This window comes from Streptosporangium sp. 'caverna' (assembly GCF_003203775.1).
Classification (GTDB): Bacteria; Actinomycetota; Actinomycetes; order Streptosporangiales; family Streptosporangiaceae; genus Streptosporangium; species Streptosporangium subroseum.
On record NZ_CP029711.1, the window covers coordinates 1,260,124 to 1,316,568 of the forward strand.

52 protein-coding genes (2 of these 52 cut by a window edge) are annotated in these 56,445 nt (G+C 69.7%); 20 read left to right on the forward strand and 32 right to left on the reverse strand.

Going from position 1 to position 56,445, the window contains the following annotated elements; all coding sequences use genetic code 11:
- Both DKM19_RS05765 and DKM19_RS05770 read left to right on the forward strand, forming a co-directional pair.
- Window positions 1-459, forward strand: the 3' end of a protein-coding gene (locus tag DKM19_RS05765) for a nitronate monooxygenase family protein (protein WP_110694806.1). 654 nt of this gene lie to the left of the window's left edge; 459 of the gene's 1,113 nt are visible here — the last part of the coding sequence; its start codon lies beyond the left edge, outside the window; the stop codon is at window positions 457-459.
- A gap of 306 nt (window positions 460-765) precedes the next feature.
- Window positions 766-969 carry a cold-shock protein gene (locus tag DKM19_RS05770; RefSeq protein WP_089212737.1) on the forward strand — a complete coding sequence of 68 codons (204 nt, stop codon included), beginning with the start codon at window positions 766-768 and terminating at the stop codon, window positions 967-969.
- A gap of 153 nt (window positions 970-1,122) precedes the next feature.
- Here DKM19_RS05770 and DKM19_RS05775 read toward each other — a convergent pair whose 3' ends face one another.
- Genes DKM19_RS05775 through DKM19_RS05785 form a run of 3 tightly spaced genes read right to left on the reverse strand, consistent with a single transcriptional unit; the run spans window position 1,123 to window position 3,700 of the window.
- Window positions 1,123-1,608, reverse strand: coding sequence for a hypothetical protein (locus DKM19_RS05775; protein WP_204358668.1), 486 nt, complete (start codon window positions 1,606-1,608; stop codon window positions 1,123-1,125).
- Window positions 1,605-2,180 carry an RNA polymerase sigma factor gene (locus tag DKM19_RS05780; protein ID WP_110694807.1) on the reverse strand — a complete coding sequence of 192 codons (576 nt, stop codon included), beginning with the start codon at window positions 2,178-2,180 and terminating at the stop codon, window positions 1,605-1,607. Before DKM19_RS05780 ends, DKM19_RS05775 begins: the two co-directional genes overlap by 4 nt.
- 59 nt (window positions 2,181-2,239) lie before the next feature.
- Window positions 2,240-3,700, reverse strand: a complete 1,461-nt coding sequence (locus tag DKM19_RS05785) for a S8/S53 family peptidase (protein ID WP_110694808.1) — start codon at window positions 3,698-3,700, stop codon at window positions 2,240-2,242.
- 88 nt (window positions 3,701-3,788) lie between these two features.
- Here DKM19_RS05785 and DKM19_RS05790 point away from each other — a divergent pair, with 88 nt between their 5' ends.
- A complete protein-coding gene (locus tag DKM19_RS05790) occupies window positions 3,789-6,392 on the forward strand; it encodes a CHAT domain-containing tetratricopeptide repeat protein (protein ID WP_110694809.1) in 2,604 nt (867 codons plus the stop codon).
- 230 nt (window positions 6,393-6,622) lie between these two features.
- Here the strand turns inward: DKM19_RS05790 and DKM19_RS50500 are convergent, their stop codons facing one another.
- Window positions 6,623-8,623 carry a LuxR C-terminal-related transcriptional regulator gene (locus DKM19_RS50500; protein WP_204358669.1) on the reverse strand — a complete coding sequence of 667 codons (2,001 nt, stop codon included), beginning with the start codon at window positions 8,621-8,623 and terminating at the stop codon, window positions 6,623-6,625.
- Between the two features lie 95 nt (window positions 8,624-8,718).
- On the opposite strand from DKM19_RS50500, the gene DKM19_RS05800 reads away from it, so the two are divergent.
- Window positions 8,719-9,804 (forward strand): M12 family metallopeptidase, encoded by a 1,086-nt coding sequence (locus DKM19_RS05800; RefSeq protein WP_110694810.1) that lies wholly within the window; start codon window positions 8,719-8,721, stop codon window positions 9,802-9,804.
- 45 nt (window positions 9,805-9,849) lie between these two features.
- Here DKM19_RS05800 and DKM19_RS05805 read toward each other — a convergent pair whose 3' ends face one another.
- The 3 genes from DKM19_RS05805 to DKM19_RS05815 all read right to left on the reverse strand — a co-directional run bounded on the left by DKM19_RS05805 (window position 9,850) and on the right by DKM19_RS05815 (window position 11,462).
- Complete coding sequence (locus tag DKM19_RS05805; RefSeq protein ID WP_110694811.1) at window positions 9,850-10,317, reverse strand: hypothetical protein; 468 nt, start codon at window positions 10,315-10,317, stop codon at window positions 9,850-9,852.
- The gene (locus tag DKM19_RS05810; protein WP_110694812.1) at window positions 10,314-10,538 is read right to left on the reverse strand and encodes a hypothetical protein; all 225 of its coding nucleotides are present in this window, start codon (window positions 10,536-10,538) and stop codon (window positions 10,314-10,316) included. Before DKM19_RS05810 ends, DKM19_RS05805 begins: the two co-directional genes overlap by 4 nt.
- Window positions 10,539-10,646: 108 nt before the next feature.
- The gene (locus DKM19_RS05815) at window positions 10,647-11,462 is read right to left on the reverse strand and encodes a crotonase/enoyl-CoA hydratase family protein (RefSeq protein WP_110694813.1); all 816 of its coding nucleotides are present in this window, start codon (window positions 11,460-11,462) and stop codon (window positions 10,647-10,649) included.
- 511 nt (window positions 11,463-11,973) lie between these two features.
- Between DKM19_RS05815 and DKM19_RS05820 the strand changes: the two genes are divergently transcribed.
- The 5 genes from DKM19_RS05820 (at window position 11,974) to DKM19_RS05840 (ending at window position 18,358) form a co-directional block, all read left to right on the forward strand.
- Window positions 11,974-13,524: an acyl-CoA synthetase gene (locus DKM19_RS05820; protein ID WP_110694814.1), complete on the forward strand. Its 1,551-nt coding sequence runs from the start codon at window positions 11,974-11,976 to the stop codon at window positions 13,522-13,524.
- Window positions 13,525-13,671: 147 nt separating this feature from the next.
- Window positions 13,672-14,574: a Zn-ribbon domain-containing OB-fold protein gene (locus DKM19_RS05825; protein ID WP_110694815.1), complete on the forward strand. Its 903-nt coding sequence runs from the start codon at window positions 13,672-13,674 to the stop codon at window positions 14,572-14,574.
- Window positions 14,575-15,606, forward strand: a complete 1,032-nt coding sequence (locus DKM19_RS05830; protein WP_110694816.1) for a thiolase domain-containing protein — start codon at window positions 14,575-14,577, stop codon at window positions 15,604-15,606.
- Window positions 15,596-16,750: a thiolase domain-containing protein gene (locus DKM19_RS05835; RefSeq protein WP_110694817.1), complete on the forward strand. Its 1,155-nt coding sequence runs from the start codon at window positions 15,596-15,598 to the stop codon at window positions 16,748-16,750. The genes DKM19_RS05830 and DKM19_RS05835 overlap by 11 nt, the downstream gene beginning before the upstream one ends.
- Window positions 16,751-16,771: 21 nt before the next feature.
- Window positions 16,772-18,358, forward strand: a complete 1,587-nt coding sequence (locus tag DKM19_RS05840; protein ID WP_110694818.1) for an acyl-CoA synthetase — start codon at window positions 16,772-16,774, stop codon at window positions 18,356-18,358.
- A gap of 43 nt (window positions 18,359-18,401) precedes the next feature.
- Here the strand turns inward: DKM19_RS05840 and DKM19_RS05845 are convergent, their stop codons facing one another.
- The 5 genes from DKM19_RS05845 to DKM19_RS05865 all read right to left on the reverse strand — a co-directional run bounded on the left by DKM19_RS05845 (window position 18,402) and on the right by DKM19_RS05865 (window position 22,558).
- A complete protein-coding gene (locus DKM19_RS05845) occupies window positions 18,402-19,184 on the reverse strand; it encodes a hypothetical protein (RefSeq protein ID WP_110694819.1) in 783 nt (260 codons plus the stop codon).
- Window positions 19,181-19,972 (reverse strand): ABC transporter permease, encoded by a 792-nt coding sequence (locus tag DKM19_RS05850; RefSeq protein WP_162641316.1) that lies wholly within the window; start codon window positions 19,970-19,972, stop codon window positions 19,181-19,183. Before DKM19_RS05850 ends, DKM19_RS05845 begins: the two co-directional genes overlap by 4 nt.
- 5 nt (window positions 19,973-19,977) lie before the next feature.
- Entirely contained in the window at window positions 19,978-20,691 is a 714-nt protein-coding gene (locus DKM19_RS05855) for an ABC transporter ATP-binding protein (RefSeq protein ID WP_110694821.1), read from the reverse strand.
- A gap of 77 nt (window positions 20,692-20,768) precedes the next feature.
- Window positions 20,769-21,443 (reverse strand): response regulator transcription factor, encoded by a 675-nt coding sequence (locus DKM19_RS05860; protein WP_110694822.1) that lies wholly within the window; start codon window positions 21,441-21,443, stop codon window positions 20,769-20,771.
- Window positions 21,440-22,558 (reverse strand): sensor histidine kinase, encoded by a 1,119-nt coding sequence (locus DKM19_RS05865; protein WP_162641318.1) that lies wholly within the window; start codon window positions 22,556-22,558, stop codon window positions 21,440-21,442. The genes DKM19_RS05860 and DKM19_RS05865 overlap by 4 nt, the downstream gene beginning before the upstream one ends.
- Window positions 22,559-23,071: 513 nt before the next feature.
- Between DKM19_RS05865 and DKM19_RS05870 the strand changes: the two genes are divergently transcribed.
- From DKM19_RS05870 to DKM19_RS05880, 3 genes are all read left to right on the forward strand, one after another.
- Complete coding sequence (locus DKM19_RS05870) at window positions 23,072-24,538, forward strand: aldehyde dehydrogenase (NADP(+)) (protein WP_110694824.1); 1,467 nt, start codon at window positions 23,072-23,074, stop codon at window positions 24,536-24,538.
- Between the two features lie 74 nt (window positions 24,539-24,612).
- Window positions 24,613-24,876, forward strand: coding sequence for a CopG family transcriptional regulator (locus DKM19_RS05875; RefSeq protein WP_110694825.1), 264 nt, complete (start codon window positions 24,613-24,615; stop codon window positions 24,874-24,876).
- A 14-nt stretch (window positions 24,877-24,890) separates the two neighbouring features.
- Window positions 24,891-25,268, forward strand: coding sequence for a type II toxin-antitoxin system VapC family toxin (locus DKM19_RS05880; protein ID WP_369988135.1), 378 nt, complete (start codon window positions 24,891-24,893; stop codon window positions 25,266-25,268).
- Window positions 25,269-25,423: 155 nt separating this feature from the next.
- On the opposite strand, the gene DKM19_RS05885 is transcribed toward DKM19_RS05880, so the two are convergent.
- The 3 genes from DKM19_RS05885 to DKM19_RS05895 form a co-directional block, all read right to left on the reverse strand.
- Window positions 25,424-29,416: an Ig-like domain-containing protein gene (locus DKM19_RS05885; protein ID WP_110694826.1), complete on the reverse strand. Its 3,993-nt coding sequence runs from the start codon at window positions 29,414-29,416 to the stop codon at window positions 25,424-25,426.
- A 286-nt stretch (window positions 29,417-29,702) separates the two neighbouring features.
- Window positions 29,703-29,990, reverse strand: coding sequence for a hypothetical protein (locus DKM19_RS05890; RefSeq protein WP_110694827.1), 288 nt, complete (start codon window positions 29,988-29,990; stop codon window positions 29,703-29,705).
- Window positions 29,991-30,188: 198 nt separating this feature from the next.
- Window positions 30,189-30,545: an antibiotic biosynthesis monooxygenase gene (locus DKM19_RS05895; RefSeq protein ID WP_110694828.1), complete on the reverse strand. Its 357-nt coding sequence runs from the start codon at window positions 30,543-30,545 to the stop codon at window positions 30,189-30,191.
- A gap of 148 nt (window positions 30,546-30,693) precedes the next feature.
- On the opposite strand from DKM19_RS05895, the gene DKM19_RS05900 reads away from it, so the two are divergent.
- Window positions 30,694-30,936: a hypothetical protein gene (locus DKM19_RS05900; protein ID WP_162641319.1), complete on the forward strand. Its 243-nt coding sequence runs from the start codon at window positions 30,694-30,696 to the stop codon at window positions 30,934-30,936.
- 35 nt (window positions 30,937-30,971) lie between these two features.
- Here the strand turns inward: DKM19_RS05900 and DKM19_RS05905 are convergent, their stop codons facing one another.
- On the reverse strand, window positions 30,972-32,186 hold the full coding sequence (locus DKM19_RS05905; RefSeq protein ID WP_110694830.1) for an FAD-dependent monooxygenase: 1,215 nt from the start codon (window positions 32,184-32,186) through the stop codon (window positions 30,972-30,974).
- A 149-nt stretch (window positions 32,187-32,335) separates the two neighbouring features.
- Here DKM19_RS05905 and DKM19_RS05910 point away from each other — a divergent pair, with 149 nt between their 5' ends.
- Complete coding sequence (locus DKM19_RS05910; protein WP_110694831.1) at window positions 32,336-32,965, forward strand: TetR/AcrR family transcriptional regulator; 630 nt, start codon at window positions 32,336-32,338, stop codon at window positions 32,963-32,965.
- A 274-nt stretch (window positions 32,966-33,239) separates the two neighbouring features.
- On the opposite strand, the gene DKM19_RS05915 is transcribed toward DKM19_RS05910, so the two are convergent.
- From DKM19_RS05915 to DKM19_RS05955, 8 genes are all read right to left on the reverse strand, one after another.
- Window positions 33,240-34,544, reverse strand: coding sequence for a polysaccharide lyase family 1 protein (locus tag DKM19_RS05915; RefSeq protein WP_110694832.1), 1,305 nt, complete (start codon window positions 34,542-34,544; stop codon window positions 33,240-33,242).
- A 123-nt stretch (window positions 34,545-34,667) separates the two neighbouring features.
- Complete coding sequence (locus DKM19_RS05920) at window positions 34,668-35,984, reverse strand: sugar ABC transporter substrate-binding protein (RefSeq protein WP_110694833.1); 1,317 nt, start codon at window positions 35,982-35,984, stop codon at window positions 34,668-34,670.
- A 139-nt stretch (window positions 35,985-36,123) separates the two neighbouring features.
- On the reverse strand, window positions 36,124-38,241 hold the full coding sequence (locus tag DKM19_RS52905; protein ID WP_369988140.1) for a DUF6807 family protein: 2,118 nt from the start codon (window positions 38,239-38,241) through the stop codon (window positions 36,124-36,126).
- Entirely contained in the window at window positions 38,238-39,332 is a 1,095-nt protein-coding gene (locus DKM19_RS05935; protein WP_239514106.1) for a mandelate racemase/muconate lactonizing enzyme family protein, read from the reverse strand. Before DKM19_RS05935 ends, DKM19_RS52905 begins: the two co-directional genes overlap by 4 nt.
- A gap of 34 nt (window positions 39,333-39,366) precedes the next feature.
- Window positions 39,367-40,239, reverse strand: a complete 873-nt coding sequence (locus DKM19_RS05940) for a 5-dehydro-4-deoxyglucarate dehydratase (protein WP_110694834.1) — start codon at window positions 40,237-40,239, stop codon at window positions 39,367-39,369.
- Window positions 40,240-41,124: an NAD(P)-dependent oxidoreductase gene (locus tag DKM19_RS05945; protein ID WP_110694835.1), complete on the reverse strand. Its 885-nt coding sequence runs from the start codon at window positions 41,122-41,124 to the stop codon at window positions 40,240-40,242.
- Between the two features lie 63 nt (window positions 41,125-41,187).
- A complete protein-coding gene (locus DKM19_RS05950; RefSeq protein ID WP_110694836.1) occupies window positions 41,188-42,069 on the reverse strand; it encodes a carbohydrate ABC transporter permease in 882 nt (293 codons plus the stop codon).
- Complete coding sequence (locus DKM19_RS05955) at window positions 42,066-42,980, reverse strand: carbohydrate ABC transporter permease (protein WP_110694837.1); 915 nt, start codon at window positions 42,978-42,980, stop codon at window positions 42,066-42,068. Before DKM19_RS05955 ends, DKM19_RS05950 begins: the two co-directional genes overlap by 4 nt.
- Window positions 42,981-43,224: 244 nt before the next feature.
- Between DKM19_RS05955 and DKM19_RS05960 the strand changes: the two genes are divergently transcribed.
- The 5 genes from DKM19_RS05960 to DKM19_RS50510 all read left to right on the forward strand — a co-directional run bounded on the left by DKM19_RS05960 (window position 43,225) and on the right by DKM19_RS50510 (window position 46,836).
- Complete coding sequence (locus DKM19_RS05960) at window positions 43,225-44,196, forward strand: LacI family DNA-binding transcriptional regulator (RefSeq protein WP_110694838.1); 972 nt, start codon at window positions 43,225-43,227, stop codon at window positions 44,194-44,196.
- Window positions 44,197-44,313: 117 nt separating this feature from the next.
- The gene (locus tag DKM19_RS05965; protein ID WP_110694839.1) at window positions 44,314-45,267 is read left to right on the forward strand and encodes an aldose epimerase family protein; all 954 of its coding nucleotides are present in this window, start codon (window positions 44,314-44,316) and stop codon (window positions 45,265-45,267) included.
- A gap of 320 nt (window positions 45,268-45,587) precedes the next feature.
- A complete protein-coding gene (locus DKM19_RS05970; RefSeq protein WP_162641320.1) occupies window positions 45,588-45,950 on the forward strand; it encodes a hypothetical protein in 363 nt (120 codons plus the stop codon).
- A gap of 26 nt (window positions 45,951-45,976) precedes the next feature.
- Window positions 45,977-46,393 carry a helix-turn-helix domain-containing protein gene (locus tag DKM19_RS50505; protein WP_204358670.1) on the forward strand — a complete coding sequence of 139 codons (417 nt, stop codon included), beginning with the start codon at window positions 45,977-45,979 and terminating at the stop codon, window positions 46,391-46,393.
- Window positions 46,393-46,836, forward strand: coding sequence for a hypothetical protein (locus tag DKM19_RS50510; protein WP_204358671.1), 444 nt, complete (start codon window positions 46,393-46,395; stop codon window positions 46,834-46,836). Before DKM19_RS50505 ends, DKM19_RS50510 begins: the two co-directional genes overlap by 1 nt.
- A gap of 42 nt (window positions 46,837-46,878) precedes the next feature.
- Here the strand turns inward: DKM19_RS50510 and DKM19_RS05980 are convergent, their stop codons facing one another.
- The 4 genes from DKM19_RS05980 to DKM19_RS05995 form a co-directional block, all read right to left on the reverse strand.
- A complete protein-coding gene (locus DKM19_RS05980) occupies window positions 46,879-47,523 on the reverse strand; it encodes a LysE family translocator (protein WP_110694841.1) in 645 nt (214 codons plus the stop codon).
- A gap of 178 nt (window positions 47,524-47,701) precedes the next feature.
- Window positions 47,702-49,192 carry a DUF6297 family protein gene (locus DKM19_RS05985; RefSeq protein WP_110694842.1) on the reverse strand — a complete coding sequence of 497 codons (1,491 nt, stop codon included), beginning with the start codon at window positions 49,190-49,192 and terminating at the stop codon, window positions 47,702-47,704.
- Window positions 49,189-49,956, reverse strand: a complete 768-nt coding sequence (locus DKM19_RS05990; RefSeq protein WP_110705504.1) for an ABC transporter ATP-binding protein — start codon at window positions 49,954-49,956, stop codon at window positions 49,189-49,191. The genes DKM19_RS05985 and DKM19_RS05990 overlap by 4 nt, the downstream gene beginning before the upstream one ends.
- 238 nt (window positions 49,957-50,194) lie before the next feature.
- Window positions 50,195-51,085 carry a LysR family transcriptional regulator gene (locus DKM19_RS05995; RefSeq protein ID WP_110694843.1) on the reverse strand — a complete coding sequence of 297 codons (891 nt, stop codon included), beginning with the start codon at window positions 51,083-51,085 and terminating at the stop codon, window positions 50,195-50,197.
- Window positions 51,086-51,168: 83 nt separating this feature from the next.
- Here DKM19_RS05995 and DKM19_RS06000 point away from each other — a divergent pair, with 83 nt between their 5' ends.
- On the forward strand, window positions 51,169-51,684 hold the full coding sequence (locus DKM19_RS06000) for a cysteine dioxygenase family protein (RefSeq protein ID WP_110705505.1): 516 nt from the start codon (window positions 51,169-51,171) through the stop codon (window positions 51,682-51,684).
- A 246-nt stretch (window positions 51,685-51,930) separates the two neighbouring features.
- Here DKM19_RS06000 and DKM19_RS06005 read toward each other — a convergent pair whose 3' ends face one another.
- The 4 genes from DKM19_RS06005 to DKM19_RS06020 form a co-directional block, all read right to left on the reverse strand.
- Window positions 51,931-52,677: a PspA/IM30 family protein gene (locus DKM19_RS06005; protein ID WP_110694844.1), complete on the reverse strand. Its 747-nt coding sequence runs from the start codon at window positions 52,675-52,677 to the stop codon at window positions 51,931-51,933.
- Between the two features lie 10 nt (window positions 52,678-52,687).
- A complete protein-coding gene (locus DKM19_RS06010) occupies window positions 52,688-53,422 on the reverse strand; it encodes a hypothetical protein (RefSeq protein ID WP_110694845.1) in 735 nt (244 codons plus the stop codon).
- Complete coding sequence (locus DKM19_RS06015; protein ID WP_162642474.1) at window positions 53,422-55,242, reverse strand: substrate-binding and VWA domain-containing protein; 1,821 nt, start codon at window positions 55,240-55,242, stop codon at window positions 53,422-53,424. Before DKM19_RS06015 ends, DKM19_RS06010 begins: the two co-directional genes overlap by 1 nt.
- A gap of 72 nt (window positions 55,243-55,314) precedes the next feature.
- Window positions 55,315-56,445: the 3' portion of a substrate-binding and VWA domain-containing protein gene (locus tag DKM19_RS06020; protein ID WP_110694847.1), read on the reverse strand. Its footprint extends 666 nt past the window's final position; 1,131 of the gene's 1,797 nt are visible here — the last part of the coding sequence; the start codon falls outside the window, past its right edge — the gene reads right to left on this strand; it ends in the stop codon at window positions 55,315-55,317.

Here is a 56,445-nt window from a genome sequence, read left to right on the forward strand (position 1 = left end):
CCGGTGCTGGCCGCAGGTGGCATCGGCAACGGCCGCCAGATGGCGGCGGGCATGGCCCTCGGCGCCGAGGGCGTGTGGACCGGATCCATCTGGCTGACCGTCGAGGAGGCCGACACCTCCGAGGTGGTCAAGCAGCGCATCCTGAAGGCCACCTCGCGCGACACCGTGCGCTCGCGGTCGTGGACGGGCAAGCCCGCGCGGCTGCTGAAGAGCGAGTGGACCGAGGCCTGGGAGGCCGCCGACTCGCCCGGCACCCTGCCGATGCCCCTGCAGTACATGCTGATCTCGCCGGCGCTGCGCCGGATCGGCCGCTCCGACGCCGCCGAGCTGGCGACCTTCCCGGCCGGGCAGATCATCGGCGCCATGAACTCGGTGAGGTCGACCAGGGACGTCGTGTTCGGGATGGTCGAGGAGTACATCGAGGCCACCGAACGCCTCGGCCGTCTGACCCGGGACTAGCCGGGGCCGGTCCCGCGAACGGAACGGCTCCCGTGTCGCCTCCACGAGAGCCGTTCCCCCCTGATTACCGCCGATGTTGACAGTCAGGGGGGCGAAGCGGAGCGGTAGCGCGACCGTATCGGCGAGGAAGTGCTACCTTGAATACAGTTGCAGTTGTGGTACCCATGAAACTTTGTGTGCACCTGACGGGATGTAACCTTCAGGTGCATTTTTGTTTGCCGGTCATCTCCGGATGGGCTCAACGCGGCGACGCGGGATCCGTACAGTGCGGATTCCGGTTCTGCCCCCCTATCAAAGGAGATCGACATGGCTACTGGAACCGTGAAGTGGTTCAACGCGGAAAAGGGTTTCGGCTTCATCGAGCAGGATGGCGGCGGCGCTGACGTCTTCGCCCACCACTCGAACATCGCCACCCAGGGCTTCCGCGAGCTGCAGGAAGGCCAGAAGGTGACCTTCGACGTCACGCAGGGCCAGAAGGGCCCGCAGGCCGAGAACATCGTTCCCGCCTAATCGCAGCGCACTGACACGAGGCCGGGGCCCGCACCTGTACAGGTGCGGGCCCCGGCTCGTTCTGTGTGCCCGGCAGGAGACGGGGTCGAGGTGGTTCCGAGCGCCGGCCACGGCCGGGTGCTGGAATCCCCGGTTTTCAAACCGGGGAGGACGTCATACGGTGAGCCACTCGGTGGTGATCACTACGCCGTCGGCCCTGCAGTTGAGGCTGAACGGGCCGGTGGCCACGTGGTCGCAGGTGAAGCGGCCGAGCGCGTCGGTCGTGATCGTGAGCTGCCGTGATCCCAGAATCTCGATCTCCGCGGTCTGGGGTGGGATCAGCTGGCCCACGAGACGGCCGGCCGTGATCTCCAGATCGAGGGTGAGCCCATGTCCCAGGAACGTGAGCATCCGCGGCTGGCCGGTCCCTCGAACGGCCGCCGGCCGGTCCAGGGAGTCGAAGGTCAGCTCGGCGAGTTCGGCGTCGAGCGTGTTCAGCGCGTAGGCCTCGACGGCCGTCTGGAGCAGATGCGCGGGGACGGGGTCGATGATTCCGGCGGCGTGGCGGAGCATGTCCTCCAGCGCGTCCTCGTCGCTCACCGGGTCCCCTGCCCGGTCCTCGTCGCTCACCGGATCCCTTGCCCGGTCCTCGTCGTTCACCGGATTCCCTGCTCGGCCAGATGGGTACGGAGCCGCCGTAGACAGCGCTGCCTGATCGGGCCGATGCTCCCGACGGCGATGCCCAGCGCCGCCGACACCTCCTGGTAGCTGGGTGGCGGGGACGCCATCAGCACGCGCAGCAGCCGCCTGCAGTTCTCGCCGAGCTCCTGGAACGCCCTCCAGACCTGCCGGACCCGCTCCGCCTCCGCGGCCGCCTCCTCCGAGTCGATCACCGACTGCTCGGGCGTCCGGTCGTCGCCGGCCCGGTCGAGCACCTCCGGATCGTCGGTGGGCGCGAGACGGCGCGCCGCCTTGATCACCTTCAGGCACTCGTGCCGTGCCGTACTGGCCAGCCAGGATCCGGCCTTTTCCGGCTCGCGGATGCGGCGCAGGTGCTGCGCGAACCGGAACCAGGTGGTCTGGTAGACCTCCTGCCCATCGGCCTCCGTCAGCCCGTGTGCCCGGACGACGGACCACACCAGCGGGCTCAGGCCTTCCACGAGCGCCTTCCAGGCCGCCGCGTCTCCGCCGACGGCGGCCTGGAAGAGTTTGCCGATCGAGTCGCGATCCACGGCCTCACCCCTTGTATCCGGGATGTCATCGTATGTCGCGGGACCGGCCCGTAGATGTGTCATGAGCGAGAAGGAAGCTTCACCACCGAGGTGGGGCTCCAGGTGGTCGGCCGGAGCGCGGGAACGCAGCAGCCACGGACCTCGGCGAGCCCGGTGTTGGCCGCGAAGAGTTCCCTCGCGGCCTTCCGGGGATCGGTCTCCTTGTTCGCCGTCATGTAGTCGGCGATCATGCCGACCACCAGGGGGGTGGCGAAAGACGTGCCGCTCCACTGCGCCAGGCCGTCGAACCGGGTCGTCTCCACGTCGTCCGGCGTCGGGTGGCGTTTCTCGCTGAGCGCGCCGACGTGCCTGGGCCGCTGGCAGGTGCAGGCATAGGAGAAGCCGTACCGGCACGCGTCGTAGGTCGAGTGCTGGTACTCGTAGCGCACGGGCTCCTGGATGCCGGTGAAGGTGCTGACCAGCCCCTCTCCGGGCGCGTACACCTTGACCCATGACCCGTGGTTGCTGAAGCAGGCCCCGAACTCGCCGTCGCCCCGCAGCGCCCCCACCGACACCACCGCGTCCTCGTACCCCGGCAGCGCCGCGTAGGCGGCCGGCCAGAACGGCGTGGCGCTCGAGTTGTTCCCGGCGGCGGCCACCAGCAGGGTCCGGTCCTGCGCGCGCAGGGCCTCCATGAACGGCTCCAGCCCCTTGAGGGTGCTGTGGCATCCGTTCGGCGTCCCGGCGGAGAGACTGATGATGTCGGGCCATCCCCCGGAGACCGCCTCGAACAGCTTCCCGCCGAGTTCGTACTCGCTGATGGCGCCGGCGTTCTGGAGCGTGTTCCGTACGGTGATCCTCGTGTCGGGGGCCACCGCGGCGACCAGTCCGGCGATGAACGTGCCATGGCCGACGTACTGCTTGAGGATGCCCCTGTCGTCGATCGGATCCACCCTGCCGTCGCCCCCGATGGACCCTCCTCCCCGGTTGAGGTCGCCCTCGATGGACGACCCTTCCTCCCAGTAGGCCTTGTAGTCCCTCACGAGTCCGGTGTCGATCACCAGGACGGACACCGGATTGCCCGAGGGCAGGGCGTTCTGGACCACCTCCGGATTGCGCGGCAGAGCACGCGGCACCGGCTCGTCACCCGGGCAGCAGTTCACAGCGATCGTCACCATGTGGTTGCGGCTCACCAGCCGGCGCCCCGCCCGATACTCCTGGTCGCGCATGACGCGCAGGGCATCCGACACGTTCCGGTCGCTCCACCCCCCGCCCTCGCCCGGGTCTCCGACCTGGATCCGGGAGACTCCGCCCAGGTTGGTCTCCGGTCCGGCCCGGCGCACCAGTCTCTCCCTGCCGGGAGTCTCCCGGAATCTGTCGGCGACGGCGTCGACGACGAGGTGGGCCTCCTCGTCGCGGGCCAGGACGTAGCCCTTCTCGTAGAGGAACTCGGGGGCGTCGTCCGGTCCCGCGGAGAGGGGGATGTCCGCCATCGCCCGCTGGATCTGGTCGAACTGCTCCTGGAATCTGTCGGGCGCCATGTCACGGTCCTTCGCGAAGTGGATTCGTCGTCAGCAAGAGCCCGCCGATCCCTGGCTGATACACCTTCCTCACGTCTAACATCAATCCGTGACCGGGGGAAGCCCACCGATTCTCGACCTGCTCCCCCTCGTCTTCGCCCGGCCGAAGGACGCGCTTTCGGGGGCGCGGACCGTGCTGGAGGCCGGGCCGACGGCCCACGACGCCTCCGTCGCCCATCAGGTCATCGGGATCTGGGAGCGCGACTTCGGCGACCTGGGCGCCGCGCTCACCCACCTGCGACGTGCCCGTGCCCTGGCCGCCCGCTCCGGCTCTCCCGATCGGGAGGCCGACGTGCTCGCGACCCTCGGCGCGGCCCTCATGCACGCGGGCAGGACGCGGCACGCGATGAAGGCGCTGGACCAGGCGGTCGCGCGGGGAGCGGGCGCGACCCTCGCCCGCGTGCTGTTCCGGCGCGGCTACGTCTGGTGGGTCCTCGGGCACCACCGGCAGGCACTGGACGACCTCAGGCGGGCCATCCCCGTCCTGCGGCAGGCCGGCGACGTGATCTGGACGGCTCGCGCGCTCACCCTCCGCGCCACGGTCCACCTGGCGATGGGATCGGTCGAGCGGGCCGAGGCCGACTTCGGCAGCGCGGAGCGCCTGTGGGCCACCACCGACCAGGAGCACGACAAGGCGGACGCCGTCGAGAGCCGCGGTCTGGCGGCCTTCCGCTCGGGGGACATCCCCGCGGCTCTGCGCCTGTTCGACGAGGCCGCCCGGAGTTACGCGACGCTCGGCACTCCGATGTTCATGCTGAACATCCGGCGCTGCGAGGTCCTCATGGCGGCGGGGCTCGCGCGCGAGGCGCTCGACGAGGCCGACGGCGCGACGAACGCGCTGGACGGCATCGGCGGGCAGAGCACGCGCAGGGCCGAGCTCCTGCTCGCCGCCGCACGGGCGGCGAACGCCACGGGCGACGCCGCGACGGCGATAGCGCGGGCCACGGCGGCCATCGGCCTGTTCTCCAGCCAGCGCCGCGAGTGGTGGGAGGTGCACGCCCGGCTGGTGCTCATCGAAGCCCGCGTCGCCGGGGGACGGATCTCGGGGCGGCTGGTGGGCGATGCCGCCACGGTGGCGGCGCGGCTGTCGGAGCTGGGCTCGCCGAGCGCCGTCGAGGCGTCGCTGCTGGCGGGCCGTACGGCGCTCGCCCTCGGATGGGCGGACGACGCCGAGCGGCACCTGGTCGCCGCCGCCCGCGGACGGTCCAGGGGGCCGGCGTTCGCCCGAGTGGGAGGCTGGGCGGCGCAGGCCCTCCGGGCCGAGGCCGCGGGATCCGTCAGGGGAGTGCTGGACGCCTGCCGGCGCGGCCTCGACCTGCTCGACGAGCATCGGCTGACACTGGGCGCCTCCGAGCTGCGGGCTCGGGCGACCGCCCAGGGAGCGGAGCTGGCCGTGCTCGCCCAGCGGGTGAGCCTGCGGTCGGACCGCCCGCGGCGGTTGCTCGTCTGGAGCGAGCGGTGGCGGGCCACCGTGCTGACCGCCCCTCCCACGCGCCCGCCCGCGGACCCCGCGCTCCTGCGGGACATCACCGCCTTCCGGGAGATAACCAGCCGGGCGGAGGCCGCGCGGTCGGCGGGCGCACCGATCCCCGCGCTGGAACGCGAGCAGCGCCGCCTCGAACGGGAGATCCGCTCCAGAACGCTCCACATCCGCGGCGAGGGGAGGAGCGACGGTCGCCGGCTCGACGTGCGGCGGCTTCTCGACCGGATCGAGGACGGCAGGCTGGTCGAGATCGTCGCGGTCGACGGCGAACTGCACGTCCTGCTCTGCGGCGACGGGCGGGTGCGCGGGTTTCCCGCGGGACGGCTCGCCGACGCGATGGCCGAGGTCGACCACCTGTCCGCCGGCCTTCGGCGGCTCGCCCACACCGGAGACGCCGGCCGTCTCGCCATCCTCGAAGCCGGTGGCCGCCGTCTCGAGGAGATTCTGCTGGGCCCCGCCGTACGGCACCTCGGGACGGGCCCGGTCGTCGTGGTCCCGCCGGGCAGGCTGCACGGCGTGCCGTGGGCGCTGCTGCCCGCGCTGCGCGAACGCGCGTTCAGCGTGGCGCCGTCCGCGAGCTGCTGGCTGCGCGCCCGCGAGATCGAGCCTCCTCCCGAGGGACGGTTCGTGCTGGTCCGCGGTCCGGACCTGGCGACGGGCGGCGCGGAGGTGCCGCGGCTGGCGAGCCGGTACGGCGGGGCGACCGTGCTGGAGAACGGCACGGCGTCGGTGCCCGCCGTACTCGAGGCGATCGACGGTTGCCTTCTCGCCCACATCGCCGCGCACGGGACCTTCCGCGCGGACAGCCCGATGTTCTCCTCGCTCCGGATGGACGACGGCCCGCTCACCGTGCACGACTTCGAGCGCCTGCGCCGGAGCCCCCATCAGATCATCCTTTCGAGCTGTGACTCCGGCCGGCTGGCCTCGGTCGGGTCGGACGAGCTGCTCGGCCTCGCCGCGGCGCTGCTGCCGCTCGGCACCGCGGGGATCGTGGCGAGCTGCGTCCCGGTCAACGACGAGGCCGTGGTGCCGCTGATGCTGGCCCTCCACGAGGGGATGCGGGCCGGGCTGACGATGGCCGAGGCCCTTCGCGACGCGAGGCGGGCACCGCCGCACGACGCCGTCCACCAGGCGGCCGGGTGGGCCTTCTCCGCGATCGGGGCGGCCTGACGGCACCGCGCGGAGAAGCGGACGTCCCGGTCCGGGGAGAAACGTCCCGGCCCGGGGGAAACCGGCGGAGGTTCGAAGGAGTCTCGGCCTGGGGAACCGGCGGGGGTCCGGAGGAGCGCAGATCCGGGGGAACGGGCAGGAGGTCGGAGGGGTCTCGGTCCGGGGAGAACCGGCGGAGGTTCGGATGAGTCTCGGTCTGGGGGAACCGGCGGGAGTTCGGAGGCGCTCCGTCAGAACAGGCTTCCCAGCCCGGCCCGGTCACCGCTGCCGAGGCGCTCGTAGGCGCCGTACAGATGGTTGGCCACCGTACGGATGGACAGCGTGAGCTGCTCGGCGATCTGCCGGTTGGTCAGGCCCGTGGCGGCCAGGCCCACGATCTGCCGCTGCCGGGGGGTGAGCTCTCCCAGCGTGGCGTCGACCAGGACCGGGGTGCGTGCCCCCTGGCAGCGCCGGGCCAGCGTCGAGGCCCTGTTCCGCGAGGTGCGCGCGGCCCGGTGATCTCGGTGGATCATGGCCGCCTGCGCGGAGGCCTCGGCCGCGTGGAGCAGCAGGCCACGCTGTTCGAGCCGGTTCGCCACCCGGTCCAGGGACTGCCCGTCGCGCGAGATCAGCGCGGTCGCGTGGGTCGTCAGCAGCGAGGCGAGATCGCCGGGCTCCCGCCCGAGCCGCTCCGCGACCAGGGCGGGAGCCCCCAGCCGCACGGCGTCGTGCAGCGCGAACACGTCGTGCGGGGCGGCCACGTCGTGCGAGGCGAACGCGTCATGCGGGGTGGGCACCTCGTGCGGAGCGAACGCGTCGTGCGGAACGAACACGCCGTGCGAGGCGAACGCGTCATGCGGGGTGGGCACCTCGTGCGGAACGAACGCGTCGTGCGGAACGAACACGCCGCGCGAATCGAACGTGTCGTGCGGGGCGAGCACGGAGTCCTCCGTGAGAGATCGCAGTGCCCCGTCGATGTTCGCCTCGGCCGCCAGCAGCCACGTGCGGGCCGGGGAGGGCGCGGAAAGACCGGTCAGAGCCCGCCGTGCCGTCTCCAGGTCGCCGAGGTAGGCGGCGGCGTGGGCGAGCTCGGCCAGGCAGGCGGGGTGACCCTCATGTCGGCGCAGCCCTTCGCGGCTCCAGGAGAGGGCGTCGCGGATCTCGCCTCGCAGCCTGGCGAGCCGGGCACGGCAGGCGCAGAACTCCGGCATCGCCGGCTCGCCCCAGCCGGCGTCCTCCTCGGCCAGCCGCTCCCCGACGCCGACGGGGATCTCCCGGACATCTCCGCTCATGGAACGTTCCAGAAGCTCGCCGCACTCGAAGGCCAGCGCCGCGGCGAGATCCCGATCGGTACGGCGGAGCCTGTCGGCGCGTAACCTCCCGGCCCGGGCACGCAGCACCGGACCGTGCAGGGGATGGACGAGGCGGGCCGCCGACCGGTCGTCGACGTCGACGAGCCTCCTGGCCTCCAGGCGTTCGAGCACGGCCTCCGGCAGGACCGAGGCCTCCAGCGGCTCGCCGAACGCCAGCAGTTCCATCGCCTCCCGCTCCTCCGCGTCGACGTCGCCGATGGTGGCCTCCGCCAGCTCGCCGACACGCGAGGTGATCGGCACCGGGCCCCGCCAGGTCCACGGGCCGGCTTCCCCGGTCAACCGCCCGGTCGCGCGGACGGCGTCGACCAGCTCGCGCAGCAGCCGCAGGTCGCCCTGGCACGCCCGGTACAGACGACCGGCGGTGAGAGCCTCCACGTGGCCGCCCAGCTCCGCCTCGATGAGCCGGGTCCATGCCTCCCGGGGAAGGGAGTCCAGGGTCAGGCGCGGCAGGAGGTCGCCCGTCCAGAGCCGCGACACCGCTTCCGGCGCGCCGCCGTCCGGCCGGGCCAGGACGAGCAGGCGAGTCCGTCCGTGCACCGCCAGGTGGTGGACCAGCGTCGCCGAGGCGTCGTCGAGCAGGTGGGCGTCGTCCACGACCAGCACGCGCACCGCCCGCAGCGCCTTCGCCGCCTGGTGAAGGGAGATCGTGTCGGGCAGCAGGTGGGCGAACGCGGCGAGGGGGATCGACCGGGCTCCCGGCGTCCCGGCGACCATGACGTGCTCCATGCCTCGTACGGCCTCCGCCCCGAGGCGGGTCTTGCCGATCCCGGACAGGCCGATCACGGCGGTGCCTCGGTGGCCTGCGGAAAGGCTTCGCCGTACGAGCTCGAGTTCTTCGTCCCGGCCGGCGAACGGCCAGGAGGGCCAGAGATTTTCCACGGTAGTGGGAGCCGTGCTACTCACATCTGATACAGGCACGATTGAGTAGGTCTCGACCCATGTGCCCGCCGGATGACCGCCCTCAGCCTGTTCCCATGAACATTAACTACTGCTCTCTTCCTTCACAGCCCCCGCCGTCACTGCCGGCGGGCCTCGAGGCCGACCGGCTCGACGCGCTCATCGCCGGGCAGTTCATGTGGCTGAACGGCACGATCCTCCACTACTACTTCTTCGACGGGGAGACCGACGGATCCGTCATCGCGATCCCGGGAGAGGGCACCACACGCTGGGTGTCCTGGGTCGGCGGCAAGGACCAGCAGGACGTCGTCCGCGAGAGCTTCCAGGCGTGGAAGGACCTGGGCATCGGCCTGGAGTTCGCCGAGGTGACCGATCGGACCGAGGCGGAGATACGCATCGGCTTCCAGCGCGGCAACGGGTCGTACTCCAGGCTGGGGCGCAGCGCGCTCACGGTCGGGACCGACCAGCGCACCATGAACTTCGGCTGGAGCCTCACGCCCCCGGGCGAGCGGTCCACGGCCCTGCACGAGATCGGCCACGCCTTCGGAATGGTGCACGAGCACCAGAGCCCGTTCGCGGGCATCGTCTGGGATGAGGAGGCGGTCTACGCGGATCTGGCCGGTCCGCCGAACTTCTGGCCCCCGGAGAAGACGCTTAACAACATCATCAGCAAGTACAGGCCCAGCGATGTGAACGGCTCCGTCTGGGACCCGGACTCCATCATGGAGTATCCCTTCCACCCGGGCCTCATCCTGCAGCCGGAGAAGTACCGGGCGGGACTCTTCCCGCCGGGAAGGATCTCCGAGATCGACGCCGCGTTCGTCCACCGCTGGTACCCGCCGCTCGGAGCCGCCGAGCCGCCCCTGCTCGTCCCCTTCCGCTCGGTCCCGCTCGGCCTGGAAGCGGGGGCCCAGGCCGACTTCGTGATCGTGCCGGAGGCGACGCGCGACTACACCGTCGCCACGTTCGGCGAGAGCGACGCGGTGCTCGTGCTGTTCGAGGAGGTCGACGGGGAGCCGCGCTACCTGACCGGCGAGGACGACGGCGGGCGGCCGGACAACGCCTCCGTGTCGGCTCACCTGCTCAAGGGACGCCGCTACGTCGTCCGGGTGCGTCTGCACTCCGCGTGGGGATCGGGCCAGACGGCGGTCATGTGCTGGTGACCGTACGGCATCTGGGCCCAGGGCGCGCCCTCTTGCGCGGTCTGGTCAAGCGTCTATGCGGCGCTTGCCGTTGGCTGATGGGATGGCCTTCTTTCCCAGCACTCCGTCCCTCGCCAGGGGGTTCGCCTTCTCACCCAGTAGCTTGCCGACGGCCTGATGGGAAATACCGAGCAGGATGCCTATATCGCGCTGGCTGTAACCACGGGTCCGCATGCGCTGAGCGATCTGCCGGGTCCGCCTGCCTGCTTCCTCTCGTTGGCGCTCGGCTGTTTCCCGGGCCTGCTGGGTAACTGCCAGTTCTTCGGCCAGCTCCGCGTCGGCGAGGGTGATCTCGATGTCGCCCACCTCGGGCCCGTCGATCTCCAGCATGAGAGCGATCAAGTCGCGGGCCATCGCCTCGGCGTGGTCAAGCCGCTTCACTTGGGTGTGGTAGTCGCGCTTCAGTCCTGGTCCACCGACGACCAAACCCCACCAGCCTTCATCTCTGCTCGCGGTGACGCGATAGGTGCTCACTCGTCTTCACCCTCCTGCTCCTTGGCCTCGGCCACCATTTCCTCCCACGTGCGCAAGATGCCCTTGGCAGTGTTCTCCTTGATCTCGCTGTGGCGAGGAATCGGCACCGCATCGCCGCCGACGTACCACTCATCGTGATTGCCGCCATGCTTGATGGTGATCTCCAGGCCGTACTTCTTGGCGAGACGGGACATCCGCCGTTCAAGGTGACGCTTCTTCATCACGAGTCTAGGCTAGTGAAGTTGCCACCATCAAGGCAGCTTGAGTTGCCAAATCAGATGAATGCACTGAAAAGATCAAGATGGGTGGTGTGGTCCACTCTGGGCGGATCATCTGCCCTGGTAGATGGCGGGGCGCTTCTCTCTGAAGGCTCGGGAGCCCTCCTTGGCGTCCTCGGAGCCGATCACCGGCCAGCCGATGCCGTCGGAGACCTTCAGCGCCTCGGCCTCGGGCAGGCCCAGGGTCTCGCGGTAGGCGCGGAGGATGGCCTGTACGGCGAGCGGGCCGCACTCGGTGATCTGGGCGGCGATCTCCAGGGCGACCGTCAGCGCCTGCCCGTCGGGGACGACGCGGTTGACCAGGCCCATGCTCAGTGCCTCCTGCGCGGTGACGGCCCGGCCGGTCAGCAGGATGTCCATGGCGAAGGCATAGGGGATCTGGCGCGGGAGCCGTATCGCGGAACCGCCCATCGGGAACAGCGCGCGGCGGGCCTCGAACAGGCCGAGGGTGGCCGACGCGGCGACCACGCGCAGGTCGGTGCCGACGAGCAGCTCGGTGCCTCCGGCCACGGCGTAGCCCTCGACCGCGCAGACGATCGGTTTCGTGGGCAGCGCCTCGGAGTCGCGGAGCAGCCCTTTCCAGTGGTAGTCGGGGATCTCCGCCACCCGCCGCTGGACCCGGGGGTCGTTCGACGGGGTGCCCATGGCCTTCAGGTCGGCGCCCGCGCAGAAGGTCCCGTTCGCGCCGGTCAGTACGGCGACACGGACCTCGGGCTCGTCCGAGACGTAGGCCCACGCGTCGGCCAGGCCGACCAGCATGTCCGAGGAGAGCGCGTTCTTCGCCTCGGGCCGGTCCATGGTGACGACGACGATGTGATCGTCGCGCTCGATGCGGCAGTGCGGTGTGCTGATCGGCAGAAGTTCCACGGACGACCCCTGTTGCTCTAGCAAGCGATTGCTAGGGGATTGTAGATCCGTCCCGGCTCCCACCGCCAGCGGCCCGGTACGGCTCTTCGCCGGTGGGTTCGCGGGGACCGCGCCCGAATCCGGGGATCTCGAATCGTGCTACGAGGCGTTTTGCAAGATTGCCGACACGACCTACGGGATCGCGACGCGGCCTATGGGATCTCCGGCGCGACGGCCCCGGAGGCGACGCGCGGGGGAGATGGTCACGGCCTTCGCGACTACGGCGCCGATCTCCTGGGAATGAGGGCCGAGGTGAGCGTTCCCCGCGGCTCCGGGTGAAGCGGACCAAGATCGCACTCGGGTTCACAGTTTAGATCAAGCGATTGCTCGCCGCCTCTTCACCGGGTTAGTCTGCCCCTGCATACGAGAACAGATTCTTGTTCTATCCCTCCCGTACCGCCAGGGTCTTTCGCGATATCTAGAACGTGATTCACTTTGGTGGCAGGGAGCCTTTCGGCGGAGAGGATTTCCGATGGGCACGCTCGGTTTCTGGAGGCTGGCGCAGGCGGATCCGGACTGGATCGCCGCCGTGGACCCGGACGGCACCGAACACCGTGCCGGTGACCTGCTCGCCCGCGCCAACCGCCTCGTGCACGGTCTGCGAGAGCTGGGACTCAAGGCGGGCGACGGCCTCTGCGGCCTCGTGCCGAACGGCTCCGACGGGCTGGTGCTCTACCTGGCCGCCCTGCAGGCCGGCTGGTACTACACACCGATCAACTGGCACCTCACCGGACCCGAGATCGGCTACATCGTCGCCGACAGCGAGGCCCAGGCCTTTTTCATCGACGAGCGTTACGCGCAGGAGGGCCTGCGGGGCGTCACCGAGTCGGGCATCTCCCCGGAGCGCGTCTTCGCGTTCGGGCAGGTGGAGGGGGTGGCGCCCGCCTCGCAGCTGACGGACGGCCGGCCCGCCACCGCCCCCGCCGACCGTACGGCGGGCGCCACCATGCACTACACCTCCGGCACCACCGGCAAGCCCAAGGGCGTGCGCCGGGCACTGACCGGCCTGGACCCGGACGACGCCGCCGAGATGATGACGTTCTTGCCCAGCCTGTTCGGCATCACCCCCGGCAAGGAGAACGTCCACCTGGTCACCTCGCCGAACTACCACACGGCGGTCACCCAGTTCGGCGGCACGTCCCTGCAGATGGGCCACACGCTCGTCTACATGGACAAGTGGGATGCCGAGGAGACGCTCCGGCTCTGCGAGAAGTATCGCGTCACCAACTCGCACATGGTCCCCACCCACTTCAAGCGCCTGCTCGCGCTCCCCGAGGAGACGAGGGGCAAGTACGACCTCTCCTCGCTCCGGTGGATGATCCACGCCGCCGCCCCCTGCCCGGTCCCGGTCAAGTGGGCGATGTTCGAGTGGTGGGGCGACTGCATCTACGAGTACTACGCGGCGACCGAGGGCGGCGGCACGCTCGCCACCCCGGAGGGCTGGAAGAAGCACCCGGGCACCGTCGGCAACGCCTGGCCGATCAGCGAACTGCTCATCGTGGACGAGAACCTGGAGCCGGTCCCGACCGGGACCCCCGGCACGATCTACATGAAGATGATGGGCCTCGCGTTCGAGTACAAGGGCGACAGGGCGAAGACCGAGGCCAACCGCCTCCGGGACCATTTCACCGTCGGCGACATCGGCTATCTCGACGAGGACGGGTTCCTCTTCCTCTGCGACCGCAAGGCCGACATGATCATCTCGGGTGGGACCAACATCTACCCGGCCGAGATCGAGAACGAGCTGACGGTCCACCCGAAGATCGCCGACGTGGCCGTGTTCGGCATCCCCGACGACGAGTGGGGAGAGCAGATCAAGGCGGTGGTCGAGCTCATGCCCGGCGTCGTCCCCTCGCCCGAGCTCGTCGCGGAGCTCCTCGACTCGCTCAGGGGCCGCCTGTCGAAGATGAAATGGCCCAAGTCCATCGACTTCATCGAGGAGATGCCGCGCGCGCCCAACGGCAAGCTCCTCAAACGCAAGCTGCGTGATCCGTACTGGGAGGGGCGAGACCGTGCGATCTGAGAGTCACGGGCGCCGGCGTTCGGCCGACCGGGGAGATGCCGGGTTCGCGGTGCCCGGGCACCCGGCGTCGCGCCGGTGCCCCGCGGGGGACGCGATGCGCCGGCACCCGGCAGGAAACCGGCACTCAGTGGGGAAGGAAAGGCGCGGATGACCGTGGAAGCGCGAAATCTGGAAGCGCAGTATGTGCTGGAGTTCCCCGGAGGGTACACGCGCACGACGGGGCCGGTGATCGGGCGTTTCCTCACCGAGTTGAGGGACGGGCGCATCGTCGGGGTCCGTACGGCCGAAGGCCGGACGCTGGTGCCGCCGCTGGAGTACGACCCGGCGACCGGTGACGCCGTCACCGAGGAATTCGTCGAGGTCGGCCCCGGCGGGACGGTCGAGAGCTGGTCGTGGGTGCACGCCCCCAGAAAGGCCCACCCGCTGGATCGGCCGTTCGCCTGGGCCCTGATCAGGCTGGACGGCGCCGACACCGCGCTCGTCCACGCGGTCGACGCGGGTGACGTCAAGAGCATGCGTCCCGGCCTGCGGGTCCGCCCCCGCTGGCGGGCCGAGCGCACCGGGCACATCACCGACATCGAGAGCTTCGTGCCCGACGTCACCAGGATCGTGTCCGTGGTCCGCAGCGAGTACGTCGTGAAGCCGGGACTGGCGCTCGCCCGCTTCCTGGAGGGCGTCGCCGAGGGCGTTTTCGTCGGCGGCCGGTGCGGCTCCTGTCACAAGGTCTACGTGCCCTACCGGACCACCTGCCCCGAGTGCGGCGTCGCGATCACCGAGGAGGTCGTCCTCCCGGACACCGGCACGATCACGACCTTCGCCATCAACAACCTGCCCGACCCACGGGCCCCCGAGGTGCCGTTCGTCTCAGCCTACATCCTGCTCGACGGCTCCGACCTCCCGATGATCGCCCTGGTCGGTGAGATCGCCGCCCACGAGGTACGGCAGGGCATGCGGGTGCGGGCCGTGTGGGTCCCCGAAGAGGAGCGGACGACGTCCATGTCGAACATCAAGTGGTTCGCCCCCACGGGCGAGCCGGACGCGGAGCTGTAGATGCGGGAGATAGCGGTCGTCGCGTTCGCGCAGACCCGGCACAGCGCCACCGACGACGGGCAGAGCGAGGCCGAGCTGATCGTCCCCGTCCTGGACGAGGTTAGGGCCAAGACGGGGCTGCGCAGGTTCGGCTTCACCTGCTCGGGATCGTGTGACTACCTGGCGGGTGCGCCATTCTCCTTCGTCTCGGTGCTCGACGCGATCGGCGCCTGGCCGCCGATCTCGGAGAGCCACGTCGAGATGGACGCGGCCTGGGCGCTGTACGAGGCCTGGGTCGCGCTCCAGCACGGCGACATCGACTCGGCGCTGGTCTACGGCTTCGGAAAGCCGTCACAGACGGATCTCCGGGAGATCATGACGCTCCAGCTCGACCCCTACTACCTGGCTCCCCTCGGGCTCGACCAGGTCTCCTTCGCCGCGCTCCAGGCCTCGGCCGCCGGGGCCGGTCGCGCCGAGCTGGACGAGATCGTACGGCGCAGCCGTGCCGACGGCAGGGCGAACCCCTATGCCCTCGACCTGCCCGACCCCGCAGGGAACGACTTCGAGGTCGAGCCGCTGAGGCCGTACGACATCGCTCCGAGCGCCGACGGCGCCGCCGCGGTGGTGCTGGCGGCCGGGGATCTCGCCAGGGAGCTGTGCGAGAACCCCGCCTGGATAACGGGTATCGCCCATCGCATAGAGCCCCACTATCTGGGCATGAGGGATCTTGCCCGGTCGGCCTCCGCCGCCGACGCCGCACGCGCGGCGGGGGTCGGCAAGGGTCATGTCGACGTGGCTGAACTGCACACGCAGTTCAGCCACGAGGAGCTCATCCTGCGCGAGGCGCTGGAGCTCGGCGAGGACACGGTCGTCAATCCGAGCGGCGGGCCCCTCGCGGCGAACCCGGTCATGGCCACCGGCCTCATCAGGATCGGCGAGGCGGCCCAGCGCATCCTGGACGGCGGCGCGAGCCGTACCGTCGGACACGCCTCCAGCGGCCCCTGCCTCCAGCACAACCTCGTCACCGTCATGGAGGCAGACCATGAGCAGTAATCGTTGCGCGATCATCGGTGTTGGTCAGACCCACTACATGACCAAACGGCGGGACGTCTCCATGGCCGGGATGGTCCGTGAGGCGGCGCTGCGGGCCCTGGAGGACGCGGGGCTGACCTGGAAGGACATCGACGCCGTTGTCATCGGCAAGGCGCCCGACCTGTTCGAGGGCGTGATGATGCCCGAGTCCTACCTGGCCGACGCGCTCGGCGCCTCGGGCAAGCCGATGATGCGCGTGCACACGGCCGGTTCGGTCGGCGGGTCCACCGCGCTGGTCGGCGCCTCGCTGATCCAGGGCGGCGTGCACGACCGGGTGCTCGTGGTGGCCTTCGAGAAGCAGTCGGAGTCCAACGCGACCTGGGCGCTCTCCACACACCTGCCGTTCAGCGCCTCGCTGGTCGTCGGCGCGGGCGGCTACTTCGCCCCGCACATCCGCGAGTACATCCGCCGCTCCGGCGCCCCCGAGCACATCGGCCACCTGGTGGCGGTCAAGGACCGCCAGAACGCCCTGAAGAACCCGTACGCCCACCTGAAGATCCAGGGGATCAACCAGAAGATGGTCGAGTCGACCCCGATGCTCTGGGAGCCGATCCGCTATCTGGACACCTGTCCCTCCTCGGACGGCGCGTGCGCGATGATCCTGTCCGCCGAGGACAAGATCACCGACAGCACCCCCGCCTGGGTCCTCGGTACGGCGATGCGCTCCGAGCCGATCTCCCGCGCGGACCGGGACACGGTGAGCCCGCAGGCCGGCAAGGACTGCGCGTCCGACGTGTACCGGCAGGCCGGGATCACCGACCCGCGCCGGGAGATCGACGTGGCCGAGGTGTACGTGCCCTTCTCCTGGTACGAGCCGATGTGGCTGGAGAACCTCGGGTTCGCCGCCGAGGGGGAGGGCTGGAAGCTCACCGAGTCCGGCGCCACCGCCCTGGACGGCGACATCCCGTGGAACGCCTCCGGCGGAGTGCTGTCGAGCAATCCGATCGGCGCGTCCGGGCTGATCAGGTTCGCCGAGGCGGCGCTCCAGGTCAGGGGGATGGCGGGGGAGCACCAGGTGGACGGGGCCCGACGAGCCCTCGGGCACGCGTACGGCGGCGGCGCCCAGTTCTTCGCGATGTGGATGGTCGGCAGCGACAAACCCTGATCTCCCCCCAGGAGGGGCTCTATGGAGTTCAACCACGCAGATCTGTTCGAGGGCCTGGCGGACGCGATCGGGGACCGCACCGCCGTCATCTGCGGCGACAGCCGCATGACCTACGCCGAGCTGGACGCGCACGCCAACCGGCTCGCGCACTATCTGACGGCCCGGGGCGTCCGGGCCGGACAGCACGTCGGCATCCACCTGTACAACGGCATCGAGTATGTCGCGGGCGTGCTGGCCACGCTCAAGATCCGAGCCGTGCCGGTCAACGTGAACTACCGCTACGTCGAGGCGGAGCTGCTCTACCTCTACCAGGACTCCGACATCGTGGCGTTGCTGTTCGACGTGGAGTTCGACGACCGGGTGGCGGCGGTGGCCCCGCGGGCCCCCGAGCTGAAGCACCTGATCGCGGTGGGCGGCCGGTCCGGGATCGAGGGGGCGGTGCCGTACGAGGAGGCACTGGCGGGGCAGCCCGAGACGCGCGGATTCCCCGAGCGGTCAGGCGATGACCTCTACATCATCTACACGGGCGGCACGACCGGCATGCCCAAGGGCGTGATGTGGCGGATGGAGGATCTGTTCTTCGCCTTCGGCGGCGGCAACGCCTACGGCGAGCCGCGCGCCACACCGGACGAGGTGATCGAGGCCGCCGTGGCCGCCGGGCCGATGACGATGATGGCGGCGGCCCCGCTGATGCACGGCGCGGCCCAGATGGCCACCTTCATCAGCTGGTGGATGGGCGGCACGATGACCTACGTCCGCAAGTTCGACGCGGCCGAGGTGCTGCGGACGATCGAGCGGGAGAAGGTCCTCACGATGAACATCACCGGGGACGCGATGGCCCGCCCGCTGGCCGATGAGATCGCCACCGGAGCGTACGACCTGTCCTCGCTGTTCGTGCTCAGCTCCACCGGCGCGATCCTGACCGGTTCCGTGCGTGCCCGCCTGGAGGAGCTGCTCCCCGACCGGATGATCATGGATAGCTTCGGCTCCACCGAGTCCGGCTACACCGCCTCGGCCGTTCCCGGCTCCTCTCCCGAGTCGGGCCTGCGGTACCAGCCCAACCCCGTCGCCAACCTGGCCGTGCTCAACGAGGCGCTGGAGCCGGTCAAACCCGGCACGGACGAGCTCGGCACGGTCGCCAGGAGCGGCCGGATCGCCTCCGGCTACTACAAGGACGAGAACAAGACCCGCAGCACCTTCGTGACCGACAAGGACGGCGTCCGCTGGCTGCTCACCGGCGACATCGCCAAGGTCGAGGAGGACGGCACGATCGCGATCTTCGGCCGGGGCTCGGCCTGCATCAACACGGGCGGGGAGAAGGTCTTCCCCGAGGAGGTCGAGGCGGTGCTCAAGGGCCACCCGGCGGTCTTCGACGCGGTGGTCACCGGGATTCCCGACGAACGATGGGGCAACCGGGTCGCCGCCGTGATCGAGCTCCGTCCCGGTATGAAGCCGTCGGCCGAGGAGCTCGGCGCCCACTGCCGGGAGAAGATCTCCGGCTACAAGGTTCCCCGGACGTTCGCCTTCGTCGACGAGATGGTCCGCTCCCCGGCCGGCAAGGCCGACTACCGCTGGGCCAGGGAGACCGCCCAGGCCGCGCAGGACTGAACGCCCCCCGCAGGAGCGGTCAGACCCGGGCAACCCAGCCGGGCTAGCTGTCCCTGCGAACGAAGAATCGCCGAGCGGCGGCGGCGAATACGGTCGCCCACGCGGTGAGTACGGCCAGCCCCGCTCCTCGGCCGATCGCCATCGAGGGGTCAAGCGGCAGGTCGAGGAAACTGAGGGCCGCTTCGTGCGGGAGGAATCTCACCACGGCGGGCAGACTGCCCTGAAGCGCCGGCGAGATGAGGACGGGGGTGATGAAGAGCACGGCGATCGGGGTGACGACGGACCTCGAGACGCCCGCGAACCCGTACCCGATCACGCTGAGCAGAAGGTAGACCACCAGCAGGGCCGCGAGGCCGGCTGCCGCGTCACCGGCCGTGGCATCCCCGTTCCCCCATGCCGGGGCGTGCTGGAGAACGTATCCCGGCAGGACGACGGGGATCGACGCGAGCAGGCTGATCGTGGTGCTCGCGGCGAGTTTGGCGGCGAACAGCCGGTCGCGGTCGGGGACGGCGGTGAGGCTGACACGTAGCTGGCCCTCGCGATACTCGCTGCCGGCGGCGAAGACGGCCACCGCGACGAAGACGTAGACGGGCGCGAGCATGAGGGTGCCGAGCTGGGCGATCGGGACCGCACCGTCTTGTCCCGCGACCCTTACGGCGTCGGTTCCGGCGATGACGCCGAGCAGGGTGTTGACCGCGAAGGCGATGGCCAGGGTGATCCATGTGGCGGGGAGGGTCGTGATTTTCATCCGTTCGGCGGACAGGATGTCGGCGAAGCGGATCGACCCGGCCGTGTCCGGGGGGTGCGCGACCTGTCCGGCGGTCACCGCGCGTCCTTCCTGCCGAGCGTGAGCCCGGCGATGACCGCGGTCGCCACGGTCCAGCCGGCGAGCGCGATGAGGCCGTGCGCGCGGCCCGCGGTGAGCCGGCTCACGTCGGCGTCCAGCAGCAGGTTTCTGGCGGCGCTGAGCGGGAGCAGCGCGTCCAGGTCCGGTAGCGTGCGGGCGACGATCTGGGTCATCGTGACGACGGTCAGCGCCACGGCGACGACGATACCCGTGAGGGTGCTGCGGGCGATCAGGGTGATGGCGAAGACCGTCAGCGAGAACAGGACCGCGAACGCGACGAACCTGCCGTGACCGAGAAACGCGGCGCCGGTCAGGAGGAGATCGGGATTCCAGTCCTTGACCGCGTCGTACATGAACGCGGTGCTGACGCCCGCGATCAGGATCGCGAGGAGGAGCACGTACGACGCGGTGGCGAGGAGCTTCGCGGCGAGCATCCGGCCCCTCCTCGGCACGGCGAGCACGGTCAGCCCCAGTTGCCCGGAGCGGAACTCCTGCCCCGCGATCATCGCCGCGAGTACGGGCAGGAACAGGCCGATCTGGAGCGAGGAGGAGACAAGGAGATCGAGGATCGCGCCGGTCGCCGGCTGAGGCTGATCGATGAAGATTTCGATGGTCCCGTCAGGCGTGATGTTCGCCACCGCGTCGGCGAAGAGCCGCGCGGTCTGTAGCATGACCACCACCTGAAGGGCGAGGATGACGCCGGTGGCGATCCACACGCTTCGCAAGGTGAAGATCTTGGTCAGTTCCGCCCGGGTTGCCGCCGCCATCGTGTTCACCACTCCGCTCCGGCCCGGTCGCCGGTGAGAGCGAAGAACGCCGCCTCCAGCGACGCGTGTCCGGCGGTCACCTCCGCGAGCGAGCCCTGGGTGACGATCCGGCCGTGGTTGATGATGACCACGTCGTCGGCGGTGTCGGCCATCTCCGTCATCAGGTGGCTCGACAGCAGGACGGTATGTCCGGAGGCCGCGTAGCGGCGCAGGAAGTTCCGGGTCCAGCGGATGCCTTCCGGGTCCAGTCCGTTCACGGGTTCGTCGAGGACGAGGATGTCCGGCTCCCCGAGCAGCGCCCCCGCGATCCCGAGTCTCTGTTTCATGCCGAGCGAATACTTCTTCACGCGTTGTCTCGCCGCGTCGGCCAGGCCGACGAGGTCGAGCACCTCTCGCACCCGCTCGCGGGAGATCCTGTTCGACTGCGCGACCCAGGACAGATGGTCGATCGCGCGGCGCTCGGGCACCGGGCCCGTGCCATCTAGCAGTGCCCCGACCGTGCGGAGCGGGTGCGTCAGGTCCCGGTACCGCCCTCCGTTGATCAGCGCGTGGCCGTCGGTCGCCGCGTCCAGCCCGAGAAGGACGCGCAGGGTGCTGGACTTCCCCGCTCCGTTCGGGCCGAGAAACCCGGTGACCCGGCCGGGTCGTGCGGTGAAGCTGACATCATCGACCGCTTTTTTGCTCCGGTAATGCTTGCTGAGGCTGGAGACCTCGATCACTGCGCACCTCGTTCTGGAGTGTTTCCCCCAGCCTCTGACGGCGAGGCGCCGGCCCGCGTCCCCCGAAAGTGGACACCTCAGCGCTGCTCGTGCAGCAGTCCGGCCTTGTGGGCGAGCACCGCCAGGTGGGTGCGGTCGTTCACGCCGAGCTTGGCGAACATTCGCTTGAGGTAGGTACGCACCGTCTCCGGGCTCAGGAACAGCTCGTCGGCGATCCGCTGGTTCGAATACCCGCGCGCGACCAGCCGGATCACCTGTATCTCCCGCTCGGAGAGCGTCTGATCGGCGAACGCGTGCCGGTGCTCCGGAGTCCGCGGCGCGAACTGCCGGACGAGTCTCGCGGTCACCTCGGGGGCGAGTACGGCATGGCCCGCGTAGACCGTTCTCACCGCATGGAGCACTTCCGGCGGGGCGGCGTTCTTCAACAGGAACCCCGCCGCGCCGAGCGCCAGCGCCTCGTGGACGTACTCGTCGAGATCGAAGGTCGTCAGCATGATCACCCGGGTCCTCGTGGCCTCGGCGAGGACCCGGCGGGCGATGTCCAGCCCGCTGCCGTCCGACATCTGCACATCCAGCAGAGCGACATCCGGTTCCAGCGCGAGAATCAGCCGGGAGGCCTCCGACCCACCGGCGGCCTCTCCAGCGACGCGGAACCCCTCGGTCCGGTCGAACAGCTTCCGGTACGCGCCACGGAACCGGTCGTCGTCGTCCGCCAGGAACACGCCGATGGGCGCCGGTCCGGCGGCGGTCATGTCGCACCTCCCGGCGGCAGCCGTGCTTCGATCTCGAATCCTCGCTCCGGTAGGTTCCGGCACGTCACGGTGCCGCCGACCAGCAGAGCCCGCTCGCGCATCCCCCGCAGCCCGAAGCCGTCCGCGTCGCCTTCGCGCGTTCCCGGGCCGTCGTCGCGTACACGGATGACGATGACCTCGCCGTCCGTGCGCAGCTCCACCGCGCACGCGGACCCGGGCGCATGGCGTACGACGTTGCTCAGCGCCTCCTGGACGATCCGGAACGCCGCGGCGCCGACCGTGTTGTCAACGTGATCGGGCGTCGCGACTCGCGCGTCGACGCTCACACCGGCCAGGCGGGCCGCGGCGATCAGCGAGGGCACCGCCGAGATGCCGGGCGACGACGCGGCCGCGTGCCCCGGGTCGGTGCGGAGGGAGCGGACAAGTGACTGGATGTCCTGCAGCGCGATCCTGGCGTGCCCTTCGATGTCCGCGAGCGTGTCACGTAGTTCCTGTTCGCCCGCGTCCGGAAGGCTCCGTACCACTCCGGCCTCGGCACTGATCACGCTGAGGGCGTGCCCGACCACGTCGTGGACATCGCGGGCGACATCGAGGTGCACACGAGTCGCCTGCTCGTCCGCCCGGGCGCGTTCCGCCTCCCTGACGGACGCGATCTGCCTGCCGACGATGACTCCCAGCAACCAGGCCACACTCAACGCCGCGGCGGCGAGTACCAGGCGCTGCCCCGCCCCGCCCAGGTCCTGACTCGGGACGGCCGTCACGGCCGTCAACGCGGCGACGACACCGGCGGGGACGAGAACCAGCATCCGGTTTCGCGACGCATGGGTCAGGGCCACCGGGTACAGGCACCACGCCGCGGCGAGCATCGGATCCTGGCACACGCCCAGCACGCCGGCCGCGACCGTCGCCACGGCGGCCGCCGTCGCCGAGGAGGCCGGCAGCCGCCACCGCGACAACATCGCCGCCGCCGCCAGGACGGCCAGCGCTGAACCGATGACGGAACGCCAGGTCTCGGCCGCGCCGGCGATCGGAGGTATCCAGAACATCCCGACGATCACGAGCGCCGCCGCCACGTCCACCGGGAGCCGCCGCGAGCGATTCCCGGTGCCTCGCACGGCTGGATCAGGGCCTCGTTGGTCCTGTGTCACCGCGCCCCTTCCTGCTGCCCGGTTGACGTCACCGCCGGTCGACGGGCAGGGAACGACACCGGGCCGAGCACCGCGACAGTCCGCATCCGCACCGCCAACCCACTTCGAACGCTCTTCACGGGCGAGCAGGCCGAACGTCTTCGCCGCCGCCCCATGACACAGCACGCACGATACCGGGGTTCACGGCGGCCCTGCGGAAGTCGTGCGAGGGGTTCCTGGCCGGGGTGCCGCTGAGCGATCGGCCAGGGGAACGGCCGGGGGCGTGAGCGTCGAGAGGGCGGTCGTCCGGATGCGGAGCCGCTGAGCTATCGTCGAGCACAGCTCGGCCCACCCACCGGTGGCATCAGACGGTCACCGGCCCGAGGACCACGGCTCGGCGGAGAAGGAGCGCGGCACCGCCACTTCTGAGGAAAGCGCTTACCGTAAGAGAGTGACCCCGTACGCGACGGCGTGGTGGGCTCCGTGACGAAAGGCTCTGCGTTGATCCATTCATATGATCCCCGGACCGGCGAATCTCTTGGCGAGCCCCTGGCCTCGACCTCGGACGAGGAGGTGGACGCGGTCGTCGAGGCGGCCCGCGCGGCGGGGCCGGCCTGGCGTTCCGGCGACCGGGCCGCGGTGCTCGACGCGATCGCGGGCGCACTGGAGGAGAACGTCGAGTGGCTGTGGCAGGCGGCCGACGCCGAGACCGCGCTGGGAGAGGTCCGTCTGCGTGGCGAGGTCGCGCGGGCCGCCGGGCAGTTCCGGCTCTTCGCCCAGGTGCTGCGCGACGGCGGGTACGTCGAGGCGGTGATCGACCACGCGACGGCCCAGCCGCCGGTCCCCGACCTGCGGCGGATGAACCACCCACTGCCCGGCGTGGCCGGGGTCTTCGCGGCGAGCAACTTCCCGTTCGCCTTCTCGGTCGCGGGCGGTGACACCGCCTCGGCCCTGGCCGCCGGATGCCCGGTGGTGGTCAAGGCGCACGACGGCCATCCGCGCACGTCGGAGCTGTCGGCGGAGATCATCCGAGGCGCCCTGCCCGATCCGGCGCTGCTCGGCCTGGTCCGGGGGCTGGAGGCGGGCAGGCGGCTGGCCCAGCATCCGGCCGTCGTGGCCGTCGGGTTCACCGGATCCATTCCCGGTGGCAAGGCCGTGCAGGCACTGATCGCCGAACGCCCCGATCCCATCCCGTTCTACGGCGAGCTGGGCAGCGTCAATCCCGTGGTCGTGCTGCCCTCTGCCTCCCGTGAGGGGCTCGCCCAGGGGTTCGCCGCCTCACTGACCCTCGGCGTCGGGCAGTTCTGCACCAACCCCGGGCTGCTGTTCGTCCCCGACGACGTCGAGCTTCTGACCTCCCTCGCGGAGGCGGTCGCGGCGACCACGGGCGGGCCGATGCTGACCGAGCGGATGCAGGGCGGGTTCCTGCGTGGGCTGGCCCGGCTCGACGGGCTCACCTCACTGGCCGAGGGACAGCCCGGAGAGGGCGCCTTCGCGGTGACACCCAAGGTGTTCGTCACCGACCTCGCGGCCTTCGCCGGAAACCTTCAGGTCCTTTCCGAGGAGTGCTTCGGCCCGGCCGCCGTCGTGGTGGTCTACGGTGACCCGGCGGAGCTGCCCGCCGTACTGGAGCGGCTGGACGGATCCCTGACCGCCACGATTCACGCGACGGACGCCGCGGAGGCGCGCGAGAGCGCAGAGGTGCTGCTCCGGAAGGCGGGGCGGCTGATCTGGAACGGCTGGCCGACGGGCGTCGCGGTCCGCTGGGCCATGCACCACGGTGGTCCCTGGCCCGCCAGCACGGCCGCCACCCACACCTCGGTCGGCGCCGCGGCCATCCGCAGGTGGCTGGTCCCCACCGCCTACCAGGACTGGCCGGCCGAGCTGCTCCCGGTCGAGCTGCGCGACGACAACCTGCTCGGCATCCCCCGCCGCGTCGACGGAGTCCTCGTCGAGGGCCGCCCCTGACACCCCAGTCATCTTTTTGAGGCCCCGTACGGAATGATCCCCCATTTCATGCTACCAATGCTACTATTGGTAGCATGAGTGGTGGGACGAAGAAGTTCAGCGTCACGATTCCTGAGGAGCTTGCAGAAACGGTGCAAGCTCGCATTGGTAAGGGCAGCTTCTCTGCATACGTCTCCGAGGCGCTGGCCCGGCAGGTCGAGCGCGATAACCTCCGTGAGCTCGTCGTAGCCGCCGAATCCCAGCATGGTCAGGTCGATCGCGCTGCGGTTGAGACCAAACGGGCTCTCCTGCGGGAAGAGTCTCCTACTCAGAGTGCCGATCGCACCTCGGCTGCATGATGCCAGGGTCGCTCGTGCTTGACTGCGAAGGTCTGTCCAGAGCGATACTCCAGACCCCCGAGCTGACCGAATGGCTGATCGCGGCAGAGGAAGAAGATATCCGGGTCGTCGTCAGCGCAGTCACTCTTGTCGAGGTCTCTCATCCCACACTAAATCGGGCCCGCTATGAATGGACGCTGTCCCGGATGAATGTCGAACCGGTCACCAGAGACATAGCCCGTGATGCGGCCAGACTGCTTGCCGAGGCCGGGCTGCACGGACACAAATACGCTGTCAATGCCATGGTGTGTGCTACAGCGCTCCGTCTTCCCTCGCCCGTAACGGTGTTGACATCCGACACTGACGACATCATTGCGATCAGCCAGCGCCGCCTGCGTGCCGTAAAGATCTGAGTGCTTCGGAACATCTTGCCTGAAGGCGAGCGCGTTTTCCGCTCTCCCGGCCCGGATCCGTTCTTGGCATCCGCCGGATCCTCGGGGTGGCATGGAAGCCGGGGCGTTCGCCGACCGCGGCGGTCTCGCAGCCGCGGTCGGCGAACAGCCGCTTTCTACTGGACGGTCACCGCCACGGTGGCCGCCGCCGCCGGCGTGGCGGTCACGTCGGTGGCCGTCGCGGTGAGCGTGTGCTCTCCCGCGGCCAGGGCGGTGGACGAGGAACAGGTCCACGTGCCGTCGTCCGACGCGGTGGCCGTGCAGACCGGGGTCCCCTCCGCCGTCACGGTCACCTTCGCGTCCGGTTCGCTCGATCCCGAGACGGTCGGACCGGCTGCGACGGTCGCGCCCGCCACCGGCGAGGTGATCGTCACCGGCGGGGCGAACCGGGTGACGTCGGGAACACCGTCACCGCTGACCTTCACGACGACGCTGTGCACCGTCACCTGTCCGCCGCCGTTGCGGAGCCGGAAGTCGGCGTCGGAGTGCTGCTGGCCGCCGAAGTAGGCGTCGGGGGCGCTCACCGTCGCGGTCTTCCAGGTGTTGGTCCCGGTCAGCGGGATGCCGGCCGTCGACTTGTACGGGTCCGAGCCGCCGTTGTCGTAGTGCACGGCGAACGAGCCGGAACCCTGGTCGTAGTAGGAGATGGTGAACGTCGCCGAGTAGAACCCGGCATGGGCGATCGAGTCGTCGATGTCGAAGTAGATGTTGCTCTGGGTGCTGGTGCGTGCGGTCAGACCGTCGATCACCGAGGCGGTCGTCGGCCCGTCGAAGCCGCCAGAAGGCTTCTCGTCCTGACTCATCCCGTACGCGTGGTTGGTCGGTCCCACGACCGAGCCGACCACGGCCGTGCCGGGCGGCAGGTCGGAGGCGTTGAAGCTGACCGCCGCCGAGGCGTCGCCGGTGAGTCCGCTCGGGTCGGCCACCGTGGCGTTGATGGTCTGCTGTCCCCGGGTCAGTCCTCCGTCGGGGGCACAGCTCCAGGCGCCGGCGCCGTCCGCCGTCGCGCCGCACACGACCGCCGATCCCTTGTGCACGGTCACGACCCCGTCCGGGATCGTCGTGCCCGAGATGGAGGAGGCGAGCTTGACCGTCGCACCGCCGCGCGGCGTGACGATCACCGGTGCCGGCGGGAACACGCGCCGGTTCGGCACCCAGGGCCCCGTGACGGTCACGCCGACACTGTGCACGGTGATGCCGTGGTCGGCGTGCAGCCGCAGGTCGGCTCCCGCGTTCTGCGACCCGCCGAAGTAGGCGTCGCCGACGGGGACCTCGGCGGTCTTCCAGGTGTTGCTGTCGGTGAGCGCGATGCTGCCGGCGACCTGGTAGGCCTTCTGCGGCCCGGCGTCGTACTGCACCGAGATGGCGCCGGTTCCGGTGTCGAAGTAGGACACGGCCACCTTCCCGTCGTACGACCCGGTCGCGGCCACGTCGTTGTCGACGTCGAAGTACATGTCGCTGCCGTCGGCCCCCGTCCCGGTTCCGGTCGTGCGCGCGGTCAGACCGCTCACGTCGCCGGCCGTGGTGGTGGCACCGGCGGAGCCGCTGTAGTCGACCTGGGTCAGGCCGTAACCCTGGTTGGTGCCGCCGAGGACGGTGCCGACCGTGGCGGTGCCGGACTGCGCGGTCTTGTCGAGGCCGAGCTGCACCTTGCCCAGGTGGCGCGCCGCGGTCGGCGCGCTCCCGGTCACCTCCGCGAACGGCAGGCCGGTGGTGGGCGCGGAGACCTGCTGCACGAGGTACGACTTGTCCTTCTTCACCGGGACGGTGAGGATGTCCTGGCTGCTGGGCGCCACCACCTTGTGGCCGTTCTTGCCGTCGACGACCTCCACCTGCTGCCCCGGCCACGGGTTCTTCACCCGCAGTGTGCCGGAGGCGGAGGCCCCGGTCTCGATCACGGCGGTGACGAGACGGCCGTCCTGCACCTGGACGTCGACCTTGCCGTTGTCCCGGATGTAGACGGTGCCGCTGACGTTCCAGTCGGCCGGCCACGCCGGCGCGAAGCGGATGATGCCGTCGTAGTCCTGCGCGAGAGCCTCGTTGACCGCGGTCGCGACGCCGGACGCCTGCTCGATGTAGGGCTGGTAGCCGACGGTGTTGCCGAGGTCGGCGAACCCGTTCGGATAGACCTGGTGTCCCTCGGTGATCGAGATCAGGTTGCTGCGCACCTCGGCGGGGTTCTGCAGACGCGCCGCGTGGATCGCGTCCATCGACCAGTCGTTGCCGCCCTTGTTCGGGCGGTGGGCGTAGCTGCGCTGCTCCAGCGCGAAGAGGTTCGGATCCTGGTCGCTCACCGTGTTCCACGGCCAGAGCGGCTCCAGTTCGATGTTCTCGCCGTTCCTGCGCGCCGCGGCGGGCTCGTAGGAGATCGCGAGCACGTCGGTACCGGTAGCGTCCGCGGCGGCCGTCTCCGCCGCGGTGTAGTGCGGGTTGAGCAGTTGCTTGAGGGTGGCATCGGTGCGCGGGTACGGCGGGATCTGGGTGAGGGCCTTCGTGGCCTGCTGCACGAGGGCGGCGTCGGCCTTCTTGTCGGTGCCGAGCTCCTTCGCGGCCTGCTGGATGATCGGGAAGAGCGTCAGGTCGGCCGCGATGTCGGTGGTCGGGTCGTTGACGGACCACTGGGTCTCGTGCGCGTTGGCGTTCGCGTGCAGCAGGCCGTCCGCGCCCACCTTCTGGTACGCGAGCAGGAACACCGCCGTGGACTTGATGAAGGGCCAGTACTTCTTCAGCATCTTGAGGTCGCCGGTGGCCTGGTACTGCTGCCACATGTACATCGCCACTTCGGGCCCGCTGGTGATGTTCAGCGCGTTCCAGTTCGGTGCGCTCGCCTGGCTGCAGCTGCCGTTGCCGTTGACCTCGATGCCGTTTCCGTTGAAGCGCATGGTCTCCGACACGCAGGAGCCGGGAAGCCCGCCCATCGCCATCTTGGTCCACGCCTCGATGTCGGCCAGGTCGTCGGAGTACATGTCGAAGATCGGGGTGTTCAGGTCGTGGTTACCCGAGCTCATGTTCGCCGAGATCTGCGTGCGCAGGTTCCACAGCCAGTACGCCGACGGGTTCCAGGTCTGGGCGTCCCTGTTCCAGGAGAACATGTCCGCCTGGCCCGCCTGGCTGCCGGGGTAGATGCCCTCCCTCATGGACGCCGCCTCCTCGTAGAGGTAGAGCGTGCGCAGGTTCTCCATGTAGGCGGCGCTGCCGTCGGCCGAGTCCATCGTGACCAGGCCCGTGTGCCTCCAGTAGCGGTCCCACCAGCGGTCCTGAGCGGACGTCAGCTGTGACTCGGGGACGGTCGCGTCCTTGTCGATCAGCTTGCTCGCGGTCTTGGCGGCGTCGCCGCCCGTCCACGCGGGCGATGCCACGACGACGCGGAACGTCCCGTCCTTGTGCGGCTTGAAACTGACCTTCACCTGCGTCGGGCCGGCGACCGTGGTCGTCACCTGCTCGCCGCCCGCGGTGATGGCCGCCAGCGAGCCGAACGTCTTTCCGCTGCCGATCGAGGGAGCACCGTCCACCCAGGTCTCGGCGAGGGTGCCGATGTCACCGGACACCGCGGCGGCCGGCTTGCGGCCGGACCACAGGTTGATGGTGGCCGTCTGGGCGATGTCGGGGTTCGCGCCGGAGACCTCGACGATCAGCTCGTCCTTCTCCGCCGCCACCCACGCCTTCATCGACATGCCGCCGCCGGACTCGCGCAGCACGCCGTCCGTCAGATCCAGCCGTCCGCTGAAGTCGGCGGCGTGCGAGATCACCGACAGGCCCGGGATGTTGACCTGGCCGGGAGACTTGCGGTCCGGCATGGTGTCCGACCGGTTGAGCTGCGCGGTGAAGCCGCCCGCCGCCCATGCCGCCACGCCCAGCGACCCGTTGCCCAGCGGCATGGACCCTGTGGGATCCACGTTCGGCGATCCGAGCACGATGTCGGAACGGCTGACGACCCCGGCCGAGTCGAGCCGGAAGTTCCCGTTCTGCCAGGCCGTCATCGCCCCCGTCGCCCCCTCGGCCATGCCGGGGTTCACGATGACGATCCCCGCGAGCGCGGCGAGCAGCGCGGACCAGAGCGAGAGGATGCGCCGGAGCGGGACCCGGCGACGGCGGGGGGTGAACTGCACTATGCCCTCCAGGGCTGTACGACGCTCGACCAAAGGTCGAAAAGTAGTCCGATGAATGATCCGTGTCCGGGGATCAAACGAGCACTAAGTGACCAGATGTGCCGAGATGGCCCGATAACATCGGATGAATGTCCGTTCTAATCCATCCGCTGAGCCGCTGTAAAGACCCGCGACACACAAACGTCTCAGCTCGGAAACCTGGACGACCCGTACGCGGAGGAAGCGCACGGCCTCGCCGGCGTCTTCGGCCGCCGCGCCGTACGCGTTCGGGGGACCCGCTGCGGGCTCAGCCGGCGTAGCCGTCGAGGTTGTTCCGGAACTGCCGGTCGCCGGCCCTGTCCCCGTTGGCGGACCAGGTCATCGGGCCGCCGAGGGCGCGTCGGCCGCGGTTGCCCCGGGGCTTCCGGCGGGCCGTGGCGACGGCGGCATCGCGCCCGTCATCCCAGATGGTGCCGGAGCATTTGACGCACCGGCCCTTGCCGTGGGTCTTCATCGGACCCGCGTGGTACTTGACCTGACGGCCCTCGTTCCCGCCGCCCGTGTGTGAGCGTGCCCCCGCTTTCCGGGGGATCAACGGTTGATCATCCTGCCGAAGGGTCCGACATCAAATGACCGAGACGGTCGGATGGGTAACCCACCGGCTCGCAGGCGTCAGAGCGGGGAGCCGGACCGCCACCGCGAGGAAGAGGAGGGCCGGGCAGGCGTTGGAGCGGTGAGGGTCGCCGTAGGAAGCGCCGACCTCACCCGCTGCACAGAGCGGGCTCGACGCAGATCATGACGCATGCCCTGATGGGTCACGGTCGAAGGCGTAGGTCCGCTCGACGCGCGCGACCTCGACCCGGTAGCGGGCGTACCAGCGTTCTCGCCCGAGTCGCTGAGCTTCGAGGTGCTCAAGGTCGCCTTTCCAGGCTGCTATCGACTCGGCGTCCGCGTAGTACAGCACGGTGAGGTCGCCGCCGTCGCCGGCGGTGAGCGACTCGCGCCCGAGGTAGCCGGGCTGGGCAACGCCCAGCTCCGACATCCGGCGGCTCATCTCGGCGTACCCCTGGGGATCGATGCCGCTCGGCTCGGTGGTGATGATGACCGCGTAGTAGGGCGGCGTGGGACGTGACACGTAAGGAGCGGCCATGCCTCATGATATTGACACCGTGCCTCAGCCGATCCCGGGCCCTCGTGGGAACCCTGCACGGTTCGAAATCACGTACAGGCGGAGCCGCGTCAGCTGTTCACATGCCGTTTGTTGCGTTCCGGCGTGATCACGCCGACCATGGCGGATCATGAGCAACGCCGTGCCGGACGACGGCCACCAGCAGCATCACGGGCCCCTTCACGAGCTCGCCGAGCGCATTCATCACCACCACGAGGACGCCGTCCACCGCAGGGAGGAGGCGGAGCTGACCTCCGCCGCCGAACAGGCCGGATTCGACCTGGAGACCGACCTCGGGCACCCCATGCCCCATCCCGGCGGGGACGCGTTTGACATGGACACCGACCTGGGAATAGATCGCGATTCTCGATGAGATCGTCAAGGTGATCGGCGACGCCGCTTCTCCCGTCAGCTTCGGTAGTCCTTGAGCGTGATGGCGGTGGCGGCCTTGCGGATCGCTTCGGTGATGCGGCCGATGACGCGGTCGCTCCAGGACGCGGGCAGGTGGGGGAGCAGCCTGAGCATCCGGGTCTGGACCCAGATCTGTGCCTTGGACGTCACCACCATCCCCTTGATGTTGGCCTGCGCGAGCTTCTGGTTCTGGGTGACGAAGTCGCGCATCTCCTCCTCGTAGCGGGCGAACGCCGTACGGTGGTCGCCCGCCGCGGCGGCCAGCTCGCCGGCCAGCACGTAGGCGCCGACCAGGGCCAGACTCGTGCCCTGGCCGGATGCGGGAGAGGGACCGTAGCCCGCGTCCCCGACCAGCGCCGTCCGCCCGCTGGACCAGCGGTCCATGTGGATCTGGCTGATGGAGTCGAAGTAGAAGTCCGGCGCGTCCCACATGGAGTCCAGCAGCCGGGAGACCTCCCAGGCCCCTCCGGCGAAGGTCTCGGCCAGGATCTTCTTCTGCCGCGCGACGTCCCGGTGGTCGTGGTCGAGCGCCCCCGAGGCGAAGATGAACATGGCCTTGGCCTGGGCATCCTGCCGCGTGCTGTACATGCCGGTGCTCTTTCCCGGTACGGGATGCATGAGCTCCCAGCGGTCCAGGCCGAGGTGGTTGGGGACGGTGAAGATCGAGATGTGGTGGCCGAGGCCGCGGATGAACCGCGACTCGTCGCCGAAGACCAGTGAACGCACGTTGGAGTGGAGTCCGTCGGCGCCGACCACGAGGTCGAAGGTTCGCGGCGCGCTCCGCTCGAAGACGACGTCGACGCCGTCCTCGTGCTCGGTGACGGCGGTGATGGAGTCGTCGAAGATGTACTCGACGCCCTCGGTGATCCGCCCGTGGAGGATGCGGGCCAGGTCGCCCCGCATGATCTCGACGTCGTCGCCCTCGCGCCCGCCGAAGAGATCGGCGTCCATGGTCGCGAGCCGCCTGCCCTCGCCGTCGACCAGCGACGACCCGAGCATGTCGGTGCTCTCCCTCCGGATCTCGTCCAGGATCCCCATGCGCTCGACCACGCCGAGGGCCGCCCCGCGAATGTCGATCTTGTAGCCGCCGGGGCGTGGCGCCGGCGCCCGCTCCACGACGGTGGGGCTGAAGCCGTGGTGGCGCAGCCAGTAGGCCAGTGCGAGTCCGGCGACGCTGCCGCCGGAGATGAGGACGTTGAGGTTCTTCGGCACGGGGGGCTCCTGGGCGTCTCGGTCAGGCGAGCGGTTTCGCCGGGGACGTTGCGGCCCCTGCCTGCTCCACGAACTGTACAAGCGTTTGAAACGATCGTCTAGTACAAGTGTCCAAGACAAATGTTTCAGACTCCGATAGGGTCCGGGTCATGGGAAATCGTGAGGATCTGCTCGCCGGAGCCAAGCGCTGTCTGTACGAGAAGGGTTACGTGCGCACGACCGCGCGTGACATCGCCACGGCCTCCGGCGTCAGCCTGGCGGCCATCGGCTACCACTACAGGTCCAAGGACGCCCTGATGAACGCGGCGCTCTACCAGGCGTTGCAGGAGTGGGGGGATGAGATCGAACGGGCCTTCACCACCGAGGGCGTCGCCGGAGCCACTCCGGCCGAGCGCTTCGCGGCGACCTGGGACCGGGTGATCGAATCCTTCATCACCCACCGGCCGCTCTGGGTCACCCAGTTCGAGATCATCGCCCAGATCGACCACCTGCCGGAGGTGCGCGAACTGCTCGCGGCGGGAGTGGACGCGGCGCGCGTCGGGCTCGCCGAGCTGTTCCAGAACATCCTCGCCACGGGCGAGGGAAAGGAGGAGGAGCGGGCGGCGGTCGGCGCGTTCTACCAGATGATGCTCACCGGCGTGCTGGGGCAGTGGCTGATCGCCCCGGACCGTGCCCCCTCCGGCCGCGACCTGACCGTGGCGCTCCGGGCCGTCGCGGCGAACATCGGCTCGGCCGACGAGGCGGATCAGACGGGGCCGGCCGGCGAGGGACGCGCCTGACCGGGCGCGCCGGACCGAGCCCGCGATCCGTCAGCCGGATCCGGCCGGCGGGCCGGCCCAGGCGGGGCGGCTCCGTTCAGGACCGGAACGAGGAGAGGGCTCCCGCCTGAGGCGGGAGCCCTCCTGTGAACGATGGAGCGCGGACGGGCACTCCGTTCCGCCGTGTGGAGTCAGCCGGCCGCTCTGCCGTACGGAGTCAGCCGGCCGGTTCGCCGTGGAAGGCCGGCTGACGGTCCTGCCGTGCGGAGCCGGCCGGCCGGTTCGCCGTACGGGGTCAGCTGATCTCGCCGACGCCCGCATGCTGGGAGACCGACAGGCGCACCGACTCCGCCGGGTCGATCCCGGTGTGCAGGGTGGGGGTCCAGCCCGCGTCGGTGCCGAAGTCGGGGTCGTTGGCCGCGTTGTAGACGGCGATGAGGTCGATCGGGGTGACCCGGCCGCCGACGCGCAGCACGTTGCCCCGGGCGGTGAGGGTCGTGCCGGCCCAGTTGTAGAGAAGCTTGGCCGGGTCCACCGCGCGGCCGAGGCGGAAGAAGTTGTTCTCGGCGAAGATCTGCGACTGCACGCCCACGCCGAGCGCGTAGACGAAGGTCGAGGCGTCCGGCACCTCGTAGTAGTTGTTGTAGACGTGCACCTGTCCGAAGCGGACACGGGGGAGCCGCTGGAGCACGTCGTCGAAGTGGTTGTGGTGGACGGTGACCTTCAGCTTGCCCACGTCGGCCCCGGGGGTGTTGGTCGAGCCGATCAGCATCGTCTTGTCGTGGCCGGCGAACCGGTTCCACGAGGCCGTGACGTAGTTGGCGCCGTTGGTGATGTCGAGCTGCCCGTCGTGCACCTGGTACGGCCTGCCGAAGTACAGGGGCTGGCTCGAGTCGGGGTTGTCGCCGTCGGTGAAGGTGTTGTGGTCCACCCACACGTGCGTGGAGCCGGTCACCGAGATGTTGTCGTAGAGGGAGTTCCAGTTTCCCTCGGCACCGTCGGTCGGGTCCCACTGCGGGAAGCAGTCGGCGGTGTCCTCGAAGCCGATGTTGCGGACGATGACGTTGTCGGCCTTGTCGACGTGCAGGTTGACGCCGCGGATGCGCGCGTTCTTGCCGAGGCCGACGATGGTGGTGTTCGAGCCGACCTTGAGCTTGATGTTCGCGGTCTGCTTCGCGGCCGAGGCGGCCCGCGCGTCCTCCAGCGGGCCAGAGGGCTCGGTGGTCCTTCCCCACACCGCCGGGTCGTACGCGGCGAGGTAGGCCTGCAGGGTGTAGCCGCCGGTCGTGTAGTCGGCGCAGGTCTTGTCGGTGCCGATCGTCCCCTTCACGTAAATGATCTTCGGTGAGGGGGCGGCGAGCGCGGTGGCCAGCTGGGTCCGGGTGGAGACGGTGTGCACGTTCGAGGCCGGTGCGGCCGAGCCGCCGGTGGTGCCGGAGCCCTCGGCGGCCCAGCCGTCGTTCGCGGGCAGGACCTGGCGGCCCGGGTCCGTGTGCCGGCCATCCAGGGAAGCGGGACCGGAGCCGGTGGCGGCGGACGCGGGTGGGGTGGCGAGGATCGCCAGGGACAGAAGAGCGGTGAGCGCGACGGCTCGTTTCATGGGGATTTCCTCCACAGGTCAGGTGGGAGGGGAGGCTCCATACGGCCCCCGAGAGCCTTCCGGAAAACAACGGGCGGGCGCCCCCATGGTCAGGGGATGGGGGCACCCGCCCGAAGCGGTGGGTCAGCCGCCGTTGCGCTGCTTGTACGCGGCCTGCGCCTCGGTCAGCTTGGTCGCCAGCACGTCCAGGAAGTCCTTGGCGGGCAGGGAGCCCTGCAGGACCTTCTGGAACTCCGGCTCCGAGTCGGTCTTGGTGATCGCGTTGAACTCGGGCAGGTGGTACGGCAGCTGCACGATCTTGGTGGCCGGGTCGTTGAGCACCTTGACCGCCATGGAGACGTGCTGCGACTGCTGGATCCACGCCTCGTCGGCGACCTCGGTGTTGGCCGGGAGCACACCGGTCTGCTCGGCCCAGTAGCTGTTCATCGCCTTGGAGGCGGCGAACTCGGCGAACTTGTAGGCGGCGTCCTTCTGCTTGCCGCTCGTGAACAGGCCGATGCCCGCGACGGGGTTGGACAGGATCGCCTGCACGCCGGCGTCGGACTTCGGCACGGCCATCGCCGCCACCTTGTCCTTGCCGAGCGTCTCGACGTGGTCGGTGTACGACCCCAGGTTGTGCTGCATGATCGCGATGTTGCCGCCGTCGAACTGGGCGACCATCTTCACGTAGTCGTTGCTGATGTCGGCCTCGGGGGTGACCTTCTTGTACATCCCGGCGAGTTTTTCGAGCGCCGCCACGTTCTTCGGGTCGTTGACCGTCGCCTTGCCGGACGCGTCGAAGACCTCGGTGATGCCGGACTGGCCGTACATCACCTCCAGCATCTGGGCGATCGAGCCCGCGCCGCCGCGGATGGTGAAGCCGTAGCGGTTCTTGGCGGTGTCGGTCAGCTTCTCCGTGGCGGTGAAGAAGTCGCTCCAGTTCGTGGGCGCCTCCAGCCCGGCCTCCTTGAACCAGTCGGTCCGATACCAGAACACGCCCATGTTGGTGGACATCGGCACCATGTAGGTCTTGCCGTCGGGGACGGTCCCCTTGACCGTCGCGACGACCTGCTCGTTCAGCTTGCCGCTCAGCGCACCGCCGGAGAGCCGGTCGTCCACCGCGTCCAGTGACTTCTGCGCCACCAGGCTCGACAGCATCGCGGTGGAGACACCGCCCACGTCGGGCAGGCCGCCGCCGGCGATGGCGGTGTCATATTTCTGCTGCACCTGCGCGATCGGGATGCCGACGTATTTGACGGTGATCGTCGGGTTGGCCTTCTGGAACTCGGCGATGATGTGCTGCCACACCGGGGTACGCGCGGGGCCGCCGTTGTCGTCCCAGAACGTGATCGTGGTCTTGCCGTCGGCGGACTTCGTCTCGTCCGAACCGCAGGCGGCCAGTCCCGCGCCGAGCATGAGCGCCGTGGTCAGGATCGCCAGGTGCTTCGAGCGTGTGATCATTATTCGCTGCCTCTCTGTGTCATGTCCCCCGACATCGCTGTAACCGTGCAATCACTGAACTTCGCCCGCGACCTGCCCTTCACCACGAGACCTCCGGGTAGCCCTTCCGTCCTTCATCGCGAGATCTTCGACCCGCTCTTCACCGCGAGACCTCCGAGGCGAGCGACGCGGCGTCGGCACGGCTCAACCGCCCGTCCGCCACGACGGTGACGATCCTTCGCGCGAGGGTGCCCTCGATGAGCAGCGGCGTTTCCCACGCGAGTGCCGGGCCCGCTCCCGGGTACTCCACGACCCGGACGAACCAGGGGTCGTCCCGCTGGACGAAGACCAGGGTCCAGTCGGCCGACGCCATGGCGAGCCAGGGGGAGGTGGAGCCGTGCACGGCCTCCTCGCCGTCGGCGTCCTCGGTGAAGACCTGGCGATCGGCGGCCGATCCCGGCGCCCGCCAGAAGAACCCGCCGTATCCGGCTCCGGCGCGTCCCTTGGTGGCCGAGCTCCTGACCGGCAACGGCTCGCCGGTGAGGTTCGTCAGCGTGAAGGAAAAGTCGAGGGCCCAGCACCCGTCGAGCTCCACCGCCCGGACGCTCCGCGCCTCGCGGGCGATCTCGGAGCCGTCCGCCCCCTCCCAGGCCAGGGACTCCCCGAATCCGGAGGAGTCCCGCCAGGAGAATCCGAGATGCCGCTGCGTCCCGTGGTCCCCGAGCCAGGACGGTCCCCGGTCTTGGACGTAGGTGCGGCCACCCCAGAAGTTGCTGCCGCCCACGTCGGAGACCGCCACGCTCACCCCCAGGTGGTGCACGTGGTCGGCGGGGGCGAGTTCGGTCACGACCGTCCCGCCCAGGGTCCGTACCGGATGCAGGTAGGGCCGGGGTGACGACGTCGGTGGCAGAGAAGTCCGTACGACGTACTCGGCCACCCGCACCCCCGAGACGTCGATCCCCACCGTCTCGGCATCTTCGTCCCCGAAGGCCCCCGGCGTCCCGGGCCGGACGTCCTGCGCGGGTGTCTCGGGCCGGGCGTCCTGCGTGGCCGTTTTGGGCTGGGCATCTCGCGCGGGCGTCTCCGGCCGGACCTCTTGTTCGGTCGCCTCGGGCCGGACGTCCTGCGCGGGCGTCTCGGACATCGGTGTTCCCGGCGTCGGCACCCCTGCCGGTGTGAGGTTCCCGGCGTCTCGGACGGCCGGGGCCCACGGCAGTCCCAGCTCCGAGTAGAGCGCGAGACGCTCCGCGCTCGCCACCGTGACCTCGGCGATCCCGGGCAGCACCCGGCGTTCCTCGTCGATCTCCTGGAACCGGTCCGCGATCGGGAAGGGATCGGGCGCCAGCCGTACCGACTCCAGGACACGCATGAAGCCGGCGGTCCGCTCCAGCGGGACGAGCAGGTCCGCGCCTTCGCGGAGGTGGGCGACCAGGTTCTCCAGCAGGTCGGTCCTGGGGTACACCGTGGAGGTCCCGCCGAACTCGACCCGGTCCTCGGTGTAGGTCAGCCGGATCTGCCCGGTCTCGCCGTGCACGATCAGGTAGGGCTCGTGCCGCCGGTCCGCGCACAGGGTGACCGCCACCGTGACCGGGGTCCCGTCGTCCATGCGCAGCCGCAGGCACGAGGTGTCGTCCGCCTCGATCGTGTTGGCGCGGTAGAGCTCGACCTCGACGCCCTCGATGTCGCCTCCGGCGATGGCCAGCGCGGTCGCCGTGGCGTGCGCGAGCGGGTTGGTGAGGGCGCCGTCGACCACCGCCACCCCGTCGACCTCGCGTTTCCCGGCCCACGGGACCCGGCTGAAGTAGGAGTAGGGGCGCTCCCACGCACCCGCGGCGCCGATCCCGACGACCCGGCCGATCAGTCCGTCGGCGATCATCTTCCGGATCGCGGGGACCGCCTCGGAGCCGAGGCTCTGGAATCCCACCTGGCAGGCGAGGCCGATCTCCCTCGCCACCGCGACGATCTGCTCGTAGTCGGCGAACGTGGCGGCGGGCGGCTTCTCCAGCAGCACGTTCGACCCGGCGCGCAGCGCCCTGGCCGCGAGCCCGGTGTGGGTCTGGATCGGCGTGCACAGGATCGTCACCTCGGCGCCGGTCCGCCCGATCAGCTCGACCAGGTCGCCGGAGAACTCCACCCCGGCGGGGAGCCCGTCGACCGGCCGCACGTCGCATACTCCGACGAACTCGACCAGCCCGGCCTCGGACAGCCGCCTGAGGTTCTTAAGGTGCCACCAGCCGTGCCCGTGCGCCCCGGCGAGTATCACGCGAACCGGTTTCATTCCGTCACCTTCCAGCGCAGTCCCAGGCCGGAGTGGTCTCCGGCGCGCAGTTCGCACTTGTCGACCGAGACCGGGTACGGCTCCGCGAGGAGGCCGAGCGCTGCGAAGGAGGCGTCCTCGACCTCCTCGGCCATGCACGGCAGCGGCAGGGACAGCGCGAGCTGGCCGGAGATCTCCGGCAGCAGGTGCGGATAGACCGGCACCCCGAACGTCCTGGCCAGCTCGGCGATCCGGAGCAGCGGGGTGATCCCGCCCACCCGCACCACGTTCGGCTGGAGGATGTCGCACGCTCCGGCCATCAGCAGGTCCCGGAAGTCGTAGATGGAGTAAGCGCTTTCCCCAACGGCAATCGGGATGTCGACGGCGTCGCGCAGCCGAGCCTGCCCGACCACGTCGTCCGCCGGCAGCGGCTCCTCCACCCAGTGCAGTCCGTACTCCGCCAGCGCGGCGATCGCCCGCCGCGCTCTCGGCAGGTCCCAGCGCTGGTTGGCGTCGACCATGAGCAGCGTGTCGGGGCCGATCACCTCGCGGACCGCGGCGACCCGCGCCACGTCCTCGCTCAGCGCGTCCCGGCCCACCTTGATCTTCACGGCCGGGTGACCCGCCGCCCGCCAGCGCCGTGCCTGGGCGAGGAGCTCTTCGAGCGAGTAGTGCAGGTTCACGCCGCTGCCGTACACCGGCACGCTGTCCCGCCGCCGCCCGAGTGTCTCGACCAGCCCGGCCGCGCCGCAGCGCAGGTCCCACAGCGCCAGGTCCACCCCGGCCATCGCGATCGTGGTCAGACCGCCGCCGCCCGCCTCGCGCAGGTGCCGCCAGAGCAGATCCCAGACGACCTCCGGGTGCGGTTCGAGACCGATGACGGCCTGGCGGATCTCGTGGTCGAGCAGGGCCTGTACGGCCCGGGCCCCGATCTGCGGGGTCCACGAGAACCCGGTTCCCGTCCGCCCGTCGGCCAGCGTCAGCTCAACGGTGATCACGTGATTGGCGGGCACGTCGGCGCCCCACGGCCGGGGCAGCGCCACGGTCCTGAGCGTCGTCGTCAGATCTGTGATCACCGGTCGTTCGCCGCGTCGGGTTCGCTTCGTGCTCATTACTCGCTCACCACCCTTCCTGCACAGCTCCTCATCAGCCCTCCACCAGGGTCAGACCGGACTTGATCAACCGCACGAGCTCTTCGACGTGTTCGGGGGAGGGGTCGACCAGCGGCGGGCGGACCCCGCCCACGTCCAGGCCGCGGTGCCGTACCCCGGCCTTGACCAGGGAGACCGCGTAACCGGGCACCTTGGCGCGCAGCCGTACGAGGGGGGCGTAGAACTCCTTGATCAGGCGCTCGTCGCCCTTCAGGTAGGCGACGGCGATCTCGGGGGCGAAGCAGAACACCGCGCTGGAGTAGAGCTCCACACCGATGCCGCGGTAGGCGGGCATGGTCAGCTCGGCCGTCGGCAGCCCGTTGAAGAACAGGAAGTCCGGCCGCTCCTCCCGTACGGCCAGCACGATCCGCTGCATGCGGTCGATGTCGCCGACGCCGTCCTTGATGCCCGCCACGCCGGGGAGACGGGCCAGCTCGACCGCCTGATCGGGCTCCAGCACGACCGAGCCGCGCTGGTAGATGATCGTGGGCAGCACCTCGGAGACCGCCGCGACGTAGGCCGCGTAACCCTCGCGCGGACCGCTCGCCAGATAGGGCGGCATGAGCAGCAACCCGTCGGCGCCCGCGTCCCTGGCCGCGCGGGCCTGGGCGAGCGCGGTGCCGATCGGGCCGCCGGCGCCCGCCAGAACCGGCACCCGGCCGTTCACGGTCGCGGTCGCGATCCGTACGGCCTCCGCGTGCTCGGCCTCCGACAGCGCGGAGAACTCGCCGGTGCCGCAGGCGACGAAGACCCCGCCCGGATGGTGCTCCAGTCCGAGCCGCAGGTGCTCGGCCAGCACGTCCCCGGCCAGGGCGCCGTCGGTGCCGAACGGGGTGACGGGGAAGAACAGCACTCCGCTGAGGTTCATCTACGGGGCTCCGATCTCTGTGCGCCAGCTCCGCTTCGCCTGCCAGCCGAGCAGCCGTCCGGCCTTGGCCGAGGAGAAGGCGGGCGCCGAACCGGTCAGTCCGGCGGCGAGCCCCGCGGTGGCGGGGTTGATCCGGGGAAGAAGCTCGGCGAGGGGCTCGCGGGCCAGCGCGTCGGCGGCGCCCGCGAAGAACACCTCGCCGTTGGGCAGGTCGGGGAGCCGCTCCAGCAGGGTCAGCACCAGATCGGAGGCGTCGCGGGCGTCGATGTAGTTGAACAGCGACACCCCGGCGATCTCCGGCTGGTCCAGCCGCTCGGCCATGGTGTGTCCCGACTGGGTGGGCGCGCCCGCCCACTCCTCGGGGGCGACGACGAAGCACGGCCGTATCGCCGCCAGCTTCGCCTTCGAGGTGCGGGCGAACGTGGCCATCACCTGCTCGGCGACCAGCTTGGACAGGCTGTAGGCGTTCCACGGCGCGACCGGGTGGTCCTCGTCGATCGGCAGGTAGGCGGGGGCCCAGGAGGCCGTGCCGTACCCGATGACCGTGGGGCTGCTGGCGATCACGATCCGCTCGACCCCGACCGCGGTGGCCGCCTCGCACACGTTGAACGCGAGCTGGGTGTTGACCCTGTAGGTGAAGGCGTCGGTCCGGCTGAACGGGGTGGCGATCGCGGCCAGGTGCACCACGGCGTCCGGGCGGAACCGCGACATCACCTCGAAGGCCTCGCCCAGATCGGTCAGGTCGGCGGGGAGCACGGCGGAGGCCTCGGCGGGGGTGCCCGGCGCGGTGTCCACGCCGATCACCTCGTGCCCGGCGTCGGCCAGCGCGGTGACCACGCTCCGGCCGAACCGCCCCGCGCTCCCGGTGACGAGAGTTCGTGTCATTGGTCGTTCACCGCTCCTCATTCGTTGCGCCGACGATCTCGGTTCTCGGCCGGCCGTGGTCTGTCATCCCTTCACCGCTCCCGCCGACATGCCCTGCACCAGGTAGCGCTGGATGAAGGCGAAGACCAGCACGACCGGCACCGCGGCGACGACGCCGCCGGCGGCCAGGGCGCCGAAGTCCACGCTGAACTCGCCCAGGGTGTAGGAGAGGCCGACGGGCACGGTGAACTTCTCCTGGTCGCTCACGAACATCAGCGCGAACAGGAAGTTGTTCCAGCTGTGAATGAAGGCGAACGAGCCGACGGCGACCAGCGCCGGGCGCAGCAGGGGCAGCACCACGGCGAAGAAGCCGCGCAGCCGGCCGCAGCCGTCCACCCAGGCGGCCTGCTCCAGCTCCACCGGGACGTTCCTGATGAAACCGCTGATCAGGATGAGGGAGAGCGGCAGCTGGAAGACCGTCTCGGCGATCACCAGGCTCCACAGCGAGTTGACCAGGCCGAAGGTACGGAAGATCTCGAACAGCGGGATCAGCATCATGGCGCCGGGGATGAACTGCGTGCAGAGCATCCCCATCATGAAGAGCTTCTTGCCGCGGAAGTCGTAGCGGGCCAGGGCGTAGCCGCCCGCCAGCGCGATCACCGTGGTCATGAACAGCGAGGCGACGCCGACCATCAGGCTGTTCTTGAAGAAGATCGCGAAGCCGAGGTCGTTCCAGACGACCGCGAAGTTGTCGAAGGTGATCGGCCAGGGCAGCAGCGAGCTCGAACCCCTGGGCCGGAACGCGAACACCAGCATCCAGTAGAAGGGGACCAGCGTGAACACCAGGTAGAGCCCGAGGGGAACCCAGATCTGCCAGCGGCTGACCTTGTTCTTCTCCCCGCGCCCGGTTCGTGGGATCCGTGCGGGTGTGGACAGGCGTGGCCGTTCGGCCGTCTGGAGTGTCATGCCTTCGCTCCGAACTTGCTCATCCGCAGGTAGGCGATCGAGAAGAAGGTGAGGATCAGGAAGGCGGCGGTCGTCAGCGCCGCGCCGTACCCGAAGTCATGGGACTGGACGGCCTTGGCCGCCACGTACAGCGGCAGCGTGGTCGTCGCGTGCGCCGGGCCGCCGCCGGTCAGCGTGTAGAGCAGGTCGACGTTGTTGAACTCCCACACGCAGCGCAGCAGCGTGGACAGGATGATCGCGTCCTTGAGGTGGGGCAGCGTGATGTGGAAGAACCGCCGCCGGCGCGAGGCGCCGTCCACCGAGGCCGCCTCGTAGAGCTCCTTGGAGATGCTCTGCAGGTCGGCCAGGAGCAGGATGGCGAAGAACGGCACCCCGCGCCAGAGTTCGGCGAGCACGGCCGCCCAGAAGACGGTGTCGGGGTTGGCCAGCGGGGCGGAGCCGTACTGCATGAGCCCCATGTCGGCGAGGTAGCGCGAGACACCGGTCGTCGGGTTGTAGAGCAGCACCCAGATTCCGGTGGTCAGCACTCCGGAGACCGCCCAGGGAGAGAACACCAGGGCCCGGGAGAGTCCCCGGCCGATGAAGCTCTCGTTCACGATCAACGCCAGGGCCAGGCCGAATATCAGCTGCAGGAAGACCTCGACGCCGACCCACTTGACGCTGAAGCCGAGGCTCTGCCAGAACAGCGGATCCTCGAACAGCAGCCGGCGGAAGTTGTCGAGCCCGGCGAAGCCGTTGTCCCACGGTTTGGTGACGTTGTAGTTCTGCAGGCTGTAGTAGAGGACGCTGGCCATCGGGTAGACGAGAAAGCCGAGCATCGCGACCACGGCGGGGGCGATCAGCAGGTAGGGGGTCCTGGCGGCGCGGCCTGGACGGCGGCGTATCCGGGGATTCGCCGTAGTGATTGCCATGCCGGCAACTCCTTCCGATTCGGCGTCACGGGCTGCAACCGGTTGCATGAAACATTGCTGACATCTCCGAGCAACGTCAAGGGCTCAATTTGGTAAACCCTTTCCCAGCTGCTGGTTCGTCGGGATTTAAGGGGATTGAGGTGCACCAACCGGTCGTACGATGATCCGGGCGGTCGACGACTCGGCGTTGACAGCGATACAACCGCTTGCATTAATGTGCTGCAGAGCGCAACGAAGGAGCACAGTGGCAGCGACGATCAGGGACGTGGCACAGGCATCGGGAGTTCATGTCTCGACCGTGTCCCGCACCTTCTCCGCGCCTCACCTGGTGAACACCGAGACGCGCAGCCGCGTGCTCGCGGTGGCCGAGGATCTCGGTTACCGGCCCAACCGCGCCGCCCGCGCGCTCACCACCGGCAGGACCCACAACCTCGGCCTGATCGTCGCCGACATCTCCAACCCGTTCTTCCCGCCGTTGATCAAGGCGGCCCAGGCCCACGCCAGGGCGCGTGACTATCACGTGTTCGTGGCCGACACCGACGAGGACCCGCAGGTGGAGGAGGAGCTGATCCAGACCCTCACCAAGCAGGTCGACGGGGTCCTGCTCTGCAGCCCGCGACTGTCCAACCGGGTGATAGAGCGGCTCCACGCCGACGTGCCGTTCGTGGTGGTGAACCGGCGGGTGAAGGGGATGCCGACCATCCTGATGGACGTGGGTCAGGGCGCCCGGCTCGCGATCGAGCACCTGACCGATCTGGGTCACCGCCGGATCGCCCTGCTCTCGGGGCCGAGCGGCTCGTGGACCAGCGAGGAGATGCGCGCGGCCGCCACCGCGATGAACGGCGTCGACCTGGTGATCCTCGGTCCCAACGCGCCCACCGAGCAGGGCGGCCTCGCCGTCGCCGACGAGGTGATCGCCTCCGGCGCGACGGGCGTGCTCGCCTACAACGACCTGATCGCCCTCGGGCTCATCGAGGGGCTCTACGAGCGCGGCGTGCGGGTGCCGGCGGACATCAGCGTGGTCGGCGTCGACGACATCGTCTCCGGACGGCTGAACCGGCCCAAGCTGACCACCGTGGCCATGCCCACGGCCGCCGCGGGACGGATGGCCGTCGACCTGCTGCTGCAGTCCGTCAACGACGGCGCCGCCACCGCGCTGGCGACCCTGGAGACCAGCCTGATCGTCCGCGAATCCACCGGAGAGGCACGACGTTGACCGCCTCCCCGCGGCTGAGGCCCGGGGTTCCCACGCCCAAGGAGTTGCGATGAACGTCGAAATCACCCCGCCAGGCACCTGCCACGACCGCCGATCCAACCCGCGCGAGGAGTCTCGATGAACTTCGGAGCCACCCCGTCAGGGGAGCAGGTCGAGCGGCACGTGCTGACGAACGGGCGGATGCGCGCCTCGATCCTCAGCTACGGTGCGATCCTGCAGTCCCTGGAGGTCTCCGGGGTCGACGTGGTGCTCGGCTACACCGCCCTCGGCGACTACCTGACACGCAGCCGCTACTTCGGCGCGGTCGTCGGCCGGTACGGCAACCGCATCGCGGGCGGGCGGTTCACCCTCGACGACGTCTCCTACGAGCTGCCGGTCAACAACGGGCCCAACAGCCTGCACGGCGGGCCGGGCGGCTTCTCCAACCGTGTGTGGCGGGTGGACGGGGTCTCCGACTCGGCGGTGACGCTGGCGTACGTCAGCGCCGACGGCGAGGAGGGCTATCCGGGCACGCTGACCGTCTCGCTCACCTACACGCTGACCGAGGACGCGCTGCGGCTGGACTACCGCGCGACCACCGACGCGCCGACCGTGCTGAACCTGACGAACCACTCCTACTTCAACCTCGCCGGGGACGGCGACATCCTCAAGCACGTGGTCCGCATCGACGCCGACCGCTACCTGCCCGTCGACTCCACCAAGATCCCGACCGGCGAGCTCGCCCCGGTGGCGGGCACCGCGTTCGACTTCGCGACCCCGTACGAGGTCGGTGCCCGGATCGACGATCCCCTGCTGGGCGGCGGCTACGACCACTGCTACGTGCTGAACGGCGGCATCGAGGTCCTCGAACCGGTCAGCGGACGGGTCATGGAGGTCTCCACCACCGAGCCGGGCGTCCAGTTCTACTCCGGCAACATGCTGGACGGCATCGCCACCGCGTACGGCGCGCACGCCGGCCTCTGTCTGGAGACCCAGCATTTCCCCGACTCGCCGAACCAGGCGCACTTCCCCTCCACGGTCCTCCGCCCCGGCGAGGAGTTCGTCTCCACGACGAGCTATCGCTTCCGCTGACACCATCTGGCCGCGGCCAACCTGGCACCGTCGAAAGCGGCTTTTTTGAGGTAGTGGATAAAACGCATTTAATCGTCACCTCATATCCACCGCTCCAGTCATCGGATCTGTCTCCGGTAACCGGGAAGACGGCGTGACGCCAGGGGATTGAAGGCGCTTTCAAGGCAATCGGGGCGGGCGCCTGACCAGGATCGATATCGGCCGAGGTCATCGATCCGCGCCCGCCGGAGTGAGTTCCCCGAGTGGAGAGTGGGCGAACCTCAAGCCGTGTAAGTTCAACACCTTCGCCATCGACAGCCACACGCAGGCAAAGGTGCAGGGTGAAGGACAGACCGAGATCAACGTGGCAGCTCTACACCACGGCTTCCGGATCTGCCGTGGTGAGCAAGGAGATCCACGAGGCCTTGCAGGGCAAGTCGCCGATGGTGGAACTGGGAAACCTCATGCAGCGCATCGAGGACGGCGAGACGCTTCGACGCGACACCAGGCATCTGAGCAAGGAGCTGCACGAGGCTCGGCTCACCCGTGAGACGAACGAGTACCGCCTGTACTACGCCGTCAACCCCCGGGGGGAGCATGTGCTTCTCGCTCTCAAGTTCCAGCTGAAGGGAAGCTCGGGAGCTCAAGACCGAGCCATGGAAGTCGCGCGGGATCGGCTGACCGAGTGGCGGGGCAGGATATAAGGTGAACCCGATATGAGGAGGTCATGATGGATCAGCACATCGCCGATCTGCTGGGCATCGATCTGGACGACCCCGCCGTGCGCCGAGAGAGCGCGGCCGTTGAGCGTGACATGCGGCTGATCGAGACCCTCGTGAGGACACGCAAGCAGCTCGGCCTCTCTCAGGCGGAGGTGGCGAGCCGGATGGAGCGCAGCCAGCCGTCTGTCTCCGACTTCGAGCGCGTCGGCGGAGATCCCCATCTCTCCACGATCCGCCGGTACGCCCTGGCCATCGGAGCCGAGGTGCGCCACACGGTCTGCGTGACGGTGATCGAGCAACCCGCCACTCAGGCGCCCTCCTCGCTCATAGTTCACATGGAGGACGCCAGAGGGGAGTCATCCATGGCGACGCAGAGCAGCGCAACGAGTGCCATGGCGGTCAACCTGATTCACAGGAGCGCGTGATGCAGGCGTTTCTTCTCCTGTGCGACTCGGCTCAACCCGACCTGGCCACGGGGAAAATACATATGCTCGGCGCCGGTTGGTCGGTAACCGGACCCGCCGTTCCACCGATGACGATTGCGGTCTTTCTCCGCCTGTCCTGGGGTGAGGCGAGTTCGCCGCACGAATTCAGCCTGGACCTGGTCGATGATGACGGCAAGCCCGTGACGGCGCTCTCCCAGGAAGGCGACAGGCCGATTCAGTTCAGCGGGAACATCGGTCTGGACAACGCGGCGCAGGCGGCGGCCGACGAAAATCTTCGCAAGATAGGACTGCAGAGCAGCTTTACGGTGAACGTTCCGCCCCCGCCATTGAATCCGGGCTGTCACTATAAATGGATCTTCACCGTGGACGACAGAGAGCTGTCCAGCATCCCCTTCAGCATTCGGCCACTTCCGGAAGACTGAAGGGGAGGGCGAAGAGCCGGTGGGGCTTGATGCGGGCGGCTGTCAGGTTCTGGCCATCGCGCTCTCGCCGGTGAAGGCGGCCACGGCGCCCAGGCCGAGATAGACCACGCCGCTGGTGACATCCAGACGACGGCGGGCGCGGGCGGAGCGGCGGAGGCGACCGGCCATGGCCGAGGCGAGCAGGGCGAAGGCGCCGTCACTTGCCATGCCGAGGGCGATCCAGATCACGCCGAGCAGCAGGATCTGCGGGGCGATCGGGCCCCGGGTGTGGTCGGTGAACTGGGGCAGGAAGGCCAGGAAGAAGATCGCGGTCTTCGGGTTGAGCACGTTGACCACGAAGCCCTGCCAGAACATCCGGGACCGGGTCGCGAGCGGCGGCTCGACGGCCTCGTCCCCGCTCGGGCGGGCCATCAGCTTGCGGACGCCCAGCCAGACCAGGTAGGCCGCGCCGAGATACTTCACCACGGCGAACGCGGTCGCCGAGGTTGCCAGCAGGGCGCTGATGCCCAGGGCGGCGGCGGCCACGTGGACCACCGAACCGAGGTGGATGCCCAGCACCGAGATCAGCCCGGCGCCCCGGCCCTGGGAGACGCTGCGGGTCACGATGTAGAGCACCGCGGGACCCGGCACGAGCAGCAGGGCGAGGGTCGCGGCAGCAAAAAGGGCAATCGTCGTCAGATCCGGCATGGTCGGATTCTAGGCTCGGCCAATCCCCGACCGCCCCAGGTTTTTTGGCGGCTCCCAGGGGCCCTGGCCGCGGGGAGCGGACAGCACGGACCGCGTCGGGGTTCCGGTGGTGAACTCTCAGGGATTCTTCGTCAGTCGAGGGAGGCGACGCGGACCGCGTCAGGTTTTCGATGGCGGTTCATCCGAGGCTCTTCACCGCGCGGAGCAGGTAACCCGACAGGACGACGGTCCCGGCCAGTGCCTGGGCGACCAGGAAGCCGCCCAGTGCGGGTGGCTGGGCGGCCAGCGCCAGCATCAGCGGGAGGCATCCCAGCGCCGCGAGGTCCACGCCGTTCGTCGCCCACAGGAGCGGGCCGGTGGGGATCGTTCCGAAATAGGTCTCGATGAATGGCATCGAGTGGTCGACGGGATCGCGCCGCGCCATCCGCAGGCTGCCGGCGGCCAGGGCCGCCGCGCTCAGCGGCCCGAACAGCCACCACGGTCCCGCCACCACACCGGCCAGGGTCAGCCCGGTCAGGGCGAGGGCGAGCCAGACGCCGCTCAGCAGCGCGGGCAGCAGCGCCCGGGCGGCGAGGGCGGAACGGGCGTCGACGCCGAGCAGGCGTGCGAGGCCCGGGTTGTCCGCGTCGCGTCGCGCGCCCCAGGTGGCCGTCGCCGCGGCGGCCAGCGCACCGGCGAGCACGATGCCCGTCACGATCGCGGTGACGCCGCCGGCGGCCTGCGCGGCCAGGGCGGGCAGCGCGGCGGTCCCGGACAGTACGGCCAGCCGTCCGGGACGCCGTCCCAGGCGACGCCAGTCCTGCCAGGCCAGGGCCAGCGGGGCGGGAAGCGACGGCCAGGGCCGTGAGCGCAGGGTGCGGCCCCGCCAGTGGTTGTCCTCGGTGATCCAGGTCAGGGCGCCGGGATCCATGCCGACGGCGGCGCCGGCCACGTGACCCGCGCGGGTGGAGGCGTCCAGCACGCTCCGCGCCGGGATCCGCGCAAGCGACGACCACGCCTGCCGTACGAGCAGGATCGCCGTCGCGGCGGCCACGGCCGCGAGGGCCGCGCCGAGCGCTGCGGGCGCGGTCGCGACGGCGGTGAGGAACCGCCGCGCGGGACCCGCCGCGGACAGCGCCGTGACCACGGCCAGGAGCGTGATCGCGACGAGGGTCACGTGCAGCCACGAACTCCAGGCCTGCGACGACTGCGAGAGCACGGTCAGCGCCATGCCGCCGACACCCGCGGAGAGACCCAGGACCACGGCGGTGACCAGTCGTATCGTCAGCTGGTCGGGAGCGCCCAGGACGGCGAGCACGCCCACCCCGAGCGTGGCCCCTGCCAGTACGGAGATCACCAGCAGCAGCCTCGCGGTCCGCCCCAGCACGCCGCGGCGGTCCAGTGGGGACAGCACCAGCCAGGCGGCGTCGGGAGCCGGCACCGCGAGGGGGCCGATCGCGCGGGCGGTGGCGAGGAGGCCCGCGTAGGTCAGGGTGATCAGGGCGATCCCCGCTCCCGTCCGTGACGGGTCCGCCTGATGGACGATGGCCGCGAGCGCGGAGGAGACGGGCCGGGCCAGCACCGCGCCGAGCATCGCGAGCCCGAAGAGGGTGGTGTAGCGATCCAGCCAGCTCGCCGGAGTGCGGCCACGCGACCGGATGAACGCGCGGACGACGGGGACGGTGCTCATGCTCCGTGCCCCGCCTGCTTCGCAGGCTCTGCCTGCTTTACGGGCCTCGTCCGTTTCGCGGGCTCCGCCTGTTCTACATGCTTCGCCTGGTTCGCGGGCTCCGCCTGGTCCACGGGCTCTGCCTGTTCTGCCCCTTGCACACGTCCGTCCGTCAGCACGAACCGGCGGGCCAGGGTGGCCTCGGCGAGCTGAAGGTCGTGGGTCGCCATGACCACCGTGCCACCGGCGGCGGCGTACTCCGTCAGGATCGTCGCAAGACGTCTCCGGAAGGCCGCGTCGAGTCCGCGTTCCGGCTCGTCGAGCAGGAGCAGCCGACTCGGCCGGAGCAGGGCCGCCGCCAGCGAGAGTCGCTGCCGCTGGCCGGTGGAGAGGGTCAGCGGTGACGCGTCCGCACGCTCCTTGAGGTCGAACAGCCCCAGTGCCGCCTCGACCTCGAAACGGGGTGAGGCGTGGACGGTGCGCACCAGCTCCAGGTGCTCGCGGACCGTCAGCCCCGGGTACCACGCGGGCTCGTCTCCCGTCAGGACGACGTCCCGCCAGAAGGCGGAGTCGTCTCTCGGCGGGCCGCCCAGGACGTCGAGCTCGCCCGAGCCCGGTGGCTGCAAACCGGCCAGGCAGCGCAGCAGCGTCGACTTCCCCGCGCCGTTGACACCGATCACCGCGACGATCTCGCCGGGTACGGCCGTCAGATCGACGCCTGTGAGAACGGGATTGCCGCCGAGTTCCACTCCGACGCCGCGGACCATGATGATCGGTATGGGCACCGTTAGAGAGTAGCCACCGCGGGTTCTGCCCGCGAAGGCCGTCATGGGTGGATCGAGGCCGGGCGATTGGTTGCCACGGCCACCGCCTAGTGGATCGAGGCCGGGGGAATGGTCGGCTATGGCCACCCCGGCGGGCCGAGGCCGAGCGGTTGGCGCCACGGGCATCGCCCGGTGGATCGAGGCTAAGGGGTTGGCGCCGCGGCCACTGCCCGGCGGGACCGGGCCGGGGGAACGGTCGCTATGGGCTCTGCCGCGGCGGTTGTTCTGAGCGGGCCGAGGTCGCCAGCGTCGTCAGCAGGGCGGCGGTGGCCGGGGGATCCGGCGGCTCCCCGTAGGTGGCGGCGTAGACGTGCCGGATCGAGCCGGGGATCTCGGCCGCATTGACCTTCGGGTGGTGGTGCGCCCGCAGGGCGAGGCCGGGCAGGGCCGTCACCCCCATCCCGGCGGCGACCAGGGCCTGGACGGCGATGTTGTCGTCGGTGGTGAAGGCGATCTCCGGTTCGAAGCCCACGTCGGCGCAGAGATCGAGCAGGTGGCTCCGGCACCGTTCGCACCCCCCGATCCACCGGGAGTTCCGGTGGGAGAACAGGTCGCCGGTCCTTCCCGCGGTGACCAGGTAGCTGGGGTCGTCCAGCAGATGGGTCAGGCGGATGCCGTCGTCCTCCGGGTCGGTGTTGTCGTAGCGGAAGATGACCGCCACGTCCACGTAGCCCGCGCGGAGCATGCGCAGGGCGTCGGGCGGTTCGGTCTCGGTCAGCCGCAGCTCCAGGCCGGGGTGTTCCCGGGCGAGCAGGGCGGCGGCCCTGGGCACGAACGTGCCGAGGGCGGAGGGAAAGGCCGCCAGCCTGACCCGGCCCGCACGCAGGCCCACGTGCGCCGACAGCTCGGAGGCCGCGGAGTCGATGCGGCCGATGATCTCGGTGGCCCGCTCGGCCAGCATCTGGCCCGCCTCGGTCAGCCGGATGCCCCGGCCGGCCTTCTGGATCAGCTTGGCCCCGGTCTCGACCTCGAGCTTGGTGAGGTGATGGCTGACCGAGGGCTGCGAGTAGTGCAGTTCCCTCGCCGCCGCGGTGACCGATCCGGTCCGGGCCACGGCGGCGAGTACGCGGAGCCGGGTGACATCGAGCATCCATCAATTTTATCTATGGGTAACCAGAAAGATAGGCATTAGACCTTATGGGTCACTCGGCGCATTCTTGAACTATGGAAATCATGACACTCGCCCGTCCCGGCCTATCAGAGCTGGTCACGGCGGTTCGAGGGGTCACCCATCGGTACGCCGACCCCAGGACGACGGTTTTCGCCGTGGCCGACGTGTTGCGTGAGCGCCTGCCCTCTCCCGAGATCCTCACCGAGGCGGAACGGGCCGGGGACGCCGCCGGTTACGTGGGCCACACCCTGTACACCGAGGACGCCTTCTCGATCATGGCAGTGGTCTGGCTGCCGGGTCAGGAGACGGCGATCCACGACCACATCGCCTGGTGCGCGTTCGGGGTCCTGCAGGGCGCCGAGTACGAGACGCTCTACCGTTTCGACGGCGACCACCTGACCGAGATCGGCCGGTCGGCCAACCAGATGGGTCACGTCAGCGGCTTCGCCCCGCCCGGTGACATCCACCGGGTTCGCAACATCGGCGAGGAGACCGCGATCTCCCTTCACGTCTACGGTGCGGACCTCAGCGCCACTCCCACCAGCGTCCGCCACATCTACGACCTGCCCGTTCGCTGAGATCCACTCCGCCGTACGGGTACGGCCCACCGGCCGGCCGAGGCCTGCCCGCCGCAGGATCCGTCGGCCGCTGAAGCCCGCCCGCCGAAGAACCGGTCATCCCGCTGGGGCTGCTCGACGGTCGCGGGGCCCGTCGGCCGTCGAGGTCCGCCTCTCGCGGAATCTGTCAGCCGCCGAAGTTCGCCTGCCGTGGGGTCGCCGGCCTGCTGGGACCTGCCCGCCGTACTCGCGCTCCCCGGGGGCGGCTCAGCTTTCGACTTCCGGCTTCTTGTTCAGGCCGAGGCTGTCCCTGATGGCCTCCAGGCGGGCGGCGCCCTCGACGTCGATGGAGGCGCGTTCGACCTCGATCATCCGGGCCTCCACGGAGTTGGAGGTCAGCTCGGCCTCGCCGAGGGAGCGGGCGTAACGCTTCTCGATCTTCTCGCGGACCGCGTCCATGGTCGGGGTGTCCCCGGCGGGGGCGAGGCCGGACAGGTCGCCCATGGCCTTGTTGAGCTGCTCCTGCATCTTGGCCTGGTCGAGCTGGGAGAGCAGGCGCATCCGCTCGGCGATCTTCTTCTGCAGGGCCATGGCGTTGTTCTCGACCGCCGCGCGGGCCTGGCCGGAGGCCTGGGCGGCCCGTTCGTGCATCAGCTGGGCGTCCTGCATGGCGGTCTCGGCCGCCACCAGCCGGGAGGCGAAGGCGCGGGCCGAGTCCTCGTACGACAGCGCCTTGCGCTCGTCACCCGCGGTCCTCGACTGCTCGGCCAGCAGGATCGCCTGGCGGGCGTTGGCCTGGAGCTTCCCGGTCTCCTCCAGCGAACGGGCGAGCCTCATCTCCAGCTCGCGCTCGTTGCCGATGACCGCGGCGGCCTGCTGGGTCAGCCGCTGGTGCTGTTCCTTCGCCTCCTGGATCGCCTGCTCGATCTGGATCCGGGGATCGGACAGCTCGTCCAGCCGGCCGGACAGGGCGAAGACCATGTAGCGCCAGGCGCGGCGGATGACTCTGAACATGGGGGGCTCCTTATCGATCCAGCGCGTCGCGCGTGATCTGTTCGGTTTCGTGCAGGCCCTGGCGTACTCCCTCAAGGGCGTCGGCGAGCTCGTCCAGTGCCCTGGTCGGCTCCAGCGCTCCGGTCGCCGACATCGCCGACAGCTCCACCACGCGGGCGAGGAGCTCCTCGATGCTGATCGTGCTGGCCTCCATGCGGGCGAGCACCTGCTCGCGGGTCCCGGAGAGCCGGTCGACCACGGCCTGCTGGGAGGCCAGCGAGGCGAGGGCGCGGTCGATGTCCTGGACCAGCCCTTCCTTGGCGTTCTTCCTGGACCGGACCAGCCGCGCGTGCTCCTGCTTGAGCTTGTCGAGGTCGAACCTGGCGAGCGCCGTGCCGGTGAGCGAGGCCTGCTCGGCCAGCCGTTCCAGCGTGGCCATCGAGTCGTTCACCTGGGGCCGCATGAGCGCGATCCGCTCGGCCAGCGGGCCGCGTTTCATCGAGGAGCTCAGCTCGTCCAGGCCGTGCGCGGCCGAGCCGGCCCGCCCGAGCCAGTAGGCCTCCTGGCTCCGCGGGGTGATGACCGGCGCGCCGCGGTCCTCGTCCCGCCCCTGGACGGAGGCGATCCCCGCTTTCGCCAGCCAGACGGCGACCCCGACGAACCCGGCGGCGGCCGGGTGCACGCTGACGGCCCACGCGGCGCCGGCGGCGGTCGCACCGAGCAGCAGGCCCCACGCGTCTTTCAGTTCCTCAACGAAGCGAGTCATCAGAAGTTGGATATCACCGCGGTGAACACCTGGTCGATACTGCCAGGTTTGCGGGAGTCGTAGGCTGCCGCGCTGGTCGCCTCCGAGATCTGCGTGAGCACGCCGAGGTCGGCGTCCGCACCGTAGGCGATCGTGAACAGCCGGACCGAATCCTGGCCGGCCTCGGTGCGAAGGTCGGGGAGCAGGTTCTCCAGCGAGATGCTGTTGATGTCCTCGTTCTTGCCGTCGGTGAGGAAGACCACCGCGTTGATCGCGTCACCGTGCTGCAGTTCGCGCACGTGCTTGTAGGCGGCGAGCGCGGTGTCGTAGAGGCCGGTCCCGCCGTCGGGGGTCAGGCCGTCGAGCCTGGTCCGCAGGTTTTTGCGCTGGGCGTCGTTCATGGCGGACAGCGGGGACAGCTCCAGATAGTCCTTGTCGCCGTCGCGCGTCGTCGAGAACATCCACAGCCCCACCTTGTCGTGCGGGCCGAACTGGGGCAGCGCGTTGATCGCCGCCTGCTTGGCCAGTTCCAGCTTGTTCTTTCCCGTGTCGGGCACGGGGGCGCCCATCGAGCCCGAGACGTCGATGACCATGAGCACGTTCGCGGGCTTGCGCAGGTCGGCCCAGCTGGAGAGCACCTTGTCGAGCACGTTCGGGGCGGGCGGGCTGAGCGTCGTCTTGGGCTCGCCGGGCAGCAGGCCGTTCTCCTGGGTGATCAGCTTGCCGGCCTTGCCCTCGTACGACCGGAAGGCGAACTCGGCGAACTGCTCCTGCTGCTCCGGGGCCTGCAGATGGGCCAGGAAGTCGGCCGCCACCTGGCGCTTGGCCTCGTCCACCCACGGCTCGGTCAGCACCGCGTAGGGGTTGTCGGAGTAGAGGGTGCCCTCCTTGGGATAGATCGCCGCCAGCGGCACCTTGGGCTTTTCGTGCTTGCCCAGCGTCTTGGGGTCGCCGGTCGGGTTGCCCTGGTTGTAGTCCCAGACCGACTTCTCCTCCACGGCCACCGCGGAGATGTAGCTGAGGCCCGCCCCCGCGTCGTCCGCCCGCTGCAGGTTGGACAGGAACGTCAGCGTCGTGTCGCCGTAGTGCACGATCGAACGCTCCACGCCTCGCACGAAGTCCCTGGCCTTGGAGTCGGCCACGTTCTTCTCCGACAGGTCGCCGGACAGGCCGGTCGCCGCGAAGTAGGCGCCGACGGTGGCGTTCAGGCCGCTGGTGGAGAAGTTGGGGTTGGTCTTGCCCAGCCGGAAATCTCCCCACTCGGGATGGCCGTGCTTGGCCCAGGAGTCGGTGGAGAGCTCCAGCAGGTCGGACCAGCCGAGCTTCTTGCCCGGCCAGCCCAGCGCCTTGGCCATCGGCATGGGCATCGCGATGACCAGCGGCGTCTTGGCGATCGACGGGTTTTCGGCGGCGACGACGGAGGCCTTGTCGGTTCCCGAGATGCGCTGCTGGAGCAGGGTGATCCAGCCGTTGCTCGCGGGGGACCAGACGTCGGGCTGCGGGCCGTCCTGGCGCTCGTCCCAGCCCCGGGCCAGCGCCTGCATCGCGCCACCGCTGGCCTTGGTCTCAATGATCACATCGGCGCAGCGCCCGCCGACCTTCTTGCCGTTGTAGCCGGAGGCGATGCTCCGCAGCAGCTCGGCCTTCTCCGACGACGCGGCCACGGTCAGGGTGATCCCGTTGCCGTCGCACGCCTTGACCTGCTCGGACCCCTGAAGTTTGGCGGGATCCGTATCTGTGTCCGCGCCCGCGCTGAAGAATATCCGCAGGCCGACGATCAGAGCTCCGGCGAGAATGATCGCGATGATGAATGGAGCGTAGTTCCTGCGTCGGTGCGGCATCTGGTACAACCCGGCCTCCTGGTTGTGTCGGTACTTATCCGACGAATGAGCCGTCGCCAGAGTTCGTCGCAATTAAAAGTTAGAAATGACACTGGTAAAAACCTGGTCAATAGTGTCAGCTCGCGAGGAGTCGTAGGCGGCTCCGTCGGTGGCCTCGGCGATCTGCCTGAGCACTCCCTGGTCCGCGCCCTCGCCGTACCCGATGGTGAACAGGCGAACGTCCGGGTTGAGCTTGCCGAGCAGGTTGTCCAGGTCGCTGCCGCCGGTCTTCTCGTTCTTGCCGTCGGTGAGGAAGACCACCGCGTTGATCGCTCCGGCGTCCTTGGCCCCGCGCATCCGTTCGACGGCCGCGAGCGTGGTGTCGTAGAGCCCGGTGCCGCCCCCGGCGGTCAGCCCTTCCAGCTGGGCGCGGAGCTTGGGGCCGGTCTTCGACACGGAGTCGACCGGGACCAGCTCCAGATAGTCCTTCGCGCCGTCCTGCCTGGTGGAGAAGGCCCACAGGCCGACCTTGTCGTCCCCGCGGAACTGCGGCAGCGCGTTGACCGCCGCCTTCTTGGCCAGCTCCAGACGGCTCTCGCCGGTGCCCGAGGCCTCCTCCTCCATCGAGCCGGACTTGTCCACCACGATCAGCACGTTGGCCCGCTTGCGCAGCTCCGACCAGCTCGCCAGGACCTTGTCCAGGACGGCCGGGGTGGGCGGGCTGAGGGTGGTGATCTTCGCGCCGGGGTCGACGCCGTTCTTCTCGACGGCCTGGGGGCCCGGCTTGCCGTCGAAGGAGCGGTAGCCGTACGACTGGAACTTCGCCTGCACCGGCGGGCTGTGCAGGTAGGTCAGGAAGTCGTCGGCGACGGCCTTCTTGGCCGCGTCCATCCAGGTCAGCGGGACGTAGGGATGGTCGGAGAAGAGCGTGCCCTCCTTGGGGTTGACCGCCACCAGCGGGGTGCGCGGCGGCGCGTGTCTGCCCAGGGTGGCCGGGTCGCCCGAGGGATTGCCCCGGTTGTAGTCGGTGACCGAGTTCTCCTCGACGGTGATCGCGGAGATGTATGCCATCGACTCGCCGCGGTCGTCCGCGCGGAGCAGGTTCCCCAGGAACGTCATCGAGATGTCGCCGTAGTGCACGATCGACTGCTCGACGCCCCCGACGAAACTCCTCGTCTTCGCGTCGGCCACGTCACGCGCCGTCAGGTCGGAGGTGGTGCCGGT

Excerpts from the sequence above, each read along its gene's own strand:
- DKM19_RS06005 (WP_110694844.1), bottom strand. The coding sequence starts at position 52,677 with ATGTTCAGAGTCATCCGCCGCGCCTGGCGCTACATGGTCTTCGCCCTG.
- DKM19_RS05830 (WP_110694816.1), top strand. The coding sequence starts at position 14,575 with ATGCGGGAGATAGCGGTCGTCGCGTTCGCGCAGACCCGGCACAGCGCC.
- DKM19_RS05770 (WP_089212737.1), top strand. The coding sequence starts at position 766 with ATGGCTACTGGAACCGTGAAGTGGTTCAACGCGGAAAAGGGTTTCGGC.
- DKM19_RS05935 (WP_239514106.1), bottom strand. The coding sequence starts at position 39,332 with ATGAGCACGAAGCGAACCCGACGCGGCGAACGACCGGTGATCACAGAT.
- DKM19_RS05985 (WP_110694842.1), bottom strand. The coding sequence starts at position 49,192 with ATGAGCACCGTCCCCGTCGTCCGCGCGTTCATCCGGTCGCGTGGCCGC.
- DKM19_RS05810 (WP_110694812.1), bottom strand. The coding sequence starts at position 10,538 with ATGAAGAAGCGTCACCTTGAACGGCGGATGTCCCGTCTCGCCAAGAAG.
- DKM19_RS05875 (WP_110694825.1), top strand. The coding sequence starts at position 24,613 with ATGAGTGGTGGGACGAAGAAGTTCAGCGTCACGATTCCTGAGGAGCTT.
- DKM19_RS06015 (WP_162642474.1), bottom strand. The coding sequence starts at position 55,242 with ATGCCGCACCGACGCAGGAACTACGCTCCATTCATCATCGCGATCATT.
- DKM19_RS50505 (WP_204358670.1), top strand. The coding sequence starts at position 45,977 with ATGGATCAGCACATCGCCGATCTGCTGGGCATCGATCTGGACGACCCC.
- DKM19_RS05825 (WP_110694815.1), top strand. The coding sequence starts at position 13,672 with ATGACCGTGGAAGCGCGAAATCTGGAAGCGCAGTATGTGCTGGAGTTC.
- DKM19_RS05820 (WP_110694814.1), top strand. The coding sequence starts at position 11,974 with ATGGGCACGCTCGGTTTCTGGAGGCTGGCGCAGGCGGATCCGGACTGG.
- DKM19_RS52905 (WP_369988140.1), bottom strand. The coding sequence starts at position 38,241 with ATGAAACCGGTTCGCGTGATACTCGCCGGGGCGCACGGGCACGGCTGG.
- DKM19_RS06010 (WP_110694845.1), bottom strand. The coding sequence starts at position 53,422 with ATGACTCGCTTCGTTGAGGAACTGAAAGACGCGTGGGGCCTGCTGCTC.
- DKM19_RS05955 (WP_110694837.1), bottom strand. The coding sequence starts at position 42,980 with ATGGCAATCACTACGGCGAATCCCCGGATACGCCGCCGTCCAGGCCGC.
- DKM19_RS05835 (WP_110694817.1), top strand. The coding sequence starts at position 15,596 with ATGAGCAGTAATCGTTGCGCGATCATCGGTGTTGGTCAGACCCACTAC.
- DKM19_RS05920 (WP_110694833.1), bottom strand. The coding sequence starts at position 35,984 with ATGATCACACGCTCGAAGCACCTGGCGATCCTGACCACGGCGCTCATG.
- DKM19_RS05945 (WP_110694835.1), bottom strand. The coding sequence starts at position 41,124 with ATGACACGAACTCTCGTCACCGGGAGCGCGGGGCGGTTCGGCCGGAGC.
- DKM19_RS05915 (WP_110694832.1), bottom strand. The coding sequence starts at position 34,544 with ATGAAACGAGCCGTCGCGCTCACCGCTCTTCTGTCCCTGGCGATCCTC.
- DKM19_RS06000 (WP_110705505.1), top strand. The coding sequence starts at position 51,169 with ATGACACTCGCCCGTCCCGGCCTATCAGAGCTGGTCACGGCGGTTCGA.
- DKM19_RS05800 (WP_110694810.1), top strand. The coding sequence starts at position 8,719 with ATGAACATTAACTACTGCTCTCTTCCTTCACAGCCCCCGCCGTCACTG.
- DKM19_RS05980 (WP_110694841.1), bottom strand. The coding sequence starts at position 47,523 with ATGCCGGATCTGACGACGATTGCCCTTTTTGCTGCCGCGACCCTCGCC.
- DKM19_RS50510 (WP_204358671.1), top strand. The coding sequence starts at position 46,393 with ATGCAGGCGTTTCTTCTCCTGTGCGACTCGGCTCAACCCGACCTGGCC.
- DKM19_RS05840 (WP_110694818.1), top strand. The coding sequence starts at position 16,772 with ATGGAGTTCAACCACGCAGATCTGTTCGAGGGCCTGGCGGACGCGATC.
- DKM19_RS05895 (WP_110694828.1), bottom strand. The coding sequence starts at position 30,545 with ATGGCCGCTCCTTACGTGTCACGTCCCACGCCGCCCTACTACGCGGTC.
- DKM19_RS05785 (WP_110694808.1), bottom strand. The coding sequence starts at position 3,700 with ATGGCGCCCGACAGATTCCAGGAGCAGTTCGACCAGATCCAGCGGGCG.
- DKM19_RS05950 (WP_110694836.1), bottom strand. The coding sequence starts at position 42,069 with ATGACACTCCAGACGGCCGAACGGCCACGCCTGTCCACACCCGCACGG.
- DKM19_RS05850 (WP_162641316.1), bottom strand. The coding sequence starts at position 19,972 with ATGGCGGCGGCAACCCGGGCGGAACTGACCAAGATCTTCACCTTGCGA.
- DKM19_RS05900 (WP_162641319.1), top strand. The coding sequence starts at position 30,694 with ATGAGCAACGCCGTGCCGGACGACGGCCACCAGCAGCATCACGGGCCC.
- DKM19_RS05910 (WP_110694831.1), top strand. The coding sequence starts at position 32,336 with ATGGGAAATCGTGAGGATCTGCTCGCCGGAGCCAAGCGCTGTCTGTAC.
- DKM19_RS05860 (WP_110694822.1), bottom strand. The coding sequence starts at position 21,443 with ATGACCGCCGCCGGACCGGCGCCCATCGGCGTGTTCCTGGCGGACGAC.
- DKM19_RS05995 (WP_110694843.1), bottom strand. The coding sequence starts at position 51,085 with ATGCTCGATGTCACCCGGCTCCGCGTACTCGCCGCCGTGGCCCGGACC.
- DKM19_RS05965 (WP_110694839.1), top strand. The coding sequence starts at position 44,314 with ATGAACTTCGGAGCCACCCCGTCAGGGGAGCAGGTCGAGCGGCACGTG.
- DKM19_RS05940 (WP_110694834.1), bottom strand. The coding sequence starts at position 40,239 with ATGAACCTCAGCGGAGTGCTGTTCTTCCCCGTCACCCCGTTCGGCACC.